Genomic DNA, 56,592 nt, shown 5'->3' on the forward strand with positions numbered 1-56,592 from the left:
GGCCCTCGAAGGCCGCGACCAGGTCCGAGAACAGCCACGGGCGGCCCAGGCAGCCCCGGCCGACGACGACGCCGTCGCAGCCCGTCTCGCGGACCATCCGCAGCGCGTCCTGCGCCGACCAGATGTCGCCGTTGCCGAGGACGGGGATCTCGGGGACGTGTTCCTTGAGGCGCGCGATGGCGTCCCAGTCGGCGGTGCCGCCGTAGTGCTGGGCGGCGGTGCGGCCGTGCAGGGCGATGGACGTCACGCCCTCCTCGACGGCGATGCGGCCGGCGTCGAGGTAGGTGATGTGGTCGTCGTCGATGCCCTTGCGCATCTTCATCGTGACGGGGAGGTCCCCGGCGCCGGAGACGGCCTCGCGGAGGATCGCGCGCAGCAGGTTGCGCTTGTACGGGAGCGCCGAGCCGCCGCCCTTGCGGGTGACCTTCGGGACGGGGCAGCCGAAGTTCAGGTCGATGTGGTCGGCGAGGCCCTCCTCCGCGATCATGCGGACGGCCTTGCCGACGGTCGCCGGGTCGACGCCGTACAGCTGGATCGAGCGGGGCGTCTCGGTCGCGTCGAAGCGGATGAGCTGCATGGTCTTGTCGTTGCGCTCGACCAGCGCGCGGGTGGTGATCATCTCGCTCACGAACAGGCCCTTGCCGCCGCTGAACTCCCTGCACAGGGTGCGGAAGGGCGCGTTCGTGATGCCGGCCATGGGTGCCAGGACGACGGGCGGCTGGACGGTGTGCGGGCCGATCTGGAGCGGCTGGGCGGTCGTGGACATTCCCCCATTGTCGCGCATGGGACGGGTGGGCCGAACGGGTGAGGTCCAGGATCTTGTATCGGTCATTAGTTAGACGCACTATTGATTCGGGCGTACAGTGGTCGGCATGCCGGAGCTGAGCCCTCGCCGTCGACTGCTGGTGCTCGCGATCTGCTGCATGAGCCTGCTGATCGTGAGCCTCGACAACACCGTCCTCAATGTGGCGCTGCCCGCCATGCAGCGCGATCTCGACGCGAGTACGTCGGGTCTTCAGTGGACGATCGACGCGTACACGCTGGTGCTGGCGTCGCTCCTGATGCTCTCGGGGTCGACCGCCGACCGGATCGGGCGCCGCAAGGTGTTCATGACGGGCCTCGTCATCTTCACGGCCGGTTCTCTGCTCTGTTCCGTCGCCCCGAACCTCGATCTGCTCATCGTCGCGCGGATGCTCCAGGCGGTCGGGGGTTCGATGCTGAACCCGGTCGCCATGTCGATCATCACGAACACGTTCACGGACTCGCGGGAGCGGGCCCGTGCGATCGGGGTGTGGGGAGCGGTCGTCGGGATATCCATGGCCGCCGGTCCGCTGGTCGGCGGGCTGCTCGTCGAGTCGGTGGGGTGGCGGGCGATCTTCTGGCTGAACCTTCCGGTGGGGCTCGCCGCGCTGCTGCTGACCCTGCGGTTCGTCCCCGAGTCCCGTGCCGAGCGGGCCCGGCGGCCCGATCCGGTCGGGCAGGTGCTGGTGATCGTGCTGTTCGGGGCGCTGACCTACGCGATCATCGAGGCGCCGGTGTCCGGGGCGGGGACCAGCGTGCCGTTCGCCGTTCTCGCGCTCGCCGCGCTCGGGGGGCTGTTGTGGTACGAGCCCCGGCGTACCGATCCCCTCATCGATCTGCGGTTCTTCCGGTCCGCGCCGTTCAGCGGGGCGACGGTGATCGCGATCAGCGCGTTCGCCGCGCTCGCCGGGTTCCTGTTCCTGTCCACGCTGTACCTCCAGAACGTGCGGGGGCTCGACGCGCTCCACGCGGGGCTGTGGATGCTGCCGATGGCGGTGCCGACGTTCCTGTGCGCGCCGATCTCCGGCCGCCTCGTCGGCACCCGCGGCCCTCGCATCCCGCTCCTCGTCGCCGGGGTCGCCATGTCCTCCGGCGCGCTGCTCTTCGCCGCGTTCCACGCCGAGAGCTCCACGGCCGGCCGCTTCCTCGGGTACCTCCTCTTCGGCATCGGCTTCGGCTTCGTCAACGCGCCCATCACCAACACCGCCGTCTCCGGCATGCCCCGCGCGCAGGCGGGCCTCGCCGCGGCCGTGGCCTCCACGAGCAGGCAGCTCGGCCAGACGCTCGGTGTCGCCGTCGTGGGCGCCGTCCTCGCCTCCGGCATCACCGCCTCCGCCTACCGCGAGACGTTCTCCTCCGCCGCGACCCCGGGCTGGTGGATCATCGTCGGCTGCGGGATCTCCGTACTGACCCTCGGGCTCCTCACCAGCGGGCGGTGGGCCCGGGGAACGGCGGAGGAGACGGCCGCGCGGCTCCGGGTGCCGGAGGTCCAGGGGGTGGGGGCCGGGGCGAGGTGAGCGGGGGGGGGAGGTGAGCGGGGCCGCCGTTCGTCCGCGCCGGCGGTCGGCGCGCCAGGGCCGGGGGCGGGGCCAGGCGCTCAAGGGTTGTTCGCCTCTCCGGACGGGCCCGAGTTCCTCGCCCTCCGGGACGCCCGTCACCATGCGGGTGCCGATTTCCGAGACCGGCCGGACCACCCTCGCCATACCCTCCCTCCCGCGAGCAGCGACACCCGGCCACCGGCCACTCCCCGAACGATATTGCCGCCCCTCCCCGAAGAGAGTGGGCGGCAATTTCCCTTTCCCCTTTCGAGCGGGATTCGAGGAATTCCCCTCACGCCACAGCCTGAGCCTGAACCCGCGACCGCCCCGCCTGGGCATAGAACCCATGGTCCCGCAGAGCCAGATATCGCCGGTTGAAGCGGACGAAAGGCTCGATCAGCAGGTCGACGAAGACGAGAAAGGAAACCGTCCCGATACCGACCGGCCCGCCGAGCAGCCAGCCCGCGAGGAGGAGGACCCCCTCCACCAGACCCTTGCCGCACCAGAACGGCCAGCGCCACCGGCCCCGCGCGCCGATGGCGAGCAGGTCGATCGCGCGTATCCCGAATCCGCTCATGATGATGAGCGAGGAGGCGTAGGCGCACAGCGCGGAGCCGAGGAGCAGAAGGGCGTACGGGCCGAGGCCCAGGTGCCCCGCGAAGTCCGTCCAGCGGAGCACGTCGATCAGCGATCCGCACAGGAAGAACGTGACGAACGGCGAGACCGGCGGCCGACGCCGGGTCAACAGGGCCCACAGCCCGATGCACACGGCCGCGACGGCGGCCTGACAGATCCCCACGGTGAGGGGGAGGTGGTCGAGGACGTTCCCAGTTCCGAGTGGATGAAGAAACTCGCCCTGCGAAAAAGGCCACACAACCGGCGAGACAAATCACACCCCGCCTGCCGTACGACCTTCGGATGACCGGTTCAGGACCCACGGACAAACGACGTCAGGGCCGACTCATAAAACCCGTCAATGGGCGCTCTGGTACGTCGTCATCCCCCGCGTATCAATATTTCTCGACCCTTTCGCGCCCCCGGCCTCCCCCTCCCGACTCGCGCCCTCGCCCGACCGGCGTAACCCTGTAGAGGCACACCGAGGGGGATCACCGTAGAAACGGACGTCATCCATGAACTCCGTACTCCACAGCCGGATCGCCCGTGCGCTGGCCGCCGGGGCGATGTCCGTGGCGTTGGCGGCAGGCGGGGCGGCGGCCTCGTACGCCGCGGCCACCCCCAAGCCGAAGCCGAGCGCGTCGCCCATGAGTGACGCGTCGATCACCGTCAAAGCCGACAAGTCCTCGGTGAAACAGGGCGACGAAGTCACCTTCACCGGTCGGACCAAGGGGCTGAAGGTCGGGGCCAAGCTGACGTTGCAGCATGAGAAGGACGGCAAGTGGACGACGCTGAAGGCGTCCACCACCGTGAAGAACGGCAGCAGTTACTCGCTCAAGGGGAAGCTGAACACGAAGGGGGCGGAGAAGCTGCGGATCGCCTCCGGGAAGGTGTACTCGCCGACGGTCACCGTGAAGGTGAACTGATCGCCACACCCGCACGACCCAGAACGCCGGGCCCCCGACCGACAGGGGACCCGGCGTCGAAGTGCGGACCTCAGCAGCCGACCAGCCGGCTCGCCAGGTACCCCTCGATCTGGTCCAGCGACACCCGCTCCTGCTTCATGGAGTCCCGCTCACGCACGGTGACCGCGTTGTCGTCGAGCGTGTCGAAGTCGACGGTGACGCAGTACGGCGTACCGATCTCGTCCTGGCGACGGTAACGGCGCCCGATCGCACCGGCGTCGTCGAACTCGATGTTCCAGTTCTGCCGCAGCGCCTGCGCGAGCCCCTTCGCCTTGGGCGACAGGTCGGCGTTGCGGGACAGCGGGAGGACGGCGACCTTCACGGGAGCCAGGCGGTGGTCGAGCCGCAGGACCGTCCGCTTCTCCAGCTTCCCCTTCGCGTTCGGCGCCTCGTCCTCGACGTACGCGTCGAGCAGGAACGCCAGCATGGAGCGGCCGACACCGGCGGCGGGCTCGATGACGTACGGGGTGTAGCGCTCGCCGGCCTCCTGGTCGAAGTAGTGGAGGTCCTGGCCGGACGCCTTGGAGTGCGCGTTGAGGTCGTAGTCCGTGCGGTTGGCGACGCCCTCCAGCTCACCCCACTCGTTCCCGCCGAACTGGAAGCGGTACTCGATGTCGGCGGTGCGCTTGGAGTAGTGGGAGAGCTTCTCCTTCGGGTGCTCGAACCACCGCATGTTCTCCTCGCGCATGCCGAGGCCGGTGTACCAGTTCCAGCGCTCCTGCATCCAGTACTCCTGCCACTTCTCGTCCTCGCCCGGCTTGACGAAGAACTCCATCTCCATCTGCTCGAACTCGCGGGTGCGGAAGATGAAGTTGCCGGGCGTGATCTCGTTGCGGAAGGACTTGCCCATCTGCGCGATGCCGAACGGCGGCTTCTTGCGCGCGGCGGTCTGCACCAGGGCGTAGTTGGTGAAGATGCCCTGCGCGGTCTCGGGCCGCAGGTAGGCGACGGAGCCGGTGTCCTGGGTCGGGCCGAGGTGGGTCGACAGCAGGCCGGAGAACTGCTTGGGCTCGGTGAACTGGCCCTTGTTGCCGCAGTTCGGGCAGTTGATGTCGGCCATGCCGTTCTCGGGGAGACGGCCGTGCTTGGCCTCGTACGCCTCTTCCAGGTGGTCCGCGCGGTACCGCTTGTGGCAGGCGGTGCACTCGGTCAGCGGGTCGGAGAAGGTGGCGACGTGACCGGAGGCGACCCAGACCTCGGGGGCCAGGATGACGGACGAGTCGAGACCGACCACGTCCTCACGGGACGTCACCATGTAACGCCACCACTGGCGCTTCAGGTTCTCCTTGAGCTCGACGCCGAGGTGTCCGTAGTCCCAGGCGGCCCGCTGGCCGCCGTAGATCTCACTGCACGGGAATACGAAGCCACGGCGCTTGCTAAGGCTGACGATGGTCTCGATCTTGTCGGCGGCCACGGTGCTCTCTTCATAACGACGAATAACGACGACGGACGACGAAGCGGGGGCGCTCGCGCGTGAAGCCGAAACACCTGCTTCAGAGCGCCGCTTCGGAGCGAAACCTCAGGGTACCGGCGGAGACTCCCCCACCTACAAATCGAACCCCTCCCAAGCACCGCCCCACGGCCCGCCCGCCCCGCTCCCCGCCCTTCTCCCCGCCCCTCACCTGCTCTTACCGAACGCTTGTTGACAACGGTTTCCATATTTGTTGAAAATGGCTTTCATGAACGTACGACGACTCATATCGGGCACCGCCCTCGCGGCGGCCGGCACCCTCTCCCTCGCCGCCCTCACCGGCTGCTCCTCCGACAGTGCCGCCGCCACGAACAGCGACGGCAAGCTCGACGTCGTCGCGTCGTTCTACCCGATGGCCTTCCTCGCCGAGCAGATCGGCGGCACCCACGTCAGCGTGGAGAGCCTGACCGAGCCCGGCCAGGAGCCGCACGACCTGGAGATCAGCGCCAAGCAGACCGCGCGCCTGGAGAAGGCCGACGCGATCGTCTACCTGAAGAACCTCCAGCCGTCGGTGGACGCGGCCGTGAAGCAGTCGTCGGTGAAGACGAAGGTGGACGCCGCCTCCCTCACCTCGCTGGAGAAGCACGGCAACGAGGTCGGCGGCCACTCCGCCGAGTCCGACCACACCGAGAACGACGAGCTGGCGGGCCTCGACCCGCACATCTGGCTCGACCCGGTCCGCTACTCGCAGGTCGCCCAGGGCGTCGGCAAGGCCCTGGAGAAGGCCGACCCGGACCACGCGGCCGACTACAAGAAGAACACCGCCGCCCTGGTCGCCAAACTGGCCGCCCTGGACACGCAGTTCAAGACGGGCCTGGCCGACACCAAGACCAAGGTGTTCATCACGACCCACGCCGCCTTCGGCTACCTCGCCGAGCGCTACGGCCTGACCGAGGAGGCCATCAACGGCCTCGACCCCGAGTCGGAGCCGAGTGCCGCGCGCGTGAAGGACCTTGAGAAGATGGCCAAGGCCGACGGCGTCACGACCGTGTTCTACGAGACGCTCGTCAGCGACAAGACCGCGAAGACCATCGCCTCGGACGCGAACCTGAAGACCGACGTCCTCGACCCGATCGAGGGCATCACGGAGAAGTCCCGCGGCAAGGACTACTTCTCGGTCCAGGAAGCCAACCTCAAGGCCCTCCAGACCGCCCTGGGAACAAAGTGAGCGTGAAGTGACTTGGAGGACGGCATGACCTCAGAGCCCGTCATCACCCTGCGCGGCGTGCGCGCCGAGCTGGGCTCGCGGCCCGTCCTCCGCGGGATCGACCTCACCGTGCGGCGCGGTGAGGTCGTCGCGCTGCTCGGCGCCAACGGCTCCGGCAAGTCGACGGCGATCCGCAGCGTGATCGGCCAGGTCCCGCTGAGCGCCGGGGAGATCGAGCTGTTCGGCACGCCCCGCAGGCGGTTCCGGGACTGGTCGCGCGTCGGGTACGTCCCGCAGCGCACGACCGCCGCCGGGGGCGTCCCCGCGACGGTCACCGAGGTCGTCTCCTCCGGCCGCCTCTCCCGCGCCCGCTTCGGCGTCCTGCGCAGGGCGGACCACGCGGCCGTACGCCAGGCCCTGGAGCTGGTCGGCATGGCGGACCGGGCCAAGGACAACGTGGACGCCCTCTCCGGCGGCCAGCACCAGCGCGTCCTGATCGCCCGCGCCCTCGCCTCCGAACCCGAGCTGCTGATCATGGACGAGCCGATGGCGGGCGTCGACCTCGCGAGCCAGGAAGTGCTGGCGCAGACCCTGAAGGACCAGGTCGCGGCCGGGACGACGGTCCTGCTCGTCCTGCACGAACTCGGGCCCCTGGAACCGCTGATCGACCGGGCCGTCGTCCTGCGCGACGGCTGCGTCCAGCACGACGGCCCGCCCCCGCGCGCGGTCGGCCAGCATGCCCTGCCGGGCCACGACCACGTCCACCCGCACGAGCCGATGCACACGGGACTGCTGAGCTGACATGGACTTCCTCGACTACGCCTTCATGCAGCGGGCCCTGCTCGCCGCCGTCCTCGTCGGCATCACCGCGCCCGCCGTCGGCATCTACCTCGTCCAGCGCCGCCAGGCCCTCATGGGCGACGGAATCGGCCATGTCGCGATGACCGGCGTCGGCCTCGGCTTCCTGCTCTCCTGGTCGCCGGTGTGGATGGCGACGCTGGTGTCCGTGCTCGGCGCGGTCCTCATGGAGTTGATCCGCTGGTACGGCAAGACCCGGGGCGACATCGCGCTCGCGATGCTCTTCTACGGCGGTATGGCGGGCGGTGTGATGTTCATCAACCTCGCGCCGACCGGCTCCAACGCCAACCTCACGTCGTACCTGTTCGGGTCGCTGTCGACCGTCTCGCAGTCCGACGTGACGGCGATCTGCATCCTCGCCGCGTTCGTCGTCCTCGTCACGCTCGGGCTGCGGCGGCAGCTCTTCGCCGTCAGCCAGGACGAGGAGTTCGCGCGGGTCACCGGGCTGCCGGTGCGGGCGCTGAACCTGCTGACGGCCGTGACGGCGGCCGTCACCGTCACCGTCGCGATGCGGGTCGTCGGGTTGTTGCTGGTCAGCGCGTTGATGGTGGTGCCCGTCGCCGCCGCGCAGCAGCTCAGCCGGAGTTTCGCGGCGACCTTCGCGATCGCGGTGGCGATCGGGGTGAGCGTGACCATCGGCGGGACGATCACCTCGTACTACCAGGACGTGCCGCCCGGGGCGACGATCGTCCTGCTGACCATCGGCGCGTTCATCCTGCTCACGGCGGTCTCCGCGCCGCTCGCCCGCCGACGCGCCCGCGCGCACGCCCTCGCGCAGCCCCCGGGGGACCCGGCGGAGTGTGCGATTCCGGCCAGCCGGAAGGCGGGCGACGGGGTCGGCGTCTGACCGGGCACAGGCCGGGCTGGCACAATGGCCGGGCAGGTGTTCAGACGTTCAGGAGGCAACGGTGACGACCGCTGGACCGCCCGTGAAGGGCCGCTCCACCCGGCAGCGTGCCGCCGTGGCGGCGGCGCTCGACGAGGTCGACGAGTTCCGCAGCGCGCAGGAGCTCCACGACATGCTCAAGCACAAGGGCGACTCGGTGGGCCTCACGACCGTCTACCGCACCCTCCAGACCCTCGCGGACGCCGGCGAGGTGGACGTCCTGCGCACGTCCGACGGCGAGTCGGTGTACCGCCGCTGCTCCACCGGCGACCACCATCACCACCTCGTCTGCCGCGTCTGCGGCAAGGCGGTGGAGGTCGAGGGCCCGGCCGTCGAGAAGTGGGCCGAGGCGATCGCCGCGGAACACGGCTACGTCAACGTCGCGCACACGGTCGAGATCTTCGGCACCTGCGCGGAGTGCGCCGCGCGTTAGCGCCCGAAGCAGCGCTGCAACTCCTTGAAGTCGTAGAACTTGCTGTTCTTCGCGACCGGCTTGCAGCCCGCCTTGAACGGGATCTCCTTCTCGTTGTAGAGCATCCGTACGAGGTACTGGGTGCCCTTCCGGTAGACGTCCCACTGGATGTTGGCGCCCAGGGGCGACACGTCGGCGCCTCTCCAGGGGTTGTTGTCGTACGTGTACGAGACGCCCGGCGTCGCCGGCTTCGTGCTCTCCGGGAGGCCCATCAGAGCCGCGAGGGGGATGATCTCCTCGGCGTGGGTGAAGCGGAGTTCGGCGCCGAGGGTGGAGGTGCCGGACCTCTTGGACTCGACCTGGTTGAAGAAGTCGTCCAGCAGGACGTTCGCCATCTTGTAGGTGATGTCGGAGTCGGAGAAGCCGGGGCCCTTCTCGTAGAAGTCCTCGGCGTCGCCGAGGTAGCCGAACCAGGCTGCGTCGGTGCGGGAGATGTAGCGCTCCAGGCCCCAACCCCGGCCGCCCGGGCTCTCCTTGATCATCGCGGGGGCGATGGCGTACAGGTTGTAGACGGCCTCGGCGGCGGCCACCTGGTCCGCGGCCGAAAGGCCGTTCACGAAGCCCTGCTTGAAGATCTTCCGCAGCACACCGACCGCCGCCCGCTGGGTCTTCGGCTGGTCGGTGATCGACTTGAGGGTGGCCGCGAGGCGCTGGTCGTTCGCCAGGTACTCCTGGTACGCCTTGCCGCCGGCCGACTTGTGGAAGTACAGGAGATCCTTGTCGGTGCGGGTGGCCCCGATGAGCGGCTTCAACGCCGGGTCCTTCGCGGCGAGTTCACCGGCGTACTCGTTCGCGCTGTCGACCGCGCGGCCCTGCCCGGAGCTGACGACGTCGATCTTCTCGCCGGACGCGGCGATCTCGCCGAAGAGCCCCGGCAGCCGCGCCGCCATGCGGTCGGCGGTGTCGCGCATCTCCTCCCGGCCCCGCCCGCTCAGGTTCCCGTACCCGACCTTGGCCATCGCCGCGAGCAGCGCCCGCACCTTGGGCCCGAACTCCTCGCCCTTGCCGGTGAGTTGACCCGACGCTGCGGCCTTGTCCCAGAGCGCGAGGATCAGATCGCCGTCGGAGCTGTCGGTGGCGGCGCGGGAGCCGTGCCGGGAGACGTTCTCCGTGAAGACGGGGGTGAACCCGGCGGGGGCCTTGGAGTAGGACGCCGGGTTCTGCCGGGGCTGGTACGGGGCCTTCGTGCCGTAGCTGACGGCGTGGGCGGGCTGTCGGTCGGCGGCGAGCGCCGGGGTCGCCGCGACCAGCACGGCGCAGAGGGCCGCGAACGCGGGGGTTACGTGCTTCATGGGCGGATCGTCCGTGAGCCGCGTGAACCCCCGGTGGCGCTCAGGTGGCCGTCCGGCCCTGGTCTTCCGCCGTCCTGCCCTCCATCGCGAGGAGTTCCTCGTTCGGGATGGCCCCGCCGAAGCGGCGGTCGCGGGAGGCGAACTCGACGCAGGCCCGCCACAGGTCGCGGCGGTCGAAGTCGGGCCACAGGACGTCCTGGAAGACCATCTCGGCGTAGGCGCTCTGCCAGATCAGGTAGTTGGAGGTGCGCTGCTCGCCGCTGGGGCGCAGGAAGAGGTCGACGTCCGGCATGTCCGGGTAGTACAGGTACTTCGCGAGGGTCTTCTCGTTGACCTTGGACGGGTCGAGCTTCCCGGACTTCACGTCCTCCGCGAGCGCCTTGGCCGCGTCGGCGATCTCGGCCCGGCCGCCGTAGTTCATGCAGAAGTAGAGGGTCAGCTTGTCGTTGCCCTTCGTCTGCTCCTGGGCGATCTGGAGCTCCTGCGCGACGGACTTCCACAGCTTGGGCATCCGGCCGACCCACCGCACGCGGATGCCGAGGGCGTCGAGCTGGTCGCGGCTCTTGCGGATGAAGTCGCGGTTGAAGTTCATCAGGAAGCGGACCTCGTCGGGCGAGCGCTTCCAGTTCTCGGTGGAGAAGGCGTACAGCGAGATGTTCCTCACACCCATCTCGACGCCGCCCTGGAGGACGTCGAGGACCTGCTCGGCGCCGACCTTGTGGCCCTCCGTACGGGGCAGCCCGCGCTCCTTGGCCCAGCGGCCGTTGCCGTCCATGACGATCGCCACGTGCTCCGGCACGAGCTCGCCGGGGAGCTTGGGCGGACGGGCTCCGGAGGGGTGCGGCTCCGGCGCCTGGTACTCACGCCGCTGACGCCCCAGAATCCCGCGTACGACCATGTCCTTCTCGTCTCCCTAGCTTTTTTCCACGTACCGGAGCGAGCGCAGCCCCCGCTCCAGGTGCCAGTGCAGATAGGCGGACACGAGTCCGCTGCCCTCGCGGACGTGCCGGGCCTCCGCGGTGTCCGCCGTCTCCCAGTCTCCCGTAAGCAGCGCGCCCAGGAGGACCAAGGTCTGCGGCGAGGGTACGACGCTGCCGGGGACCCGGCAGTCGACGCAGATGGAGCCGCCGGAGGCGACGGAGAAGAACCGGTTGGGCCCTGGCAGTCCGCACTTGGCGCAGTCGCCGAAGCTGGGGGCGTAGCCGTTGACGGCGAGGGAGCGCAGCAGGAACGCGTCCAGCACGAGGTGCGGGGCGTGCTCGCCGCGGGCCAGCGTCCTGAGCGCGCCCACCAGCAGCAGGTACTGCTGCACCGCCGGCTCCCCCTCGTGGTCCGTGAACCGCTCGGCCGTCTCCAGCATGGCCGTCCCGGCGGTGTACCGCGCGTAGTCGCTCACGATGCCGCCACCGTAAGGAGCGATCGTCTCACTCTGCGTACACAACGGCAGTCCCCGGCCGATCAGTTCACTCCCCCGGGTAAAGAACTGGACATCGACGTGCGAGAAAGGTTCCAGCCTCGCCCCGAACTTCGACTTTGTCCGCCGCACACCCCGCGCGACGGCGCGTACCCTGCCATGGCCGCGGGTGAGCAAGGTGATAATTCTGTCCGCTTCGCCCAGTTTCTGGGTGCGTAGGACGATGCCGTCGTCGCGGAACAGGCTCATGGGGTCATTCTCGCATCGAGCGGCTTTCTGAAGGATCGATCGGCTTTCTGTCAGGGCGGGGGCGTTGGTGGGGCGGGACTTCCGGTGGCTGTGGGGGGCGTACGCGGTCAGTGTGTTCGGTACGTGGCTGGCGTTCGACGCGTTTCCGATGATCGCGGTGCTGGCGCTGGACGCGAGCCCGGCGGCGGTGTCGGCGCTGGCGGCGGTCGGCCCGGCGGTGGGGGCGCTGGCGGCGGTGCCGCTGGGACCGTGGGTGGAGTTCCGGCGCAAGCGCCCGGTGATGGTCGCGATGGACCTCGTCCGGTGCGCGGCCCTGCTGAGCGTGCCGCTCGCGTACGCGTTCGGGCTGCTCGGGCTCGTCCAGCTGCTGATCGTGTCGGTGGTCGTCGCCGCCGCGGACATCACGTTCACCTCGGCGAGCGGCGCGTTCGTCAAGTGGCTCGTCCCGAAGGACCAGTTGCTCACCGCGAACGCCCGCTTCGAGTCGACGATGTGGACGGCGACGATGCTCGGCCCCCCGCTCGGCGGCGCGGCGATCGGCGCCGTCGGCCCGGTCGTGACGGTCGTCGCGAACGCGGTGAGCTTCCTGCTGTCGGCGCTGGGCCTGGCCGGGGTGAAGGGCAGGGAGCCGCAGCCCGCGAAGGCGCCCGCGCTGAGCTGGCGTGAACTCCTGGAAGGCTGGCGCTACCTCCTCGCCCACCCCGTCCTGCGCCCCCTGCTGCTCAACGCGATGGTGGTGAACGGCCTGATCATGGCCGGTGCCCCGCTGCTGGCGGTGCTGATGCTCGGCGAGCTGGACTTCCCGCCCTGGCAGTACGCGCTGGCGTTCGCCGCGCCGTGCGTCGGCGGGCTGATCGGCTCCCGGCTCGCCCGGCGGCTGGTCCCGCGCTGGGGCCGGCGCCGGATGCTGCTGTGGCTCGGCACCCTGCGGGCCTGCTGGCCGCTGGGGCTCGCCTTCGTGGGCCACGGCGCCGCCGGGCTCGTCCTGGTCATGGTCGTCGAGCTGGGCCTGATCACCTGCGCGGGCGCCTACAACACCGTCCTCGCCACGTTCCGCCTGGAGACGACCCCTTCGGACCGGGTGGCGCGCGTGCTGTCGGCGTGGTCGGTGAGCACGAAGGCGGGCATCGCGTCGCTGACCGCGCTGTGGGGTGTGGTCGCCGGACTCGCCGGGACCCGGACGGCGCTCGGTCTCGCGGGCCTGCTCCTGCTGGCAACTCCGTTGCTGCTGCTGACCGTTCGCCGCGAAGAGGCTGCCGAGGCGGCGGTGAGTCCGTAGGATCGCCTCGGCTTCGGGGGAGGTTCACATGGACGGCTGGTCGGCACGTGACGCGCGGGACGACGAACTCCCCCTCCTCACCGACCTGTTCGAGGGCGAACCGCCCCCGCCGGGCGCCGCCCTCACCCTGGTCGCCGTCCACGACGGCCGCCTCCTCGGCTGCGCCACCGCCGAACGCCCCGCACCGGGACACGTACGCCTGACCGCGATCGCCGTACGGCCGGACGCGCGCCGGCGAGGTGTCGCCCTGCGCCTCCTCGACGAACTCGCCTCCAGGGTCGCCGAGTTGCCCGGCCCGCGTCCGCTGCTGTCGGCCGTCGTCGAGGCGTCGGACATACCCGGCGCGGGGCTGCTGCTGAAGGGCGGGTTCGTCGGGACGCGCGTGCTGCGCACCGGCGGGGACGCCGACGGGCTCTGTCTGCACTTCCAGCACAAGAGCCGCGTCGAGTACGTCGACCCGGACGCCCGCTACCTCGTGCCGTGCGGGGCCCGGGAGCAGCTCGTCGAGTCGCTCGCGCCGCCGGACCAGGCGGTGACCGCGCTGGTGCCGCTGAGCGGCCGACTCGCCTTCGAGATCACCCGGTTCGAGCAGGACGACCCGGCGGCCCTCCAGTCCGGCGAGGCCGCCGCGGGCATCGCGTTCTCCGGGGCGATCCTCGCGGCGATCACCTTCCTGCTGGGCTTCGCGTTCACCTCGACCCGCTTCCCCGACGACGTCCGGCTCCTGCTGATCGGGGCGACCTTCGCGACGGTCCTGTCCCTCATCGTCTACGCCTCCGCGTCGGGGGAGCTGGCGCGCATCCGGTCCAACTCCTTCGCCCGGATCATGAAGTACGGCAACATCCTCTCCGAGTACGGCGGTGTCCTGCCGTTCGTGATCTCCCTGCCCGTCACCTACGCGCAGGCCAGTGGGGACCGCTGGTCGACGACCGTGCTGGCCGCGCTGCTGAGCGTGGGGCTCGGGTGGTACGAGTGGTCGGAGTTCTCCATCGCCCACCGGTACCGCAAGAGCGCCGCCGACCTCGTCCTGACCGCGTTCACCGTGTTGTCCCCGCTGACCGGGGCGGCGGTCGTCGCGACGGAGGTGACGAGCTGGCCGTGGACCGTGTCGCTGGCGGTGGCGCTGCTGGGGCGGACGTGGCTGTACCTGTTCCGGCGCGGGGCGGAGGAGGGGACGTCGGCGCGGCGGCAGTGGCAGGTGCGGGAGTGAGGGGGCCGGTCAGGGGGGCAGCGGGTCCGGGAGCGAAAGGGCCGTTCAGTCGGTCAGCAGGGCCTCGACGTCCTGTGCGCAGCCCCACGACAGGGTGACGCCCGCGCCGCCGTGACCGTAGTTGTGGATCACGTTCCCCTCGCGTTCCAGGCGGACCTGGGGGCGGACGGGGCGCAGCCCCACCCGGTGGCCGATCAACTCCGCCCCGGCCAGGGCGGGTTCGACCTCCGCGCAGCGCCGGACGATCCGCCGGGCGGTCTCGGGGTCGGGCCCCGTGTCCCAGGCGCCCGCGTCGGCGGTCCCGCCGAGCACGACGTGCGCGAAGTGGGGGTAGAAGTAGGTGAGTTCGTCCGCGTCCGGGGTGTCGTCGCAGAAGAACGTGTCGATCCCGGGGTTGCGGACGACGACGAGCCGGCCGCGTACGGGGTGCACGGAGGGGTCGTCCACGAGGCTCCGGGCGCCGATGCCCGTGCAGTTGACGACGACGGGGGCCGGGGGGAGGGTCTCGTACCGGCGCCGGCGCAGGGTGCCGCCGGCCGCCCGGAGCCGTTCGGTGAGGTGGGTGAGGTAGCGGGGCATGTCGATCACGGGGGCCCGGTAGCGCCACGCCTCGGCGTAACCCGGGCGCGGGGCGCAGGACTTGGCGTCGGCCCAACTCGCCCACGCCGGAAGGGCGCAGGGGATGCGGGACTCGTGCGTGCCCTCGACGAGACGGACGCCGCTCGCCGGGTCCTCGCTCAGCGCGCGCAGTGCCGTGAGGGTGCGCCGGCTCCAACTCTCCACCAGGTGAAGGGGTTCCGCGAGGTAGGGGTCCCAAGAGGCGCCCGCTGCCGCCGAGGTGGTCTCCTCGGGGAGCGACTCCGTTTCCACGCGCACCTCGTGGCCGGACTCCGCGAGGTGGACCGCCGTGGTCAGGCCGATCACCCCGGCGCCGATCACCAGCACGCTAGACATGGCCGAACCGCCGTACGTACCGGCTCTGCCAGGGGGTTTCGACGGCGCGGCGGTGGTAGTTGCGGCGCACGAACTCCACGGCCCGCTCAGGAGGGACGCCGTCCAGTACGGCCAGGCACGCCAGCGCCGTACCCGTCCGGCCCCGGCCGCCGCCGCAGGCCACCTCGACGCGTTCCCCGGCGGAGCGGTGCCATGCCTCCGTGAGGGCGTCGCGGGCGTCCTGGTGGTCCTTGGGGAGGCGGAAGTCGGGCCAACTCAGCCAGCGGGCGGGCCAGTCGGCGGGTGGGGGTGGGCTGCCGAGGAGGTAGAGGCCGTACGCCGGGGGTGTGCTCGGCATCGGGTGGCGCAGGCCCCGTCCGCGTACGCGGCGTCCCGACGGCAGTTCCAGGACGCCCGGTTCGTTCCTCTCCCACATTTCCATCCGACCATTCTGCTCGGCGGGGCAACCGAATCGGGGCGGTGCGTGGTCTGGGGGGCGAGGAGGGGTACTTGATGCGCGACGAGCTGGAAGAGCAGTTCCAGGAGTTCGTCCGGGCGCGGTGGTCGCGGCTGGTCCGGACGGCGTACCTGCTGACGGGCGATCCGCACCACGCGGAGGACCTGACGCAGACCGCCCTCGCGAAGGCGTACCGCTCCTGGCGCCGGGTCTCCCGGGCGGACAGCCCCGAGGCGTACGTCCGCCGCATGCTCGTCACCTGCAACAACGACCGCTTCCGCAAGCGCCGGGTCCGGGAGTCCCTGACCTCCGCGCCCCCGGAGACCCCGTCCCTCGACCCCCACCACCCCACCGACGACCGCAGCGCCCTCCTCACCGCCCTCGCCGAACTCCCGCCCCGCCAGCGGGCGGTGGTCGTCCTGCGCTACTGGGAGGACCTCTCCGAGTCCGAGGTCGCCGACATCCTCGGCTGCTCCCCCGGCACGGTGAAGAGCCAAGCCTCCAAGGGCCTCGCCAAACTCCGCACCCACCCAGAACTGGCCCGGACACCCGAGGGAGGGTCCCACGGGGGTGGGCCCTCTCGGGGGGTGTCCGGGCCTCGGGGGGACGTGCCCGAAGGCTCGGGGATCGAGGGGGGAGAGATCGAGGGGGGCCGGCCGTTGGAGGGTGAGGCCGCGTGGCCGGGGGCGGGAAGCCGTCCGGCCGGGCGTGCGGCTCCGGTGACTCCGGCGGGCGTGGGCGGCGGGGTTGCCCGGCCGGGGGCGGGGGACGGGTTCGCCGGGGACGGGGAGCCGACGGGGGGTGCTGCGGCTGGGCGCGGGGCTGGGGCTGGGGGTGAGGCTTGGGCGGTGCGGGCCGGTGCCGCTGTGCGCGGGGTTTCGCCGACGGAGGCCGGGGGTGGGCCGCGTGGCGGGGGCGTGTTGCTCGCGCCGGTTTCCGTGGAGGGTGCCGACTCCGCCGCCGGCCCTGCCTGTTCATCCGGCGTGGCCCCTTCGGCGTCGTCAGGCCCGGACCTCGGACACGCGCCCCTGGTCCGCTCACCCGCCCCGGCCCCACCCCTGAGCCCTGAGGCCGCACAGCCGCACGGCTCCGTGCCCTCACCCGCCCCCGGCGCACCCCTCGCCCCGGCCCCGCCGCCCCTCGGCGTCGGTGTCCCGCCGCAAGGCGCCCCCCTCCCCCGAAGAACTCCCCCACCCCCCGCCGGTGTCTCCGCCGGTCCCCGGGGCGACGTGACGGCACCCCCCACCCCGACAGACCGGAAAGGACCCAGCGATGAGTGGTGAGCGGGAGGGGTGTGAGGAGTGGGGTGGGGGCCCCGGGGACGGGGAGACCGAGGAGTGGGTACGGGAGTTGCTCGCGGAGGACGCGTACGCCATCCGGCCGTCGCCGGTGCCGTATCCGGCGATCCGGCGGCGTGGGGTGGTGGAGCGGCGCAAGCGGGTCGCGGCGGCGGGGGCGGTGCTCGTGGCGCTGGGGGTCGTCCCCGTGAGCGCGTGGGTGGTCACCGGGGTGAACGGGGGAAAAGGCGCTGACCTGACGGTCGCGGGCCCGACGACCGGCCCCCGGGAGACCCCCGCCCGGGGCACCTCACCGACCGGCGGCGGGACCTCGGCGCCCGACCGGGGCAGCCCCGCGCCCGACCAGTACCGTCTCCCCGCCGATCAGAGCCCCAGCCCCGAGTCCCCGACCCCGCCCGCCACCCCGGGCCAGCTCCTGGACGGCGTCACCTTCGAGGAGGCCGCCACGGGCCTGGAGAAGTGCATCGCCTACGACCGCGAGACCGACTCCCCCGCCGCGTACGACCGACTCGGCGCCGCCGACGGCTACCGCATCATCCTCGCCATGCACAGCACCGGCGACTCGAACTCCCCCGGCGACGGCACGTACGTCGTCGCCGTCAAGGACCTCCCCCGCCCGACCCGCCTCATCTGCACCCTCCGCGACGACCGCGCCGAGGGCCTCAACGCGAGCATCTCCGGCAGCGACGAGACACCCAGCACCCCCCTCACCCCGGACATCAACAGCGGCCGCCTCTACCAGCAGTCGGTCCTGGACCACGGCAACTGGAAACTCCCCTTCCGCTGGGCCACGATCGGCACGACGACCCCCGCGGTGACCCGGGTGACGGCCCAGTACGGCGACTCCGCCCCCGTCGAGGCGACCCTGGACCACGGCTGGTACATCGCGTCGGGCACCCTCGACCGGCAGGTCACCCGCGCCCCCCACCTCAAGGGCTACGACTCAAGGGGGACCCTGGTCTACGACTCGGACACGGACGACGAGTACCAGAGCACCCTGCCCTGAACCCGGCCCACCCGTAATACCCGTAATACCAGCAATACCCCTGATACCCGCACCCTCAGGACGGCGTCCGCGCCGCCGCCAGCAACCGCGTCACATCCTCCGCCCCGATCGTCAACGCCACCCCCACGGTCGCCAGAGTCTCCCGCTCGGCCGGCGTGTAGGGCCCGTCCGCGAGAGCGATCCGCGCCCCCTGGAGCAGGATCGACTCCCGCCCCACGGCGGCGAGATGCGGCGCCAGCGGGTCCAGCGCCTCATGCAGCTCTATGGCCAGCCCGGGCCCGCAGGGCGTCCCGTACGCCCGCCCCGTGTCCGCCGCGACCGCCTCCACGAGCGCGACGAGCTGCTCCCCCGTGCAGTCCTGGAACCCGGCGGCCCGCACGGCCGCGGTGGCCGTCTCCAGGGCCGTACGGGACGACGTCCCGCCCGCCGTGAGCACCGCGAGGGCGACGGTGTGGACGGCGTCGCGGAGCATCGCGGAGAAGCGGGTGGTGGTGGGGTGTTCGAGGACGTCCGTGGGGAAGTGCCGCCGGCAGGCCGCGCACTCGACGACGGGCCCGGTCTCACCCCTGGGTAGTACGGGTACCCCCAGGCATGTGAACCGCCGGCGCCCGGTCAGCCGCTGGTAGTTGCGGTCGCCCCCGCACCCGGGACAGAAGAACTCCCCGTCCCCGACGGGCGTCCACGCGGTCCGTACACCCAGGATGCGGGCAACCCCGGTGGATCGGCTGTCTCGTCCCGGTCCTGGCAGCACGTCCCACCTCCGTCACCGACGCGGCCCCATCGCCACGTCTGCGTGATGTTAGCCACACCAGGGAGGTCCAGTCAGCACCTTGGACGAGACCTCCTCGTGATCTGCACCCGGGGATGGCCGATATACGACGGGGCCCCGGCCGTCGTACCCGACGGCCGGGGCCCCTCGCACGGACGGGTGAGTCAGCGCGTCGCGCGGTTGACGGCGGAGACGACCGCCTTCAGGGAGGCGCGGGTCGTGTTCGCGTCGATACCGATGCCCCACAGGACCTTGTCACCGACGGCGCACTCGATGTAGGAGGCGGCCTGCGCGGACGCGCCCTCGCTCATCGTGTGCTCCTGGTAGTCCAGCAGGCGTACGTCGATGCCGATGCCCTGGAGCGCGTGGAAGAAGGCCGAGATCGGACCGTTGCCGGTGCCGACCAGCGTCATCTCCGTGCCGTCGACCTCGGCCTCGACGGTCAGCGTGTCCACGCCGTCCTTGTCGGTGGTCGACTGGCCCGCCTTGAGCTGCATCCGGCCCCACGGGTTCTCGGGGTTGGGCAGGTACTCGTCGCGGAAGACGGACCAGATGTCCGAGCCGGTGACCTCGCCGCCCTCGGCATCGGTCTTGGCCTGGATCAGCTTCGAGAACTCGATCTGCATCCGGCGCGGCAGGTCCAGCTTGTGGTCGTTCTTCAGGACGTACGCGATCCCGCCCTTGCCGGACTGCGAGTTGACGCGGATGACGGCCTCGTAGGAGCGCCCCACGTCCTTCGGGTCGATGGGCAGGTACGGCACGGCCCACTCGATGTCGTCGACGGTGACGCCCTTGGCGGCGGCGTCCGCCTCCATCGCGTCGAAGCCCTTCTTGATGGCGTCCTGGTGGGAGCCGGAGAAGGACGTGTAGACCAGGTCGCCCACGTACGGGTGGCGCGGGTGGACCTCCATCTGGTTGCAGTACTCCCACGTACGACGGATCTCGTCGATGTCGGAGAAGTCGATCTGCGGGTCGACGCCCTGGGAGAAGAGGTTCATGCCCAGGGTGACCAGGTCGACGTTGCCGGTGCGCTCGCCCTGCCCGAAGAGGCAGCCCTCGATGCGGTCGGCGCCGGCCATCAGCGCCAGTTCGGCCGCCGCCACGGCCGTACCCCGGTCGTTGTGGGGGTGGACGGAGAGCACGACGTGCTCGCGGCGGGAGATGTTGCGGCCCATCCACTCGAAGCGGTCGGCGTGCGTGGAGGGGGTCGAACGCTCCACGGTGGCGGGCAGGTTGAGGATGATCTCGCGGCCCGGGCCGGGCTGGTAGACGTCCATCACCGCCTCGCAGACCTCCAGCGCGAAGTCCAGCTCGGTGTCGGTGAAGATCTCCGGGGAGTACTGGTAGCCGAACTCGGTCTCGGGGCCCAGCAGTTTCTCGGCGTACTCCATCACCAGGCGGGTGCCGTCGACGGCGATCTGCTTGATGTCGTCCTTGGAGCCGCGGAAGACGACCCGGCGGAAGACAGGGGCGGTCGCGTTGTACAGGTGGACGGTCGCGCGCCGCGCGCCCTTCAGGGACTCGACGGTCCGCTCGATCAGGTCCTCGCGGGCCTGGGTCAGTACGGAGATCGTCACGTCGTCCGGGATCGCGCCCTCTTCCTCGATGATCGAGCGCACGAAGTCGAAGTCGGTCTGTCCGGAGGCCGGGAAGCCGACCTCGATCTCCTTGTAGCCCATCTTGACCAGCTGGTCGAACATCCGGCGCTTGCGCTCGGGCGACATCGGGTCGATCAGGGCCTGGTTGCCGTCACGCAGGTCGGTGGAGAGCCAGCGGGGGGCGGTGGTGATCCGCTTCTGGGGCCAGGTGCGGTCGGGGATGTCGACCTGGTCGTACTGCCCGTACTTGTGGATCGGCATCTGGCTGGGCTGCTGGCGGTTCGCCATGGGGCTTCAGGCTCCTCAGTGGGTCCGGATGACCGGCCGACACGCAACGCCAGAGCACCGCGGGGAGGGAGTCGGCCTTCTCTACAGGCCCTCGCCGCGGCAGCTAAGGAGAAGCAGCCCGAAACGCATAGTGCTCCGCACTCTAGCCGAGGCGCCGGTGGGGCGCGGCTCCGTCCCAGTATGCGGGACCGGTGGGACGAACGGGACGAAACGTGCGCCGTACCACACAACGGTATGGATCAAGGCTGTATGTCCGCGTATTTCACCAATCATGGTTGCGGGTAGTGACAGCCGAGTGACTCAGTGCCAAGGTGCCGGTCATGACTCACCACGGGGGCTTCGAGCCCGTCTTCTGCACCATCATCCCGCCGCACGTCCTGGACCACGTGGCCCGCCACGAGGACGCGTCCGTCGCCGACCGGGTCGCCCGCACGCTGGAGCGCGACGCCCTCCAGCGCACCCGCCGCCGGATCACCACCGTGCGCCCCCTCGCCGCCGCGCCCACGACCGGCACCGGCAAGCCGAAGCGCACGATCTACGACGCCGGGCACGGCACCGACCTGCCCGGCACGAAGGTCCACAGCGAGGACGACGGCCCCTCCAAGGACGCCACCGTCAACCGCGCGCACGCCGGGCTCGGCGCGACGTTCGACCTGTACCTGAACGCGTACGGCCGTGACTCCATCGACGGCAGCGGGCTCGCCCTCGACGCGACCGTGCACTACGACCGGGACTACGACAACGCCTTCTGGGACGGCCAGCAGATGGTGTTCGGGGACGGCGACGGCGAGCTGTTCCTCGACTTCACCATCCCGGTCGACGTCATCGGCCACGAGCTGACCCACGGCGTCACCCAGTACACCGCCAACCTTGAGTACTACGCCCAGTCGGGGGCGCTCAACGAGTCGGTGTCGGACGTCTTCGGCTCCCTCATCAAGCAGTACGCCCTCGGCCAGTCCGCCGCCGACGCCGACTGGCTGATCGGCGCCGGCCTCCTCGGCCCCGCGATCGACCACGGCACGGCCCTGCGCTCGATGAAGGAGCCGGGCACCGCGTACGACGACGACGTCCTCGGCAAGGACCCGCAGCCCGGCCACATGGACCACTACGTCAAGACGAGCCGCGACAACGGCGGCGTCCACATCAACTCCGGCATCCCCAACCACGCGTTCTACCTCCTCGCGACCAAACTCGGCGGCAACGCCTGGGAGAAGGCCGGGCAGGTCTGGTACGACGTGCTGACCGGCGGCGAGCTGGAGACCGACGCGCGCTTCGTGGACTTCGCGAAGCTCACGATCGCGGCGGCCAGGGCCCGCTACGGCGAGGGCGAGGTCGACAAGGCCGTCGTCGAAGCCTGGCAGCAGGTCGGGGTGCCCACCAGCTGAGTTCTGTACTAGACAGGGACCCATGCGTATTCAGGTACGGCGCACGGGCGGGTTCGCCGGCATCGAACGGCACGCCTCCCTCGACACCACCGGCCGCCCCGACGCGGCCGAGTGGCAGTCCCTCGCCCGGCAGGCGCTCGCCGGGGCCGCCACGGCCCGGCCGGCGGGCGTCCCGGACGGGTTCGGCTACGAGATCACGGTGGACGGCACAACCGTGTACGCGGCGGACCCGAGGCTCACCGAGGAGCAGCGGACGCTGGTCTCGCGGGTGTTGAAGGAGGGGGCCTGAACAGCCGGATGTCATCGGGGCGTTGACTTCGCTACCCGTCGGTACGGATGATCCGCGCATGGCGATTGACGTGGGTAATCCGATCCCCCAGTTCCCGGCGGACTTCCTCTGGGGTGTGTCGACCTCGGCGCACCAGATCGAGGGGGCCGCCGGGCGTGGGCCGTCGGTGTGGGACGCGTTCTCCGGGGAGCCGGGGAAGGTGAAGGACGGTTCGACGGCCGAGGTCGCCTGCGATCACGTCAACCGGTACCGGGAGGACGTCTCGCTGCTCGCGGGGCTCGGGGTGGACGCGTACCGCTTCTCGGTCTCCTGGCCGCGCGTGCAGGCCCCGGAGGGGCTGGACTTCTACGACCGGCTGGTGGACGAACTCCTCGCGGCCGGCATCCGCCCGCTCCCCACGCTCTTCCACTGGGACCTCCCCGTCGGCCTCGACTGGCTGGAGCGCGACACGGCGTCCCGCCTCGCGGAGCACGCCGCCGTCGTCGCCGCCCGCCTCGGGGACCGCGTCCAGAAGTGGATCACCCTCAACGAGCCCGCCGAACACACCCTGCTCGGCCACGCGCTCGGCACGCACGCCCCCGGCAGGCAGCTCCTCTTCGACGCGCTCCCCGTCGCCCACCACCAGCTCCTGGCCCACGGCCTCACCGTCCAGGCCCTGCGCGCGGCCGGCGCGACGGACATCGCGATCACCAACTCCCACGGCCCGGTCTGGCCGGCGTCCGAGGAGCAGGCCGACATCGAGGCGGCGGCCTTCTACGACACGCTCCTGAACCGCCTCTTCGTGGAGCCGGTCCTGCTGGGCGAGTACCCGGACGGGCTGGGCGAGTTGATGCCGGGCGACGTGGCGGCCGACCTGAAGACGATCTCCGAACCGATCGACTGGTACGGGATCAACTACTACGCCCCCACCCGCGTCGGCGCCCCCCAGGGCGAGGAGATCACCTTCGGCGGTGTCTCGATGCCGGCCGAACTCCCCTTCTCCGTACGGGAGATCGAGGGCGTCCCGACGACGGACTTCGGCTGGCCGGTCGTCCCCGAGGGGCTCACGGAACTCCTGACGACGTTCAGGTCCCGCTACGCCGACAAGCTCCCCCCGGTCGTCATCACCGAGAACGGCTGCTCCTACGAGGGCCTCGACGACCAGTCCCGCATCGCCTACCACGCCACCCACCTCCAGGCCCTCCACCAGGCCCTGGAAGCGGGCGTCGACGTCCGCGGCTACTTCGTCTGGTCCCTCCTCGACAACTTCGAGTGGGCTGAGGGGTACGCGCGGCGCTTCGGGCTGGTCCACGTCGACTTCGAGACGCAGAAGAGGACGCCGAAGGCGTCGTACGCGTGGTACCGGGAGGTACTACGGGCGCAGCGCTGACGCGCTCCCGGGGACCCGTAGTACTCAGGAGCTAGAAGCCCAGCTTCCGGAGCTGCTTCGGGTCCCGCTGCCAGTCCTTCGCGACCTTCACGTGCAGGTCCAAGAAGACTGGGGTGCCGAGGAGGGCCTCGATCTGTTTGCGGGACTTGATGCCGACGTCCTTCAGGCGGCGGCCCTGGGGGCCGATGATGATGCCCTTCTGGCTGGAGCGCTCGATGTAGATGTTCGCGTGGATGTCGAGGAGGGGCTTGTCCGCGGGGCGGTCCTCGCGGGGGAGCATCTCCTCGACGACGACGGCGATGGAGTGCGGCAGCTCGTCGCGGACGCCCTCCAGGGCGGCCTCGCGGATCAGCTCGGCGACCATGACCTGCTCGGGCTCGTCCGTCAGGTCGCCCTCGGGGTACAGCGGCGGGCTCTGCGGCATCATCGGCGCGAGGAGGTCGGCGAGCAGCTCGACCTGCTTGCCGGCGACCGCCGACACCGGCACGATCTGCGCCCACTCGATGCCCAGCTCCTTGCCGAGCTGGTCGATCGCGATGAGCTGCTCGGCGAGGGCCTTGGAGTCGACGAGGTCGGTCTTCGTGACGACCGCGACCTTCGGCGTGCGCTTGATCCCGGCCAGCTCCTTGGCGATGAACCGGTCACCCGGGCCGAGCTTCTCGTTCGCGGGGAGGCAGAACCCGATGACGTCGACCTCGGCCCACGTCGTGCGCACCACGTCGTTGAGCCGCTCGCCCAGCAGCGTGCGCGGTTTGTGCAGGCCAGGGGTGTCGACGAGGATCAGCTGCGCGTCCGCGCGGTGGACGATGCCGCGCACCGTGTGCCGGGTCGTCTGCGGCCGGTTGGAGGTGATCGCCACCTTCTTGCCGACGAGAGCGTTCGTGAGGGTGGACTTGCCCGCGTTGGGACGCCCCACGAAGCACGCGAAGCCCGCACGGTGGGCGGCGCCGCCCGACTTCTCGGACGGCGAGGATGACTGGGAACGAACGCTCATGCCCCCATTCTCCCTGATCCTCGAAGCCCCGCCGCACACACGAACGGCCGGACCCCCCACGAGTGACCCCGCGGTGAGTTTCCGGAAACCCGCACGCAACGAAACGCAGCCGAAACACGACCGTACGCGACCGGAAACCAGCACCGGTGAACCTCTGACGAGCCCCGACCCCGTTGGAGACCCCCGTGCCCCTCGCCGCCGCACAGGTGAACACCGGCGACACCGCCTGGCTGCTCGCCGCGACCGCCCTCGTCCTGCTGATGACCCCGGGCCTGGCCCTCTTCTACGGCGGCATGGTCCGCACGAAGAGCGTCCTCAACATGCTCATGATGAGTTTCGTGTCGATCGCCCTGGTGACGGTCGTCTGGCTGGCCGCCGGCTACTCCCTGGTCTTCGGCGACGACGCCGGCGCCGGCCTGATCGGCGACCTCGCACACGCCGGGATGGCCGGGATCACCCCGGACAGCGTCCAGGGCACCGTACCGACCCTGCTGTTCGCCACCTTCCAGCTGACCTTCGCGATCATCACGGCCGCGCTGGTCAGCGGGGCGATCGCGGACCGGGCGAAGTTCGGGGCGTGGCTGGTCTTCGTCCCCCTGTGGACGCTCCTCGTATACGTTCCGGTCGCGCACTGGGTCTGGGGGCCCGGCGGCTGGATTCTGGAGAAGCTGGGGGCGCTGGATTTCGCGGGCGGACTGCCGGTGGAGATCACCTCGGGCGCGTCCGGGCTGGCCCTCGCGATCGTCGTCGGACCGCGCCTGGGGTTCAAGCGCGACGCGATGCGCCCGCACAACCTTCCCATGGTCGTCCTCGGCGCAGGTCTCCTCTGGTTCGGCTGGTTCGGGTTCAACGCGGGGTCCGCGCTCGGTGCGAACGGGCTCGCCGCCGCCGCGTTCCTCAACACCATGGCCGCCGGCTGCACCGGGCTGCTGGGCTGGCTCTTCGTCGAACAGAAGCGTGACGGCCACCCGACGACGCTGGGCGCGGCGTCCGGCGCGGTCGCCGGGCTCGTCGCGATCACCCCGTCCTGCGGGTCCGTCTCGCTGCTGGGCGCGCTGGTCATCGGGCTGGCCGCCGGTGTCGTCTGCTCGTACGCCGTGGGCTGGAAGTTCAAGCTGAACTACGACGACTCCCTCGACGTCGTCGGCGTCCACCTCGTCGGCGGGGTCATCGGGACGCTCCTGATCGGCGTCTTCGCCGCGAGCGAGATGACCGGGGGTACTACGGGTCTCCTGTACGGGGGTGGCGTGAGCCAGCTCGGGAAGCAGGCCCTCGCGATCGTGGTCGTCGCCGTCTACGCCTTCGGTATGACGTACGGGATCGGCAAGCTGATCGACAAGGTCATGGGGTTCCGGGCCGACGAGGACCACGAGCACACCGGGCTGGACCTTACGGTGCACGCCGAGACCGCATACGATCACGGCGTCCTGGGGCACGGCGCCCCCGTCTCCCACTCCGTCCTCCCCTCCACCCAGAAGGTGACGCCGCCCGCATGAAGCTCATCACCGCGATCGTCAAGCCGTACCGCCTCGACGCGGTCAAGACGGCCCTCCAGGAACTCGGCATCCACGGCCTGACCGTGACCGAGGCCAGCGGATACGGCCGCCAGCGCGGCCACACGGAGGTGTACCGGGGCGCCGAGTACCAGATCGACCTCGTCCCCAAGGTCCGCATCGAGACGGTCGTCGAGGACGCGGACGTGGAGCCGGCGATCGAGGCGATCGTCAAGGCCGCGCAGACGGGGAAGATCGGGGACGGGAAGGTGTGGGCGGTGCCGGTGGAGACGGTGGTGAGGGTACGGACGGGGGAACGGGGCCCGGACGCGCTGTAGGTACCAACGCCGGTTGCCGCTCGGTCTTTTGTCTTTTGTCTTTCTGTCTTTTGTCTTTTAGGGGCGCGGGGAACTGCGCGACAAGCCACGACGGTGCCGCACCAGCTAGACGGCCTTCTGCGGCTCCACTGTGGCTGGTCGCGCAGTTCCCCGCGCCCCCAGGGGGCGGCTGCGCCGCCATTTGAGCAGCACCCCGGCTCCCACAATGGCCCCCACCAGTACTGCCGCGGCAGCCCACGGCACCGCCAAGAACGACGCGCTCGCCTTCTCCTCCGTGCCCGTCGCGCTCGCCGTCAGCGTCACCTTCCCCCGGTCCAACTGCGGAGCAGCACCCCAGCGTTCCGTCAGCCGGACTTTCTGCCCCGGTAGCAACTCCGCGGGCACCTTGGTCAGTTCGCGGTTCAGCAGGGTGCGGCCGAACAGTCCCGTCGCCTTCAGCTTCACCCGGGGATCGAGGGTGACGTTGCCGGTGTTGTGGAGGGTGTAGGAGACGGTGGCCGTGCTGTCGCCGAAGCCCGGGACGAGCGGGCGGTGTTGAGCGATCTGGACGTCCTCCACCGCGAGCGCGGGCAGCGAAGGACCCGTCACCTGCAAGTACACCCTCGCGCCGACCGCCCGTTGGACCCCTAGGGCAACCCCTCCCCCACCCTTCTCGACCTTCTCGTCGAGCGCGACGATCGCCCCGGGATGGTCACCGGGCTCGGCCCCTTCGGGCACGTCGATGGTGAACGGCACGGTGACGGTCCCCCGCGCCGGTACGGTGACCGAGTTCTCGGGGAGCCTGGCCCAGGAGCCGACCCCGGACATCTTCTCGCCGGCCGACTTCACGGCGAAGCCCCCGTCGCGGGCGGTGTTGTACGCGTCGGCCGCGTAGAGCCGGAACGTCATGGGCTGGTCGGTCTTGTTGGCGACGACGACCCTGTCCCGGACGGTGTGCCCGGGATCGGCGGAGACGAAGAAGTACGGCCGCGCGGAGACGGCCGTGGACGCGGGATAGACGGACCAGCTCCCGTTGTCGGCGGCCCGAGCCGGGGCCGGCGAGAACAACAGGAGCACGAACAGCGGGACCAGCCCGTACAGCTTCCGCATATGACGAACTCCCCTGGAACGAAGGGCTGTTGGACGGCTGGGCGGATGCGGACCCAGTGGGGTGGACGCCCAACCGTCTAGGCCCCGGCGCTCAGGTCAGCGTCAGGGTGAGGACGCCGGCGTAGCTGCCCGGAGGCGTGAACGCCGGTACGTCGAGGGAGAGTTGCGCGCCCGCCGTGAACTCGCCGCCCGCTCCGGTCCCGTCGGGCGTGGACGCGAGGGTGGCCCCCGCGCTGCCGACGGAACCCGCGCTGCCCGCCTGGCAGGTGCTCGGCGAGCCCGCCTTGGTCGTGCACGCCGGTGTCCAACTCAGCTTGTCCGCCGCGATCTTGGCGCCGGGCCCGGTGAAGTCGGTGACCTTGCCCGTCAGGGACCAGCCCGCGGGCCCGCCGCGGAAGTCCTTGACGGTGACGGCCTGGAGCGCGCCGGTGGACGCGTTGCCGCTGCCGAAGTCGACGGCGGAGAGCGCGACCGAATCGCCGGCCTGGGACATGGAGAGCGTCCCGGCCTTGACGGTGGCCGTCACCTTCTGGCTGCCCGGCGGTACGGGCGTGTCGTTGATGACGACGTAGGCGGCCGGTCCGGCCCCCTGGGTGTCGCTCCACGCGCTGCCTTCATAGGCGACGATCCCGGTGGTGGTGAGATCGTTGACGGTGAGCGAACCACTGATCGCGCCACTGGAGTTGGCGGTGACCGTAGCCGTGTCCTGCGTCTGGTTCGCCCCCGCGCGCCCGGCCAGCGTGACGGTCGCGCCCGCGGTGAAGTTGCTGCCGCTGACGGTGACCGCCGCACCCGGTGCGCCCGATGCCGAACCCAGGCTGATCGTCCGGGTGTTGGCAGGCGGGTTCGACGTCGCGGTGACCGTCTCCGAGACCGGCGCGGGCGGGTTGGTGACGGTGCAGGGGGTGTCCAGCTCCAGGATGTAGCTGGTGTGGATGTTGTAGTCACCGGGCGAGAGGGTGATCGCGCCGGGCGCGGTCACGGTGAACGACCCGGTCATGGAGAACGACGGGAAGGGCGCCCGGCCGGGCACCGGGTCGTTCTTCTTGGGCCCGGCGACCGTGACGCTCCCGGTCTGGGCACCGCCGAGGGTGACCTTCCCGGTCGGGGTCATGATGTCGGCCGGCAGGGCGAGGTCGGTGGGGTTGCCGGCCGCCGGGGTGACGACCGTGTAGGTGATGTTGACGGTGTCGCCGACCTTGGGCGACGTGTTGTCGGCGGTGATCTTCGCGGTGGTGGTGCCGTCGATCGGCGGGAGTCCGGCGATGGGCGGCGGGACGCAGTGCGTGGCGTAGTCCACGTTCGTCGCGGCCTGCGCCGGACAGGCGAGCGCCCCGCCCGCGCCGACCGCGAGGACGGCCGTCCCGAGCAGCGAGACCAGGCGCCGTCTTCGAGTGGGTGTGGAACCCATGGGTGCCCCCTCCTTCTCTTGGGGTGAAGGCGCAGCGGCTCTTCTGCGCCGACAGGGGGCATTGACGTGGAGGCGGGTGAAGAAGTCAATGGACTCGACGGACAAAGCTGACGGGCAGTCAGCTCCGGAACTGACTGACCGTCAACTCACTTCGCGAACGCAGAGATCCGGCCGTCGGCTCAGTCGTAGACGAACGCCGGGGTCTGCGGTCCGGTCGCCGTACAGGTGACGGTGATGCCGAAGACGACCATCACGAGGCCGCCGTTGTAGATGTCCAGCGTGTCGCCGGAGGCGACCGTGCCGTTCAACGGGCCTACGGTGATCGGGTCGTTGATGGCCATCGCCGGGTTGACCGTACCGGTGAAGACCCGGTTCGGACCCGCCGAATTCACCATCGTGAGCGTGGAGTTGATGGTGTTGGCGCCGATCGCGAGCGGCGCCTTGACCGCGGTGGTGGAGAGCTTGAGGGTGGCGGCGGTGCCAGTCTGGGTCGCCGTCAGGGTCGCCGCACCGCCGCCGAAGATGCCGCAGCTGGCGGTGAACGTGGCCGTCGTCGGGGTGACGGCGGCGGCGGTGGGGGCGAGCGCGAGCCCGGTGACCGCTAGGGCCCCGGCCAGCATTGCCGCACCTGATCCGATTCGCTTGCCTCTCATGGGGTTGCCGGCTCCTTCCCGGAGTCTGGGGAGGACGGACGGCCGAATCGGGGCGGGAGGGTGCGGACTCCGGCCCCGGTGGGGAAATCTGACGGCCCGTCGGAATCAACGGCTCCATTGATGCGTGAGAGGCGGACGAGGGCAAGGCCCCTTTTCAGCCAACGGCGAGAGTCTCCCGGACCGTGCCGTCCGGGCCCGCCACCCACACCGGCGTCCCCGCACCCCCGAGATCGCGAACGGCGGCCAGATCCTCCTCCGGCACGCCCTCCCCGGCGGTCACGACAGCCGCCGCCTCCAGCGACTCCGCGCCCGACGCCACCGCCATCGCCACCGCCGTACGCAGCGCGCTGAGCCTGAGCGACGGGAGCTCCACCGTCGCCGCCACGTACGTACGCCCCGTCTCGTCCCGCACGGCGGCCCCCTCCGGAACCCCGTTACGGGCCCGCGCGGAACGGGCCAGGGTGACGATCTTGCGGTCCTCGGGGCCGAGGGAGGTGGTGTCGGTCATGGTGAGAGCATACGAGCGGGGTAGGCGGGGTGGCTCCCCGGTAGAAGGTGCGGCTCAGTCCGGAGCCGGGCCGAGGTCGCCCTCCAGCACCGTCACAGGGATCGCGGAGCGGCCGAAGAGGCTGAGGATCTCGTACGTGAGGGCTACGAGGGCCAGGGGGTGGTGGTCCGGGCCGCCGCCACTCGTCTCGATGGACGCGGCCAGCAGACCACGCGGGACCGCGTCCGCGTCCAGGAGGGTGCGCCACTCCTCGTAGGGGAGGCGAAGGTACTCCAGGGCGCTCAGGCCGGCGATCTCCAGAGGGTCGGCGAGGGTACCCGGGTAGGCCGTGAGGGTACGCAGGCGCGGGAGGCCGGTCACGGGGGCGAGGCTGAACGGCTCGCCGTCCCACACGCCGAGGGAGAGTACTTCGAGCGCCGGGTGGGCGACAGCCTCGACGCTCCTCCCGGCGAACTCGTTGATCCGGGCGACCTCGGGCAGTTCCTCTCGCTCTCGGTACTCCTCCTCTCGCTCACCGTTCACGATCAGCTCGGTGAGGGAGTCGGCGAGCAGCACCCCGCCGATGTCCTCCTCGTGGCTCAAAAGGATGACCTGCCCCAGATGACCGCACGGCCCGGGCGTCAGGTCGACGACGATCCCGTCGCCCCCGCCGCTGTCCCCGATGGTGATCCACCCCGGCGAGCCGACGATCCTCTGCACGGAGTCGTCGGGCCTGGTCGCGACCGCCTCCATCGCCGCGAACTCCCACGGAGTCGCCCGGTTGTCCGGCTCGGCGACGAACACATGCTCCAGCCCGAAGAGTTCGAAGCCGACCGACTCGGAATGGTGCCGGGACGCCGCGAAGTCGTCGTCCGTACTCCAGTCCTCCCACCTCGCCCGCGTCACCCTGTAGAGGGCCTTCACCTCCTCCGGAAGGGTGATCCCGAGCCGCACCTCGGCGGCCACGATCTCCTCCTCGGTAACCCCGATCGCGTCGGGCAACCGCTCCCTCAGCACCCGCTCCAACTCCCCAGCGTCCGCCGAAGGCGACCGCACCGCGTCCAACACCGGCTCGGGCAGCCTGCGCCAGGGCTCGGGGACGGCGTCGTCGGCGAGGATCAGGGCGCCGCCGTGCGGGCCGTCGTAACCGGCTTCGACGTCCGGGTGCGGACCGAACAGCCGTAGCGTCGCGGCCCCTTGGGGCGTGCACTCGACGACGAACGGCACCCGCTCGACACCCGCCTCGACGAGCGCGCCGCGCAGCAGCTCGACGGCGTCCCACTCCTCCTGCATGTCCGACAGCTGGGCGGCCTGACCGCGCGGCGGCGAGACCCGGCGCACCGGCACGCTCCACGAGCCCTGGCCCACATCGCCCTGCGCGTAGCCGCCGGGGGCGGCGAGGGCCTGCGCGTTGCTCTCCCGGACCAGTTTCAGCAGCGGGGCCCAGGTGGCGAAGTCGTACAGGGCGGGCACAAGGGCCTCCGGGTGGTTCCGGGGATCATGGCGGGATCGCGAGGGTGATTATCACACCGACCCTCGCGCCCCCTACGCCCGGTCCAGCCGCAGCCGCTCCGCCCTCGGCAGACCGGCGACGACAAGGTCGTACGAGTCCTCGACCAGCTCCCGCACCAGCCGGTCCGGAAGCCCGCCCGTGAGATCGACCGTGTTCCAGTGCCGCTTGTTCATGTGATACCCGGGAGTGATGAGACCTGGGTACTCCCCCCGGAGGCGTACCGCGTCGTCGGGGTCACACTTCAGGTTGACCTTCAGCGGCTCCGCGTCGATCCAGGACAGCGCGAACATCTTGCCGCAGACCTTGAAGACGGTGATCTCCGGGGAGAACGGGAAGTCCTCGACGGCGGCGTTGAACGACAGGCACAGGGACCGGAGTCGACCGGGATTCACGCCGACTCCTTCTCGGGGTCTTCCCCCACGGGCTCCACCAGCACCGTCACGATCTTGTTCCGGCGCCCGGCGGCGGCCTCGGCGGTCAGCCGCAGCGTCCGGTCGTCCGGAAGGCGTACGACCGCGGAGGCACCGGCGATCGGCACCCGGCCCAGCGCCTTCGCGAGGAGCCCGCCGACCGTCTCGACGTCCTCGTCGTCGTACTCCTCCAGGCCGTACAGCTCGCCCAGGTCGGTGATGTCGAGGCGCGCGGTGACGCGGTGGCGGTCGTCGCCCAGGTCCTCCACCGGGGGGAGTTCACGGTCGTACTCGTCGGTGATCTCGCCGACGATCTCCTCCAGGATGTCCTCGATGGTGACGATCCCGGCCGTGCCGCCGTACTCGTCGATGACGACGGCGACGTGGTTGCGGTCCTGCTGCATCTCGCGCAGCAGGTCGCCCGCGTTCTTCGTGTCGGGGACGAAGGCGGCCGGGCGCATCGCCGTCGAGACGAGGTCGGACTCGGTCTCGCGGCTGATGTGCGTCTTGCGGACCAGGTCCTTGAGGTAGACGATGCCGACGATGTCGTCCTCGCTCTCCCCCGTGACCGGTATCCGGGAGAACCCCGACCTCAGCGCCAGGGTCAGCGCCTGACGGATCGTCTTGTACCGCTCGATGACCACGAGGTCGGTCCTCGGGACCATGACCTCGCGTACGAGGGTGTCGCCCAGCTCGAAGACGGAGTGCACCATCCGGCGCTCGTCGTCCTCGATGAGCGACTCCTTCTCCGCGAGGTCGACCAGCGCGCGCAGCTCCGCCTCGGAGGCGAACGGGCCGCGCCGGAAGCCCTTGCCGGGGGTGAGGGCGTTGCCGATGAGGATCAGCAGGCTGGGGATCGGGCCCATGATCCTGGCCAGCGGCAGCAGGACGTACGCCGCCGCCGTGGCCGTGTTCAGCGGGTGCTGGCGGCCGATCGTGCGCGGGGAGACGCCGACCGCGACGTACGAGACGAGGACCATCACGCCGATCGCGGTCAGCAGCGCCGCCCAGGTCTCGGCGAACTCCTGGAGGCAGGCGTACGTCACGAGCGCGGCGGCGGCCATCTCGCAGGCCACCCGGACCAGCAGCGCGACGTTCAGATAGCGGGTCGGGTCGGCCGCGACCTGCGCGAGGCCCGCGCTGCCCCGGCGGCCCGACTTGACGGCCTCCTCGGCCCGGAAGCTGGACACGCGCGCGAGGCCCGCCTCCGCGCAGGCGGCGAGCCAGGCGACGACGACCAGGGCGACGGCACCCGCGACGAGCTGGGCGGTCATGAGACGGTCGGCGCGGGCGAGGGGCCCGTGAGGCCCTTCTCCGACCGCCAGCCGTCCACGATCGCCGCCTGGAGGCCGAACATCTCGGCCTTCTCGTCGGGCTCCTCGTGGTCGTAGCCCAGCAGGTGCAGCACTCCATGGACGGTGAGGAGCTGGAGCTCCTCGTCCATGGAGTGCCGGGTGGGCGCCTCGTCCCCCTGCTTCTTCGCGACCTCCGGGCAGAGCACGATGTCACCGAGGAGGCCCTGCGGGGGCTCCTCGTCGTCCTTGCTCGGCGGACGCAGCTCGTCCATGGGGAACGACATCACGTCCGTCGGTCCGGGCAGGTCCATCCACTGGATGTGGAGCTGCTCCATCGCGTCGGCGTCCACGACGATCACCGACAGCTCGGACAGCGGGTGAATCCGCATCCGGGCCAGCGCGTAGCGGGCGATGTCGAGGATCGCCTGCTCGTCGACCTCGGTTCCGGACTCGTTGTTGACGTCGATCGACATGGCGCTGGTTTCGCTACTTCCGCTTGGGCCGGCCGCCCTTGTGGCCGCCGTTCTCCGTACCGTTCTCGCTGTCGTACTTCTCGTACGCGTCGACGATACGGCCCACCAACTTATGTCTCACGACATCCTGCGACGACAACCGCGAGAAGTGCACGTCGTCCACCCCCTCCAGAATGTCCTGCACCTGCCGCAGCCCACTCTTCGTCCCACTCGGCAGGTCGACCTGCGTCACGTCACCGGTGATGACGATCTTCGAGTCGAACCCCAGCCGCGTCAGGAACATCTTCATCTGCTCGGCGGAGGTGTTCTGGGCCTCGTCGAGAATGATGAAGGCGTCGTTCAGGGTGTTGTGCGTCAGCAGGTAGTCCGTGGTGACGTACAGCGAGTCCTCCGCCGCCACCTGGATGCAGACGGTCTCCTCCCGGCCCGCCGGTTCGATCGAGTCGATGAACCGCATCGGCCGTCCGCCACCTCCGGCCGCGAGGTACTTGTCGCGTTTGCGGGCGAGGCGGAAGGGTTCGATGTCTTCGGGGAGGCGGATGTCGATGATGTGGGCGTCATGACGGTGCACACCCAGCGCGTTACCCCGGTCCCGTCCCTCCGCAGTACGGCGTCGGGTGTACGCGACCCCGCCGAGCGACTGCACGAGGGAGATCACGTCGTCGCGGAGCATGATCGACGTCGTCGAGTACTGGACGCGGCACGTCCGGTCCTTCTGCGTGACCGGGCCGCCGTCGGAGTCCAGCAGTCCCTGAAGCACCGCGAGCCGTACCTCGGCGGAGTTGTACAGGTAGGCGTCCGGCACGAACTTGGTGTGCGAACGGGTCCGCAGGAGATCGAGTTCACGCAGGACGCGGGTGACCGGGTTCTCCAGCGTGACGACGTCCCCGGGAGACTTGATCCGGTTGAGGACGTAGTCCGGCCCGCCCCTGTGCCGTACCCGCACACCGGGCAGGACCGATTCCAGGGAGACCGCCAGTTCGGGGTCCTCCGTGGAGAACGAGGGCGTGGTGGAACCGGTCAGGCAGCCGTCGCCCAGCAGCAGTCCCAGCGCGTAGGGGTCCATGGGGACCTCCTGCTCCGGGAAGCACACCGGTGCCGTGAGCATCGGGAGTTCGTACCGGCGTGCGTGCGCCGCGCGCAGGTTGCCGATCATCTCCTGCGTCTCCAGGACCCGCCACGGCTTGTCACGGCGCTTGTCGTCGCGCGTACGGACGGTCCAGAGGTGCTCGCCGCAGGCCAGGGTCCAGGAGCCGTCCTGGGCCGTGACGCGGTAGATGTCCTTCTCGCCCTGCGGATAGACGCCCAGAACCGGGGTGGGTTCGCCGTTGGAACCGACGACCAGGTCACCGACCTGGAGGTCCCCGATGGGACGCCAGCCGTCCGGCGTGAGGACGTTCGTGAAGACAGGTTGTGCACGGCCACGCATATATGCCAGCGGCGCCACCTCGATCGTCCCCGCCGCCATCAAGCGCGGGATCGAGTCGGGGTCGAGCATGTCGTGGAGGGCGTCGTACAGGGGGCGGAGGTAGGGGTCGATCTTTTCGTAGAGGGTGCCGGGGAGGAAGCCGAGGCGTTCGCCGGCCTCGACCGCCGGGCGGGTCAGGATGATGCGGTTGACCTGTTTGGACTGGAGGGCCTGGACGGCCTTGGCCATGGCGAGGTAGGTCTTGCCGGTGCCCGCCGGGCCGATGCCGAAGACGATGGTGTGCTTGTCGATGGCGTCGACGTAGCGCTTCTGGTTGAGGGTCTTGGGGCGGATGGTGCGACCGCGCGAGGACAGGATGTTCTGTGTGAGCACTTCGGCCGGGGTCTCCTGGCCGTCGCTCGTCCCGTTCTCGCTCGCCCGCAGCATGGCGATCGAGCGTTCCACTGCGTCCTCCGTCATCGGCTGCCCGGTGCGGAGCACCAGCATCATCTCGTCGAACAGGCGCTGGATCAGGGCGACTTCACGTTCGTCGCCGACAGCGCTGATCTCGTTGCCCCGGACATGGATGTCGGCCGCCGGGAAGGCCCTCTCGATCACGCGCAGGAGGGAGTCGCCGGAACCCAGCAAAGCCACCATCGGGTGCTGGGCGGGGACAGTGAACTGTGCTCTCGCCTTCCCCTGCGCGGGGGTCTGGGCTGTGGGTGTCTGCGTCATAATCCGGCCCGCAGGGCCTGTACGTCCTCCCGAACGCGTCTCGCCTGCCACAAGGGCGGCCTGGCGTTTTCCAGACTACGCCCTGCCACTGACAACGCCGTAGGGCTTTTCGTACGGTCGCACCGCACGCGCGCGAGGGGGATCGCCCCGCGGCCCCGCGCGCGTGCGCGGCTCACGCCGAGCGTCTGAATCCGATCGTCGGTACGGCCCTGCGCAGCGGCCACGGCCGCACGTCCCCGCCCGGCAGCAGCCCCTCCAGGAACGCGTACCGGCGCAGCGCCTCGGGGTCCTGGCCCGCCACGGACCGCACCTCGCGCCACCACGCGGCGATCTCGGCCCAGCCGGGCGCGGAGAGGGAGCCGCCGAACTCCTGGACGGAGAGGGCGGCGGTGAGGCCGGCGAAGGCGAGGCGGTCGGCGAGGGGCCAGCCGGCGAGCGTGCCGGTGACGAAGCCGGCGACGAAGACGTCCCCCGCGCCGGTGGGGTCGAGTGCCTCGACGGCGATCGCGGGGACCTCGGCGGTCTCGCCGGTGCGCCGGTCGACCGCGTACGCGCCCTGCGCGCCGAGGGTGACGACCGCGAGCGGTACGTGGTCGGTGAGGGCGTGGGCGGCCTCGCGGGGGCACTCCGTGCGCGTGTAGCGCATCGCCTCCTCGGCGTTCGGGAGGAACGCCTCGCAGTGCTCCAGGTCGGGGAGGCTCGCGAGGTCCCAGGCGCCGGTGTCGTCCCAGCCGACGTCGCCGAAGACGCGGGTGCCCTTGGAGGCGGCCTGGGCGATCCAGGGTTCGCGGCGGCCGGGGGTGAGGGAGGCGACCGCCGCGCGGGCGGGCGGGGGGCAGTCGGGGAGGGGTTCCTCGGGGGGTGCGGCGTGGCCGTGGGAGACCATCGTGCGTTCGCCCTCGTAGGCCATCGAGACGGTCACCGGGGAGTGCCAGCCGGGGACGGTGCGCGAGGGGGTGAGGTCGATGCCCTCGCCCTGTTCGAGGGCGTCCCAGCAGTACTCGCCGTAGTGGTCGTCGCCGAAGGCCGCCGCGAGGGACGTCCGGAGGTTGAGGCGGGCGAGGGCGGTCGCCATGTTGGCCACGCCGCCGGGGCTGGAGCCCATGCCCCGGGCCCAGGACTCGGTGCCGCGCACGGGTGCGGACTCCAGGCCCGTGAAGATGATGTCCAGGAAGACGGTCCCGGTCAGATAGACGTCGCACGCCGGATCGTCGGGGCTCCGTACGGCCGCCAGCGGGTCCACCGGACACTGCCGGCCCCCACGGCTCCTGCTCCTCTGTACGGTCTCTCCTGCCGACGCGTCGGACGGGCTCACTGTGCGCTCCCTGCGAGTGGTGCCGATCCAGCACCCCGCATCCCGGGTACGCCCCCACGGCGGTGCGTCCTCGCGAGTGTGCCGATCCGGCCAGTGTGCACCACCCCACCGACAACACCGTCCACAACAGGGCCGCGTCCGGCGCCCTGTACGCGCGCGTGCCTGCCGGATCGCCCTGCACGCGCGTGTGCCCCCCGGAATCGCTCCACGCGCGCGTGCCCCTCAGGAACTCACCAGCGCGGTACGGCGGGCGTCTGCCACCCCGGTTCCGCCACCCGCATCGCGGCGGTGTCGTCGCGGTCGCGGAGGGTGCCGTCGTCGTCCAGCCAGCGCTGGTGGAGGAAGGCGAGGCGGTCGGGGTCGAGGGTGATGCCGAGGCCGGGGGTGTCGGTGACGGTGACCTTGCCGGCGTCGAAGGTGAGGCGTTCGGTGAGGACGTCCTCGGACTGCCAGGGGTAGTGGGAGTCGCAGGCGTGGTGGAGGTCGGGGACGGTCGCGGCGACGTGGGTCATGGCGGCGAGGGAGATCCCGAGGTGGGTGTTGGAGTGCATGGAGATGCCGACGCCGAACGTGCGGCAGACCGCGGCGAGCCGCTGGGTGTTGCGCAGCCCGCCCCAGTAGTGGTGGTCGGAGAGGACGACCTGGACGGCGCCCCGGGTGAACGCCTCGGGGATCTCGGCGAACGTCGTGACGCACATGTTCGTCGCGAGCGGGACGTCCGTCCGCGCGGCGACCTCGGCCATCGCGTCGGTCCCGAGCGCCGGGTCCTCCAGGTACTCCAGGACGTCACCGAGCTCCTTGGCGACCGTCAGCGACGTCTCGACGGACCACGCCCCGTTGGGGTCGAGCCGCAGCGGATGCCCGGGGAACGCCTCGGCGAGCGCGCGGATCGCGGCGATCTCCTCCTCCGGCGCGAAGACACCGCCCTTGAGCTTGAACGACGTGAACCCGTACCGCTCGGTGAACTTCCGCGCCTGCTCGACGATCCCGGCGGGGTCGACGGCGGCCCCCCAGTCGTCCCGCTCGGCCGCCACGCCCGCGGGATGCCCGGCCCACTTGTAGAACAGGTACGCGCTGTACTCGACGGCGTCCCGCACCTTCCCCCCGAGCAGCGCGTGCACGGGCAGCCCGAGCGCCTTGCCGAGCGCGTCGAGGCAGGCGACCTCGAAGCCGGAGACGACGGACAGCCGCAGCTTGTCCGCGGTCTGCACGCCCCGCAGCCCGCCGACGTCCACCTGGTCGACGACCCGGTCCCGGTCGACGTCCACCCCGTTCATCACCGTGAACAGCCCGTTGTGGTCGGCGACGGACCGCCCGACGAGCCGTTCGGCGAAGGGCCGGGCCAGCTCCAGGTACTTGGTGTCCCCGTAGGTCTCCCCGAGCCCGGTCGTCCCGTCCGCCGTGACGACCTCGATGATCAGGCGGGGGGTGTACGGCTGGTGCACGCCCTGCGTGTTCAGCAGCGGCGGGTCGGCGACCAGGATCGGCGTGAGGCGTACGTCGGTGATCGTGAGGTCCACCTGGTCATCTCCCTTTCCAGCCGTCATCCATATACAAAGACAGAGGTTAGGTACGTGAACGAGAGCCGTCAATGCCGCGCCCCGCGGAAAAAGAGGGGGCGGGCCCCGCGCCGACGCACGGAACCCGCCCCCTCCGAGGAACGCCCTCTACTTCACGGCCCGGGCCCGCCGCATCGCGTACACACCCGCCGCCGTCAGCAGCGCCGCGAGCCCCGCGACCAGCCCGACGGTCGCCCCGGTGGAGGCGAGGCTCCCCCCGGCGGTCGTAGTACCTCCGGCGGAGGACCCGGACGACGACGCCGACCCGTCGGTGGACCCCGTAGTACCCGTAGTACCAGTGGTACCCGTAGTACCCGAGTCACCCCCGGTGGACCCCGTAGTACCCGTACCCCCCGTAGTACCCGTCTCCGGGTCCGTCTCCACCGGCGCCTGTCCGACGAAGCTCACCGGCACCTTGACGTCCTGCGACCGGTCCCCCGAGAGCGTGTGGTCCGCCCGGGTCGCCAGCACGCACGTCACCTTGAAGCAGTCGGTGTACTCGTCCTTGGCGTCGACGGTCAGCTCGACGGAGAACGTCCCCCCGTCCCCGTAGGGCTTCGCCAACTCCTTGCCGTAGTCCGGCGGGTTGGAGGAGATCCACGCCGACGAGTGCGACGCGCCGCTCATGTCGACGCCCCCGATGCACGGTGTCGGCAGCTGCCCTGCGCCGTTGTCGACGCAGAGGGCGACGTAGATGCCCTTCTCCTCGTCGTACCCGGAGCCGGTGACCTTGACGGTCTGCTTCTCGACGGCCAGGTTGTTGACCGGCGTGACGGTCAGCTTCTGCCCCGAGGCGCCGGTGACGGTGCGGGTGCCGGACGGTTCGTCCGTCCCCGGCGACTCCCCGCCGCCGTTCGTAGCCCCGCCGTCCGTGCTCCCGGCCGCGGTGACCGTCAGCGTGAACTCCGAACTCCGCGTCGTACCCGCCGTGTTGGAGAACACGACCCGGTAGCGGTAACCGTCCTGCGCGGCGCGCGCGGTGAACGTGTACGTGTTGGCCGTGGCCCCCGCGATCGCGTTCCAGGTCTGGCCCCCGTCGGGGCTGACCTCCCACTTGAGGGCCGGCGCGGGCACCCCGTCGGCGGCGGCGACGAAGGTGACGGCGTCCCCGGCGGTGACGGTCTGGTCGGTCGGGGTCTGGGTGACCTTCGGGGAGACCCGCAGGTCCAGCTTGACGACCTTGCTCTCCGCGTACTTGGTGAGGTAGACGGAGGTCGCGCCGGGTGTCACCGCGACGCCCGCGTAGATCGTCCCGGCGATGCTGCCCGGCAGGGCGACCGGCGCGGCGGCCTGCTCGAAGGTCGCGCTGTCGAGGATCTGGAGCGCCCCGGTGCCGTCGGCGCCTTCGGCGGCGGTGCCGTAGTCCTCGCGCAGGACGAACGCGCGTCCGGTGGTCTTGTCGAAGGCCATCGCGAGCGGACGGTCCTTCGCGGTGAGCGTCTTGAGCAGGACGCCGTTCTTGTCGAGGACGAGGACGTTGTCGTCGACCGCCACCCACACGTTGCCGTTCGCCGGGTCGGTCTCGACGAAGTAGACGGAGCCGGTGGGGAGTTCGGCGGTCGCGGTGACGGTGAACGCGGCGGACTTCGTGTCGACGCGCCGCAGCACCTTCTTGCCGTCGGCCGAACCGACCGACCAGGCCACGCCGTTGACGGTGTCGACGCCCAACTGGGCGCCGCCTTCGAGGGAGACGGTCCGCTTGACCGTGCCGGTGAGGGTCTCGATCTCGGAGAGGGTCGCGCCCTGGGCGACGAGGACGGTCGAGGCGGTGGCGGGCCCGGTGCCGGTGACGGTCGAGCCGGTCAGCCAGGTGCCCTCGGCGCGCGCGTCGCCGTCCTTGGCGGTGGCGAGGCCGCGCAGCGGGAAGTGGAAGGAGACGCCGTCGCCGGCGAGCGGGGCGATGATCTGCCGGACCACGCGCGCGGCGAGCGTGCCGCCCGAGCCGGGTGCCTGGGCGATGTGGCTGAGGAGTTTGCCGGTGGCCGGGTCGAGGGCGTACAGGCCCTGTTCGGCGATGTCGGCGGTGTCGGGGATGTTGTCCGAACCGACGTACAGCTTCCCCGAGTCGGGGTGGACCAGGAGGTCCAGGGGGCGGCCCGCGGTGGTGAACTCGGCGCCCTGGACGTAGCTGACGGTCCCGGCCGGGACGTCGACGCCGTCGCCGCCGTCCTCGCCGCCGCCGGGGTCCTGGCCCTCGAAGGTGACGGGTATGCGGACGTCCTGGGAGCGGTCGCCGGGGGCCTTGTGGTCGACGCGGGTGACGACGGAGCAGGTGACCTGCGTGCAGTCGAGGCCGCCGTCCTTGGCCTTGATGTCGAGTTGGACGTCGAAGGTGCCGCCCGCGCCCCACTTCTCGGCGACGCCGGCCGGGGCGTCGGTCGAGTCGGCGGGGACGATCCACTTGGAGGCGCCGCTGCCGCCGGTCTGGTCGGCGCCGCCGAGGCAGGGCGTGGGGATGCGGTTGTCGCCGTTGTCCTTGCAGAGCGCGACGTACACGCCCTTGGTGACGTCGTACCCGGACCCGGTGACCCGCAGGGTCTCCCCCGCCGGGTCGAGGTTCGCGGAGGCGGAGACGGTGAGGCGCTGGCCGTCCTTGCCGAGCGCGGTTCTGGGGGTGTCGGCGGCCTGCGCGGCCGGACCCACCGTGACCGCTGTCGCCGTCGCGGCCACGAGAGCCGCCGCGCCGAGCAGCGCCGCGGGCCGCCGCAGCCGCCGGGCGGGGGTGTCGTCTGTCATGGGAGTTTCCTCGCTGGTCGGGGTGTACGCCCCGGGGTTGAGGTGGTTGACGTGCGGATACGGGCCGACCGGGTGGGGCGGTCGGCCCGTACTACCCGTAGTACCGAGGGGCACCCCGCAGCAGGCGCCCCTCGGAGTTCCGGAGTACTGAAGGAGTACTGGGGACTGCTGAGGACTACTGGAAGCTGATCGGCACGTGGACGTCGTAGTTGCGGTCGTTCGTGTCGAAGTGGTCCGCGCGGGTCACGACGGCGCACTCGACGTCCTGGCCGCAGACGCTGCCGTCCTCCAGCGTGGCCTTGACGAAGATGTTCACGCTGAAGGTGCCGCCGGCGGCGAACTTGGAGCTGTTGGCGAAGAGGCCGCCGAAGGTGTTGTTGATCCAGTGCGAGGCGCCGGTGGAGCCGGACTCGTCCTGGCCGCCGAGGCAGGGGGTCGGCTTGTTGACGCCGGCCGCGCCGTCGACGACACACAGGCCGACGTAGATGCCCTGGGAGGTGTTGTAGCCGGAGCCGGTGACGGTGATGACCTGGCCGGCGGCGGAGGCGCTGTCCGGCGAGGTGAGGGAGAGGTTGTAGGTGGTGCCGCCGTCGGTGACCGTGCGGGTGGCGGTCGCGGCGGAGGCGGAGGTGGCCAGGCCCAGGGTGAGCGCGGACGCGGCGGCGACGGCGAGACCGGCGCGGGCGACGGTGCGGGCGGAGGCGACTCTCATGGGGGAGACCCTTCTGATCGGTTCAAGCCCGACTGGCTTGAACTTAGGTAAGGCTAACCTAAGTACGATCTTCGGTTGTTTGTCAATGGGAGGTAAAGCGCGGGTAGTTGGCGAACCGGGGCGCACGGGACTCAGCCCGCCGGTTCGGTCACCTCGAACTCGGCTCCCAGCACGGCCTGTTCACCGGTCACGGCCGTCACCTCGACGGCGTGCGCGCCCTGCGCCGCGTTGTCGTACACCGGGAAGTCCTGGGCGAACCGCCCGTCCTCGCCGGCCACCGCCTGGTACCGCGTGTCCCCGTCGATCGCGACGAGCAGGACCGCGCCGGGGGCGAACCCCTCGCCGGTGAGCCGCTGTTGACCACCGGCCGCGAGGGCCGGGTGCGCGAGGGACACGGCGGCCGGCCCAGCGGACGCCTCTTCCGACGACGGCGTCACCACCCCCGACGAGGCCCCCGACGGCGACGGCGTGGGGCTCGCGGCCGGTGCCCCGACAGGCTCTTCGGCAACCCCGGCGCCGACCGTCACGTCGAACACCCCGAGCCCGTCTCCGGCCGCGAACTCCCGCCCGCTCCAGGAGGACAGCAACGCGGCCCCCTCCTCGGAGAGTTCGGCCCGCAGCCCGGCCCACGTCACGGCGCTCTCCCGGACGACGGGACCGGCTCCTCGCGCCGCCACCTCGGCCAGCGTCACCTCACGGGCCCGCCCGTCCAGCGCCGTACGCGCCCGGAGGGTGCCCTCGCTCCCGGTGAGCCGGAGCGTCAACCCGGCGAGGACCAGGGGCTGTTGCCCGGTGGCGCCGGCCAGCCGGACGGCGCCGCCCAACTGGACCTCCCCCGTGGCCCGTTCGGCGTCGAGGCCGCCGCCGACGGCTGGGAAGGACGCGCTCGCCGCGTCGACGGCGGGTTTCGTCACGCCGAACGACACGCCCCGCACCGCGAGTTCACCTTCGGCGCCGGACCAGGCGGCCCGCCCTTCGGTGATCGCGTCGGGGCCGTCCTGCGCGGCGAACGCGCCGGGGCCGCCGAGTGTGAGCAGGGCGCCGGTCGCCAGGGAGACGACGGCCGTTCTCTTCGCCATGTTCCGTTCCCCTCGGGGATGTTGAGTGGGGATATTGAGTTCTGGATCAGTGAGGTGACGTGCCGTCAGGCGACCGTCGTCAGGCAACAGAGCCGCCAGGCAGCGGCGGCCGTCGTCAGGCAGCGGTGGCCCTGCGGCGTCGCGCCCAGACCCACGCCCCGCCCCCGGCCGCCAGCAGCCCCGCCGAGGCGAGCCCGAGCGGCAGTGCGAGACCGGAGCCGGTGCTGGCCATGGAGCCGGACGACTCGGACGTCACGGAACCGGTCGACCCGCCGGTGGAGGCCGTGGCGGAGGCCGACGGAGTGGTGCTCGGCGCGGTCGAACTCCCGCCCGTGGTGCCGGAGTCGGCGGTCCCGAAGGTGACCGGAATCCGGACCGTCTGGCTCTGGTCGCCGCCGCGCGTGTGGTCGTTGCGCGTGATGACCGCGCACGTGACCCCGGCCGCCGTGCAGTCGGTGTTGGCGTCCTTCGCGCGCACCTTGAGCTGGACGCTGAAAGTCCCCTGCTTCCCGCTGCCGCCATAGGGTTTGGCGAGCCCCTCGCCGTAGGACGGCGGGTTGGAGGAGACCCAGACGGAGGCGCCGGACTCGCCGGACATGTCGACGCCGCCGACGCAGGGCGTGGGGGTCTTGCCGGGGCCGTTGTCGACGCAGAAGGCGACGTAGATGCCCTTCTCCGTGTTGTAGCCGGTGCCGCTGACGGTCACCGTCTCGCCCGCCGCGGCCAGGCCGGACGTCTTGGACACGGTGAGTTTCTGGCCCTCGGGACCCGAGGCCGAACCGCTCGCCGCGAAGGCCGTCGGGGCGGTCACGAACAGCGCCGCGACCGCGAGAGAACACACAACTCCGTGGCCGCGCAAGCCACTTGCCGATGTCATGAAACCACCCCCACCAGGCGAAACTAAGGACAGCCTAACCTAAACTAAGTTTCAAGGGACTGTAAAGCACCGAACTGCCCGGCATCACGGAGAGGAAAGACCATGCGGAGACGACTGGCCGCCCTGGGGGCGGGCCTCGCGCTGCTGACGGCGGCCTGCGGCACGGGCGGCGGAAGCGCTGCCCAGGAGGCACCGAAGACGGCGAGCGCGCGGGCCGCCGCGGCGGTGGAGCGGCTCGCCGAGAACACCGTCGTCCCGCTCGAAGGCGCCGCCCCCGCACCGGAGTTGCCGGTCACGGTCGACTCCTCGGACGGCCGGAAGGTGACCGTCACGGACGCCTCGCGGATTCTGCCGCTGAACGGCGGTGTCGCGGAGATCGTGTTCACGCTCGGACTCGGGAAGAACGTCGTCGGCCGGGACATCACCGCGACGTTCGAGGAGGCGAAGAAGCTCCCGCAGGTCACCAAGGCGCACGACGTGAGCGCGGAGAGCGTGCTGTCGCTGCGGCCGACGGTCGTGCTCGCCGACACCGACACCGGGCCCAAGGAGGCGATCGACCAGATCCGCGACGCCGGGGTCCCCGTCGTCGTCCTCGAACCGGCGACGAAGCTGGCCGACGTGACGACGCGGACGACCCGGATCGCGGCGGCGCTCGGTGTGCCGGACGCCGGGAAGGCGCTCAACTCACGGATGGAGAAGGAGCTTTCGCAGGCTCGGGCGGGGGTGCCGGAGGGCAGCAGGCCGAAGGTCGCGTTCCTCTACATGCGGGGCAGCGCGGCCGTCTACCTGATCGGCGGCAAGGGGTCCGGCGCGGACTCGCTGCTGGCGGCGGCGGGCGCCGAGGACGCGGGGGTGGCCGCCGGGTTCACCCGCCCGTTCACGCCGATCACCACCGAGGCCCTCGCCCAGGCGAGCCCCGACGTCATCCTGATGATGACGAAGGGACTCGACTCGGTCGGCGGTCTGGACGGCCTGCTCCAGGTCCCCGGGATCGCCCAGACCCCGGCCGGTATGAACAAGCGGGTCGTCGACATGGAGGACGGCGTCCTGCTGAGCTTCGGCCCGCGCACACCGCTCGTCATCGACATCCTGGTGGACAAGATCCACCGGAGCTGAACCACCAAGAATCAGAACACGTACGCCTCGACCTCCGCGAGGTACCGGGCCCGCCGCTCCTCGTCGTCCTCCAGGAACGACGCGACGAACGAGTTGCGGGCCAGCTCGCGCAACTGCTCCTGCTTCAGCCCGAGTTGCTCGTACACCGCGTCGAAGTTATCGCCCGCGTACCCCCCGAAGTACGCGGGGTCGTCGGAGTTGACCGTGCACAGCAGGCCGGCGTCCAGCATCGCGGGCAAGGGGTGGTCGGCGAGGGTGTCGACCGCCCGCAGCCGTACGTTGGACAGCGGGCACAGCGTCAGCGGGACCCGGTCGCGCACCAGCCGCTCCACCAGCGCCGGGTCCTCCACGCAGCGCAGCCCGTGGTCGATCCGCTCCACGCCGAGGACGTCGAGGGCCTCCGTGATGTACGCGGCCGGGCCCTCCTCCCCCGCGTGCGCCACCCGGCGCAGCCCCAGCGCGGCAGCCGCCTCGTACACCTCGCGGAACTTCACCGGCGGGTGGCCGACCTCGGCGGAGTCGAGACCGATACCCGTAATACGGTGGAGGTACGGCCCCGCCGCCTCCAGGGTCTCCATCGCCGACTCGGCGGACTCGTCCCGCAGGAAGCACATGATCAGCCGGGTCGAGACCCCGTGCCGCGCCTCACTCTCGCCGAGCGCCCGCCACAGCCCCTCGACGACCGTGCCCATCTCGACGCCGCGCGCGAGGTGCGCCTGCGGGTCGAAGAAGATCTCCGCGTGCCGGACGCCCTGCGCGGCGGCCCGCGCGAGGTAGGCGTCCGCGAGGTCCGCGAAGTCCTGTTCCGTGCGCAGCACCGCCATCAGCGCGTAGTACAGGTCCAGGAACGACTGGAGGTCCTCGAAGTCGTACGCCCGCCGCAGCGCCTCGGTGTCCGCGTACGGCAGCGTCACGCCGTTGCGGGCGGCCAGCGCGAACGCCAGCTCCGGTTCGAGGGTGCCTTCGATGTGCAGGTGCAGTTCAGCTTTGGGGAGGGGCATCGAAGTATCGTACGCCCGCTCAGGCGCCGATTCGAAAAGCGCCGCCCGCTCCCGGGGCTTCACCGGCGCTTCGGCACCGGCACCCTCAGGAGGTCCCGGGCGACGCTCAGCTCGCCCTCGAAACCGGCCGCCCGCGCCTGGCGCTCGAACTCCTCGGGGTCGGTGTAGCGCTGGCTGAAGTGGGTGAGGACGAGGTGGCGGACCCCGGCGTCCCGGGCGACTGCCGCCGCCTGACCTGCCGTCAGGTGTCCGTGGTCGGCGGCGAGTTGGGCGTCCTCGTCGAGGAACGTCGACTCGATGACGAGCATGTCGCAGCCCTCCGCCAGCACGTGCACGCCCTCGCAGAGCCGGGTGTCCATCACGAACGCGAACCGCTGTCCCCGCCTCGGCTCGCTCACGTCGTCCAGCGTGACGCCCCCGAGGACGCCCTCCCGCTGGAGCCGTCCGACGTCCGGGCCCTTGATGCCGTGGGCGGCGAGGCGCTCCGGCAGTATCCGGCGGCCGTCCGGTTCGGCGAGGCGGTACCCGTACGACTCCACGGGGTGGGAGAGGCGGTGCGCCTCCAGGGTGTACGACGGCGTCTCGGCGACCGTGAGCAGACCGGCGCCCGCGACGGGTTCTTCCGTGATGCCGACCGTCTCCCGATAGGCGGTCGCGTAGCGGAGCCGGTCGAAGAACCGCTGCCCGGAACGCGGATAATGGGCGACGACGGGATGCGGAACCTGATCGAGATTGACCCGCTGAATCACCCCGGCGAGCCCCAGTGAATGATCCCCGTGGAAATGGGTCACACAGATCCGGTTCAGGTCGTGCGCCGCCACCCCGGCCCGCACCATCTGCCGCTGGGTCCCCTCACCGGGGTCGAAGAGAATCCCCTCGGAATCCCAGCGCAGCAGATACCCGTTGTGATTGCGGTGCCGGGTCGGAACCTGACTCGCCGTCCCCAGCACCACCAATTCGCGTACAGACACTTTCCAGCCTACCTATTCACCGTCGATCCACCGTCCCCGTTTCAGGAAGGCAAGGAAGGCGCCACCCGGGCCGGGCTCTCCGCCAGCCCCTCCAGTGCCAGCCGTATCGCGGCGTCCAACTGCACGTCCACCCCGGCGACGTAGTCCTGAGGTCTCACCACGACCTCCACATCGGGGTCGACCCCGTAGTTCTCGACCCCCCACTCGACGCCCTCCAGCCAGATGGCGTACTTCGGCTGGGTGACGAGCGTCCGGTCCACCAGCCGGTACCGGCTGTCGATCCCGATCGTCCCGCCCCACGTCCGCGTCCCCACGACCGGCCCGATCCCGAGCGCCTTGATCGCCGCGTTGACGATGTCCCCGTCGGACCCGGAGAACTCGTTGGCGATGGCGACGACGGGCCCCCGGGGCGCGTCGAGGGGATAGCTGGTGGGCCGGGTCCCCCGGGCGACGTCCCAGCCGACGACCTTCCGCGCGAGCTTCTCGACGACGAGCTGGGAGGTGTGCCCGCCCCGGTTCTCACGGACGTCGACGAGCAGCCCCTCGCGCGCGACCTCGACCCGGAGGTCGCGGTGGATCTGGGCCCACCCGGGCGCCTGCATGTCGGGCACGTGCAGATACCCGAGCCGTCCCCCGGACGCGGCATGCACATAGGCCCGCCGGTCGGCGACCCACGCGTGATAGCGCAGCGCCTCCTCGTCGGTGACGGGGACGACGACGGCATGCCGGACCTCACCCCCGTCGGCGGGCGAGACGGTCAGCTCGACGGCCTTCCCGGCGGTCCCCACGAGCAGCGGTCCGGGCCCGGCGAGCGAGTCGACGGGATGACCCCCGACGGCGACGATCGAGTCCCCGGCCCGGACGGCAACTCCCGGCGCGGCGAGGGGAGATCGCGCGTCGGGGTCGGACGTCTCGGAGGGCAGCACCCGGTCGACCCGCCAACTCCCGTCGGCCTGGCGGGAGATGTCCGCGCCGAGCAGACCCTGCCGGGGCCCGGAGCCGTACCCCCGCGCCCCGACGTACGCGTGGGACGTCCCCAGTTCGCCCTGGACCTCCCAGAGGAGGTCGACGAGGTCGTCGTGGGTGGCGACCCGGTCGAGGACGGGCCGGTAGCGGTCGAGGACGCCGGCCCAGTCGGCGCCTCCCATGTCCTCCCGCCAGTAGTTGTCCCGCATGAGGCGCCCGGCCTCGTCGTACATCTGCCGCCACTCGGCCCCGGGGTCGACGGTCTGGCGGATGCGTCCGAGGTCGACGGTGACGTTGGAGTCGCTGTCCTCGTCCCCGGAGGCCCGCCGGTCGCTGGGGACGACCTTCAGCTTGCCGTCGGTCCACAGCAGCAGCCGCTTCCCGTCGCCGCTGACCTCGAACCCGTCGGCGTCGTCGGCGAGATGCTCGACCCGCCGCCCGGCGAGGTCGTAGCGCTCCAACTCCGTGGTGGGGGCCGGGTCTTCGGGGGTCGCCCGGGAGGAGCCGAGGACGCCGCTGACCGGGTGGCGCAGCCACAGCAGCCCGTCCTTGGCGGCCTTCAGCGAGGAGTAGCGGCCGGCCTCGACGGGGAACGGCACGATGCGGTCGGCGAGCCCGTCGAGGTCGATGCGGGTCGCGGGGGTGCCCTCGCTGTCGGGCGTCTCCTCCTTGTCGGGCGCCTCGAAGGCGCGGCCGTGGCGCTGGGGGCCGAAGGGGGAGGGGGTGGTCGCGGCGAGGGTGATGAGGTGCGGGCGGGCCCCGGCGAGGAACGACAGGTCGAAGACGTGCTGGTCGTAGACGGGGTCGAAGGCGCGGGTGGAGAGGAACGCGAGGTGCTTGCCGTCGAGGGTGAAGGCGGGCGCGTAGTCGCGGAAGCGCAGCGGGGTCGCCTCGGTGACGGACAGGTCGGTGGTGTCGGCCAGCATCAGCTGGCTGAGCGGGTTCGGGCCGGGGTGGGACCAGGCGAGCCAGCGCGAGTCGGGCGAGAACACCAGGTCGCCGACGTCGCCGTCGGCGCTGCGGACGACCTCGCGGACCTCGCCGCTCTCCCGCTCGACGAACAGCAGACGGCCGTCGTGCGAGGCGACGGCCGCGCGGCTGCCGTCGGGGGCCATGGCCAGCTCCAGGACCCGGCCGAGCGCGCCGCCCGCGACCCGGCGCGGGGCGGCGTCCGGGGCGAGCCCGGTGGCGGGCGCGAACTCCAGGGCGTCCTCGCCCTCCGCGTCCGTCACCCACACGACCCACTCCTCGCCCTCCGCCGTACGGAAGGTGCGCGGCAGCCGGGCCCGGACGCCCGGCTGCGCGGCGAGCGCGCGGGCGGGTCCGGCCCGGTGGGTGACCCAGTGCAGTCCGCCGCGGACCTCTACGGCGCTGCCGCGCGCGGTGTGGTCGGGCGCGGCCTCGCCGAGCCAGCCGGCGGGGACGAGCGGGCGGGGCCGGCGGTCCATGCGCTGGCCGCCCAACCGGACGTCCAGCGGGCGGGGTTCGGCGCCGTCGAGGTCGTCGAGGAGCCACAGCGCACCGGCCGACGCGTACACCAGCCGGGTGCCGTCGCCGGTCGACTGGCGTGCGTAGAAGCCGTCGAGGGGGGTGTGGCGGCGCAGGTCCGAGCCGTCGGCCAGGGAGGAGTAGACGGCGCCGGTGCCCTCGTGGTCGGAGAGGAACGCGATGCGCTCGCCGGTCCACACCGGTGACTCCAGGTTGCCGTTCAACTCCTCGTGGAGCCGCACGAATTCACCTTCGCCGTCCCGGTCGATCCACAGCTTGCCCGCCGTGCCGCCCCGGTAGCGCTTCCAGTGCGCGGCCTCGCGGCCGTGGCGGGCGGAGAGGAGGACCGGGTGCGGGCCGTCGAGCGCGAGGTCGTCGACGAGGCCGTACGGCAGGGTCGTCGCCGGTCCGCCGTCGAGGGGGACGGCGCGGGCCCAGCTCCGGGAGCGGGACGCCTGGTCGTGGGTGGAGACGACGAGGACCTGCCCGTCGGACGTCCAGCCGCACACGCGCGTGGACGAACTCCCCCAGTACGTCAGCCGGTCGGCGGGCCCGCCCTCGACCGGCGCGACATGGACCTCCCGGGCCCCGTCCCGCGTCGAGGCCCAGGCGACCCTCGTCCCGTCGGGGGATATCCGGGGAGCCGTGACGGGCGTGTTGTCGGCACTCACCCGCCAGGCCCGGCCACCGCCGAGCGGCGCGAGCCAGACGTCGTCCTCGGCGGCGAAAGCCACCAGGTCGCCATGCAGATGCGGAAACCGGAGATACGCGGCAGGCTGGGTCACCGGCTCACCCTATGCAGGGAACGCCCGAAGAGACACCGCTTTCGGATCACTCCCCGGCATCGGCCGGGCACGCCCGCCACCCCGGTAAATCAGCGGACAGCCGCCTGCCGGACCACGAGGATGGCGGCCATGCGCCTGCGGAAGATGACGACGCCGGACCGGACGTACCGCTGGTCGGTCCACCACGTCCACCGTGCTCGTACCACCGGCCTCCCCTGCCAGGAGGTCCTCACCCTGCACCGGGACGGCGTCCGGGTGCGGTTCGTCTTCGAGGAGGGCACGGGCCGCTGGATTCAGGGCAGCGGCTACACCGACCACTCGGGCTCGGTCAGCACGGCCCAGCACTACCTGAACCTCCATCTCCCGTCCGTGGCAAGGGCGTTCGCGGACGAGTCGGAGTGCCGGAACCTGTTCCGGGCGGACACCGAGCTGAACGGCTGGGAGCACCTCCCGGCGGTGTCGGACCGGGTCGACCAGACGCTGCCGGCGCGGAGTTGACCCCGCCACACGACCCACCCGGCGGCCGACTCCCCTAGGACCAGCGCCCCGTCCGCCCCAGCACCAGCGCCCCCGCCGCCGTCCCCGCCGTGGACGTCCGCAGGACGCTGCGCCCCAGCCGGCACGTCACCGCGCCCGCCTCCTCGAAGAGGGCCAACTCCTCGGGGGAGACGCCGCCTTCGGGGCCGACGACGAGGACGATCTCGCCGGTGGAGGGGAGGTCGAGGGTGGCGAGGGGGGCGCTGCCGTAGCCCCGGTCCTCGTGGAGGACGACGGCGAGGTCGGCGCCCGCGAGGAGCGCGGCGACCTGCTTGCCGCTCGCGAGGTCGGCGACCTCGGGGAAGCGCACCCGGCGCGACTGCTTGCCCGACTCCCGTGCCGTGGCACGCCACTTGGCGAGCGCCTTCTGCCCGCGCTCCCCCTTCCACTGCGTGATGCAGCGCGCGGCGGCCCACGGCACGATCGCGTCGACCCCCACCTCGGTCATCGTCTCGACGGCCAACTCCCCCCGGTCGCCCTTGGGAAGGGCCTGGACGACGGTGAGGCGCGGCGCGGGAAGCGGTTCCTCGGTGACGCCGGAGAGGCGTACGGTCAGCCGGTCCTTGCCCTCCGCCGCGACGACCGCCCCCTCGGCCCAGCGCCCGGCCCCGTCCGTGAGGACGACCGACTCGCCCGCCTGGAGCCGCTTCACGGAGACGGCGTGCCGCCCCTCGGGCCCGTCGAGGACGAACTCCGCCCCGACGCCGCCGAGTTGCTCGACGACGAAGACCGGAGCGGTCATCAGGCCACGCCCCCGTCGGCGGTCGGCGCGTCGTCCGGCAGCGGTGCCGTCTCGGCCAACGCGGTCCGCGCGGCGTCCAGTTCGGCCGCGAGCAGCTCGACGAGGTCCCCGGCGGGCAGCTCCCGCGCCATGCGGTGACCCTGGCCCGCCCACAGCGCCATGCCCTGCGCGTCCCCGGCCTTCGCGGCGGCCTTGCGCAGCGGCGAGGTCAGGTGGTGGATCTCCGGGTACGCGGCGGGGGCGTACGGGCCGTGCTCGCGCAGGAACCGGTTGACCAGGCCGCGGGCGGGGCGGCCGGAGAAGGCGCGCGTCAACTCCGTACGCGCGAAGAGGGGGTTGGTGAGGGCCTGCTTGTGGACGGCCGCCGCGCCGGACTCCGGGGTCGCGAGGAACGCGGTGCCGAGCTGCGCGGCGGAGGCGCCGGCGGCCATGACCGCGGCGATCTGGGCGCCGCGCATGATGCCGCCCGCGGCGATCAGGGGCAGCGAGACCGCCTCGCGGACCTGGGTGAGCAGGGCGAGCAGGCCGACGCCCGCACGGTCGTTCTCCGGGTTGTCGCGGTGCGTGCCCTGGTGACCGCCCGCCTCGACGCCCTGCACGATCACCGCGTCCGCGCCCGCACGCTCCACGGCGACGGCCTCCTCCGGGGAGGTCGCCGTGACGAGGGTGTACGTCCCGGCCCGCCGGAACCTCTCCAGCACCTCGGGGCTCGGGGCGCCGAAGTGGAACGACACGACGGGTACGGGGTTGTCGAGGAGGACGGCGAGTTTGGCCTCGAAGCCGTCGTCCCGGCCGCTCTCGGGGTCGCCGAGCTCGGTCTCGTACCAGGTGGACTCGCCGGCGAGCTGGTGCGCGTACAGCTCGACCGCGCCCGCCTCGGCGTACTCCGGCTGCGGGAGGAAGAGGTTCACCCCGAACGGCCGCGAGGTCTGGCCCCGGACCTGTTTGATCTCCTCGTACATGCCGTCGGCCGTCTTGTACCCGGCGGCGAGGAATCCGAGCCCCCCGGCCTCGGACACGGCCGCAGCCAGCCGCGGCACGGAGACCCCGCCCGCCATGGGGGCCTGCACGATCGGGAGCGGGCAGAGATCGGTCAGTTCGGAGGACATGACCGCATGTTGTCACGTCCCCCGAACAACCTCGAACCGACCCCACGTTTGGCACATGCCAACAGGATCAAGGCCGAGCCGAAGCCGACTCAGCGCCCGTTGAACGCGTCCTTCAACCGCGAGAACAACCCCTGTTGCCCCGGCTGACCGTGTCTGTCCGGGGGCCGACCCCCGGACCCCCAGCAGTCCGCTCAGCTCGCGTCAGCGCCCGTTGAACGCATCCTTCAACCGCGAGAACAACCCCTGTTGCCCCGGCTGGAACTGCCCCGTGGGCCGTTCCTCGCCGCGCAGCTTGGCCAGTTCGCGCAGGAGGCGTTCCTGTTCGGGGTCCAGCTTCGTGGGGGTCTGGACCTCGACGTGGACGATGAGGTCGCCCCGGCCGCCGCCGCGCAGATGCGTGACGCCGCGGCCGTGGAGCGGGATCGACTGGCCGGACTGGGTGCCGGGCCGGATGTCGACCTCCTCCATGCCGTCCAGCGTCTCCAGGGGCACCTTCGTGCCGAGGGAGGCCGCTGTCATGGGGAGGGTGACCGTGCAGTGCAGATCGTCGCCCCGGCGCTGGAACATGGCGTGCGGGAGTTCGTGGATCTCGACGTAGAGGTCACCGGCGGGACCGCCACCGGGCCCGACCTCGCCCTCACCGGCGAGCTGGATGCGCGTGCCGTTGTCGACGCCGGCCGGGATCTTGACCGTCAGCGTCCGCCGGGAGCGGATGCGGCCGTCGCCCGCGCACTCGGGGCACGGCGTCGGCACGACCGTCCCGAAGCCCTGGCACTGCGGGCACGGCCGGGACGTCATGACCTGGCCGAGGAAGGAGCGGGTGACCTGCGAGACCTCGCCGCGACCGCGGCACATGTCACACGTCTGCGCGGTGGTGCCGGGCGCGGCCCCCTCGCCGTTGCACGTGTTGCAGACGATCGCCGTGTCGACCTGGATGTCCTTGGTCGTACCGAAGGCCGCCTCGTCGAGGTCGATCTCCAGGCGGATCATCGCGTCCTGGCCGCGCCGGGTCCGCGAGCGCGGGCCGCGCTGGGACGCCGTCCCGAAGAACGCGTCCATGATGTCCGAGAAGTTGCCGAAACCTCCCGCACCGAAGCCGCCCGCGCCCCCGCCGCCGCTCTGCGAGAGCGGGTCGCCGCCGAGGTCGTAGACCTGCTTCTTCTGCGGGTCCGACAACACCTCGTAAGCGGCGTTGATCTCCTTGAACCGCTCCTGGGTCTTCGGGTCCGGGTTGACGTCCGGGTGCAGCTCGCGCGCGAGCCGGCGGAACGCCTTCTTGATCTCATCCTGCGACGCGTCACGGCGCACGCCGAGGACGGCGTAGTAGTCCGTGGCCACTTACGACTCCGCCAGGATCTGTCCGACGTACCTCGCCACTGCGCGTACCGCTCCCATCGTTCCCGGGTAGTCCATGCGGGTCGGTCCGACCACGCCGAGCTTGGCGACTGCCTCGCCGCCCGAACCGTAGCCGACCGACACGACGGACGTGGAGTTGAGTCCCTCGTAGGCGTTCTCGTGCCCGATGCGCACGGTCATGCCCGAATCCCCCGCCTCGCCCAGCAACTTGAGGAGCACGACCTGCTCCTCAAGGGCCTCCAGGACGGGCCGGATGGTGAGGGGAAAGTCATGTCCGAAGCGGGTGAGATTGGCGGTTCCGCCGATCATCAGCCGCTCCTCGTTCTCCTCGACGAGCGTCTCCATCAGCGTGGAGAGCACGATCGAGACGGTGCCCCGGTCCTCGGGGTCGAAACCCTCGGGGAGGTCCTCGACGAGCCGGGGGACGTCCGCGAACCGGCGGCCCGCGACCCGGCTGTTGAGCCGCGCGCGTAGATCCGCGAGCGACTGCTCCCCGAACGGCGCCGGGCAGTCCAGCAGCCGCTGCTCCACCCGGCCCGTGTCCGTGATCAGCACGAGCATCAGCCGCGCGGGCGCGAGCGCCAGCAGCTCGACGTGCCGGACGGTGGAGCGGGTGAGGGAGGGGTACTGGACGACGGCGACCTGCCGGGTGAGCTGCGCGAGCAGCCGTACCGTGCGCGCCACCACGTCGTCCAGGTCGACCGCGCCGTCCAGGAAGTGGTGGATCGCCCGGCGTTCCGGCGCCGTCATCGGCTTGACGCCGGCCAGGCGGTCGACGAACAGCCGGTAGCCCTTGTCGGTGGGGATGCGGCCGGCGCTGGTGTGGGGCTGGTGGATGAAGCCCTCGTCCTCCAGGACGGCCATGTCGTTGCGCACGGTCGCCGGGGAGACGCCGAGGTTGTGCCGCTCCGTGAGCGCCTTGGAGCCGACCGGCTCCTCGGTCCCCACGTAGTCCTGGACGATCGCGCGCAGCACCTGGAGCCTGCGTTCACTCAGCACCGCGCACACCTCCAGTTGTCCGCCCCTGGCACTCTCCCCTGACGACTGCCAGTGTACGGCGGTCGGGTGCCACAGGGGCAAGGTCGTCCCCGTCGCCGCATGGTAGGGCTAGCGTCTCTGTATGACGGTGACTTGGGAAGAGCTGGGCTGGGAGCGGCTGTCGGATCGAGTCGGACGCGTGCGGCTGCCCGGCTGGGACTGCACGGTCGGCCTGGTGGCCACCCCGACCGGCGCCCTCATGATCGACGCGGGCTCCAGCCTCCCGGAGGGCACCCGCCTGCGCACCGAGGCCGCCCACCTCACCGGCGTCAATGTGACCCATCTCGCCCTCACCCACTCCCACTTCGACCACGTCCTCGGCGCGGCGGCCTTCCCGGAAGCGAAGGTCTTCGCGGCCTCCCCCGCCTACGATGCCGCCGAACTCACCACGGACGCCGTCCGCAACGGCCTCCCCCCACACCTCGCCGAGGAGGCGACGGCCAGGCTGATCACGCCGGATCATGTGGTGAGGGGTACGTGGCAACTGCGGCTGGGAGGAACCGGGGACGGGGACGATGCCGGCGGGCCCGGCGCGGAGGCGGTCGCGGGTGCGGACGACGGCGGCGGGCCCGGCGCGGGCGGGGTCGCGGTCGGGAAGGCCGTCCCCGCCGTGTACGCCCCCGAGCCCCTCGCCCCCGTCGACGTCCTCCTCGCCCGCCTCGGCCCCGCCCACTCCCCCGACGACCTGGTCGTCCTCGTCCGCCCCGAAGTCCCCGGCTCCCCTCCCGTCGTCTTCTGCGGCGACCTCGTGGAGGAGTCGGGTGAGCCGCAGGCGGGGCCGGACGCGGTGCCCGGGAGGTGGCCGGGTGTGCTGGACGCGCTGCTGGAGCTGGGCGGGGCGGACGCGCTGTACGTCCCCGGTCACGGAGCGGTCGTGGACGCGGAGTTCGTCCGGCGCCAGCGCGACGCTCTGCGCGAACGCTTCGGCGTGTCGCACGGGTGAAGACGGGACCGTCCCCGCGCGCTTCTCCTATCGTCATCCGAATGCGCCAGTACTCGACGGACCTGACCCCTCCCTGGAAGAAGAAGCAGGCCCCCGCCCCCGAGATCCCGGCCGACCCCGGCCTCGTCGTCGAGGAACCCGGCACCGGATTCTGCGGCGCGGTGATCCGCTGCGAGGCGGGCACGGTCACCCTGGAGGACCGCTTCGGCAAACACCGCGTGTTCCCGCTGGAACCCCGCGGCTTCCTCCTGGAGGGCCGGGTCGTCACCCTGGTCAGACCGTCCGCTCCGGCCGCCGCGGCGCCCGCCCGCACCGCCTCCGGTTCGGTCGCCGTCCCCGGCGCCCGCGCCCGCGTGGCCCGTGCGGGCCGCATC

Annotated in this window: 51 protein-coding genes and 1 pseudogene (2 of these 52 only partly in view); 19 read left to right on the forward strand and 33 right to left on the reverse strand. The window is 71.3% G+C overall.

The genetic code is table 11. The features are described 5' to 3' along the window. A protein-coding gene (gene dusB, locus ABZX85_RS10485) for a tRNA dihydrouridine synthase DusB (protein ID WP_355864661.1) crosses the window boundary here: on the reverse strand, positions 1–766 show its 5' portion. It extends 377 nt beyond the left edge of the window; 766 of the gene's 1,143 nt are visible here — the first part of the coding sequence; the start codon lies at positions 764–766; the stop codon falls past the left edge of the window. Positions 767–872: 106 nt separating this feature from the next. On the opposite strand from dusB, the gene ABZX85_RS10490 reads away from it, so the two are divergent. Then, complete coding sequence (locus tag ABZX85_RS10490) at positions 873–2,318, forward strand: MFS transporter (protein WP_355864664.1); 1,446 nt, start codon at positions 873–875, stop codon at positions 2,316–2,318. A 313-nt stretch (positions 2,319–2,631) separates the two neighbouring features. On the opposite strand, the gene ABZX85_RS10495 is transcribed toward ABZX85_RS10490, so the two are convergent. Further along, complete coding sequence (locus ABZX85_RS10495; RefSeq protein ID WP_355864667.1) at positions 2,632–3,138, reverse strand: hypothetical protein; 507 nt, start codon at positions 3,136–3,138, stop codon at positions 2,632–2,634. 331 nt (positions 3,139–3,469) lie between these two features. On the opposite strand from ABZX85_RS10495, the gene ABZX85_RS10500 reads away from it, so the two are divergent. After that, positions 3,470–3,880, forward strand: coding sequence for a hypothetical protein (locus ABZX85_RS10500; RefSeq protein WP_355864670.1), 411 nt, complete (start codon positions 3,470–3,472; stop codon positions 3,878–3,880). A gap of 70 nt (positions 3,881–3,950) precedes the next feature. On the opposite strand, the gene ABZX85_RS10505 is transcribed toward ABZX85_RS10500, so the two are convergent. After that, entirely contained in the window at positions 3,951–5,333 is a 1,383-nt protein-coding gene (locus tag ABZX85_RS10505; protein WP_355864673.1) for a glycine--tRNA ligase, read from the reverse strand. Positions 5,334–5,598: 265 nt separating this feature from the next. Between ABZX85_RS10505 and ABZX85_RS10510 the strand changes: the two genes are divergently transcribed. From ABZX85_RS10510 to ABZX85_RS10525, 4 genes are all read left to right on the forward strand, one after another. Continuing rightward, positions 5,599–6,558, forward strand: a complete 960-nt coding sequence (locus ABZX85_RS10510; protein WP_355864676.1) for a metal ABC transporter substrate-binding protein — start codon at positions 5,599–5,601, stop codon at positions 6,556–6,558. 24 nt (positions 6,559–6,582) lie between these two features. After that, positions 6,583–7,338 carry a metal ABC transporter ATP-binding protein gene (locus tag ABZX85_RS10515; protein ID WP_355864678.1) on the forward strand — a complete coding sequence of 252 codons (756 nt, stop codon included), beginning with the start codon at positions 6,583–6,585 and terminating at the stop codon, positions 7,336–7,338. Position 7,339: 1 nt separating this feature from the next. Further along, a complete protein-coding gene (locus tag ABZX85_RS10520; protein WP_355864681.1) occupies positions 7,340–8,242 on the forward strand; it encodes a metal ABC transporter permease in 903 nt (300 codons plus the stop codon). Positions 8,243–8,303: 61 nt separating this feature from the next. Beyond that, on the forward strand, positions 8,304–8,714 hold the full coding sequence (locus ABZX85_RS10525) for a transcriptional repressor (protein WP_355864683.1): 411 nt from the start codon (positions 8,304–8,306) through the stop codon (positions 8,712–8,714). Here ABZX85_RS10525 and ABZX85_RS10530 read toward each other — a convergent pair. The 3 genes from ABZX85_RS10530 to recO are packed head-to-tail and all read right to left on the reverse strand — an operon-like array spanning position 8,711 to position 11,708. Beyond that, complete coding sequence (locus ABZX85_RS10530) at positions 8,711–10,045, reverse strand: histidine-type phosphatase (RefSeq protein WP_355864686.1); 1,335 nt, start codon at positions 10,043–10,045, stop codon at positions 8,711–8,713. The two genes, ABZX85_RS10525 and ABZX85_RS10530, sit on opposite strands and share 4 nt — an antisense overlap. Positions 10,046–10,085: 40 nt before the next feature. After that, a complete protein-coding gene (locus ABZX85_RS10535) occupies positions 10,086–10,943 on the reverse strand; it encodes an isoprenyl transferase (protein WP_355864689.1) in 858 nt (285 codons plus the stop codon). 15 nt (positions 10,944–10,958) lie between these two features. Continuing rightward, positions 10,959–11,708 carry a DNA repair protein RecO gene (gene recO / locus ABZX85_RS10540; RefSeq protein ID WP_355864691.1) on the reverse strand — a complete coding sequence of 250 codons (750 nt, stop codon included), beginning with the start codon at positions 11,706–11,708 and terminating at the stop codon, positions 10,959–10,961. A 67-nt stretch (positions 11,709–11,775) separates the two neighbouring features. On the opposite strand from recO, the gene ABZX85_RS10545 reads away from it, so the two are divergent. Together ABZX85_RS10545 and ABZX85_RS10550 are read left to right on the forward strand one after the other, a co-directional pair. Further along, positions 11,776–12,987, forward strand: a complete 1,212-nt coding sequence (locus ABZX85_RS10545) for an MFS transporter (protein WP_355864693.1) — start codon at positions 11,776–11,778, stop codon at positions 12,985–12,987. A 28-nt stretch (positions 12,988–13,015) separates the two neighbouring features. Next, positions 13,016–14,197 carry a GNAT family N-acetyltransferase gene (locus ABZX85_RS10550; protein ID WP_355864695.1) on the forward strand — a complete coding sequence of 394 codons (1,182 nt, stop codon included), beginning with the start codon at positions 13,016–13,018 and terminating at the stop codon, positions 14,195–14,197. Between the two features lie 45 nt (positions 14,198–14,242). Here ABZX85_RS10550 and ABZX85_RS10555 read toward each other — a convergent pair whose 3' ends face one another. After that, positions 14,243–15,151 carry an FAD-dependent oxidoreductase gene (locus ABZX85_RS10555; protein ID WP_355864698.1) on the reverse strand — a complete coding sequence of 303 codons (909 nt, stop codon included), beginning with the start codon at positions 15,149–15,151 and terminating at the stop codon, positions 14,243–14,245. Continuing rightward, positions 15,144–15,572: a protein-tyrosine phosphatase family protein gene (locus ABZX85_RS10560; protein WP_355864701.1), complete on the reverse strand. Its 429-nt coding sequence runs from the start codon at positions 15,570–15,572 to the stop codon at positions 15,144–15,146. The genes ABZX85_RS10555 and ABZX85_RS10560 overlap by 8 nt, the downstream gene beginning before the upstream one ends. A 71-nt stretch (positions 15,573–15,643) precedes the next feature. Between ABZX85_RS10560 and ABZX85_RS10565 the strand changes: the two are divergent. Further along, positions 15,644–16,132, forward strand: a pseudogene (locus tag ABZX85_RS10565) (SigE family RNA polymerase sigma factor); the annotation flags it as partial. 727 nt (positions 16,133–16,859) lie between these two features. Beyond that, entirely contained in the window at positions 16,860–17,891 is a 1,032-nt protein-coding gene (locus ABZX85_RS10570; RefSeq protein ID WP_355864704.1) for a hypothetical protein, read from the forward strand. 55 nt (positions 17,892–17,946) lie between these two features. On the opposite strand, the gene ABZX85_RS10575 is transcribed toward ABZX85_RS10570, so the two are convergent. Together ABZX85_RS10575 and leuA are read right to left on the reverse strand one after the other, a co-directional pair. Continuing rightward, complete coding sequence (locus ABZX85_RS10575) at positions 17,947–18,642, reverse strand: TerB family tellurite resistance protein (RefSeq protein ID WP_355864707.1); 696 nt, start codon at positions 18,640–18,642, stop codon at positions 17,947–17,949. A 182-nt stretch (positions 18,643–18,824) separates the two neighbouring features. Further along, the gene (gene leuA / locus ABZX85_RS10580) at positions 18,825–20,546 is read right to left on the reverse strand and encodes a 2-isopropylmalate synthase (RefSeq protein WP_355864710.1); all 1,722 of its coding nucleotides are present in this window, start codon (positions 20,544–20,546) and stop codon (positions 18,825–18,827) included. A 320-nt stretch (positions 20,547–20,866) separates the two neighbouring features. On the opposite strand from leuA, the gene ABZX85_RS10585 reads away from it, so the two are divergent. Genes ABZX85_RS10585 through ABZX85_RS10595 form a run of 3 tightly spaced genes read left to right on the forward strand, consistent with a single transcriptional unit; the run spans position 20,867 to position 23,589 of the window. Next, positions 20,867–21,931, forward strand: a complete 1,065-nt coding sequence (locus ABZX85_RS10585) for a M4 family metallopeptidase (RefSeq protein WP_355864712.1) — start codon at positions 20,867–20,869, stop codon at positions 21,929–21,931. Between the two features lie 22 nt (positions 21,932–21,953). Next, positions 21,954–22,220: a protealysin inhibitor emfourin gene (locus ABZX85_RS10590; RefSeq protein WP_355864715.1), complete on the forward strand. Its 267-nt coding sequence runs from the start codon at positions 21,954–21,956 to the stop codon at positions 22,218–22,220. A gap of 58 nt (positions 22,221–22,278) precedes the next feature. After that, entirely contained in the window at positions 22,279–23,589 is a 1,311-nt protein-coding gene (locus tag ABZX85_RS10595) for a GH1 family beta-glucosidase (protein WP_355864718.1), read from the forward strand. Positions 23,590–23,620: 31 nt separating this feature from the next. Here ABZX85_RS10595 and era read toward each other — a convergent pair whose 3' ends face one another. Beyond that, entirely contained in the window at positions 23,621–24,583 is a 963-nt protein-coding gene (gene era, locus ABZX85_RS10600; RefSeq protein ID WP_355864721.1) for a GTPase Era, read from the reverse strand. Positions 24,584–24,768: 185 nt separating this feature from the next. Between era and ABZX85_RS10605 the strand changes: the two genes are divergently transcribed. Next, positions 24,769–26,079 carry an ammonium transporter gene (locus ABZX85_RS10605; protein ID WP_355864724.1) on the forward strand — a complete coding sequence of 437 codons (1,311 nt, stop codon included), beginning with the start codon at positions 24,769–24,771 and terminating at the stop codon, positions 26,077–26,079. After that, a complete protein-coding gene (locus ABZX85_RS10610; RefSeq protein ID WP_355864727.1) occupies positions 26,076–26,414 on the forward strand; it encodes a P-II family nitrogen regulator in 339 nt (112 codons plus the stop codon). Before ABZX85_RS10605 ends, ABZX85_RS10610 begins: the two co-directional genes overlap by 4 nt. Before the next feature lie 105 nt (positions 26,415–26,519). Here ABZX85_RS10610 and ABZX85_RS10615 read toward each other — a convergent pair whose 3' ends face one another. The 15 genes from ABZX85_RS10615 to ABZX85_RS10685 all read right to left on the reverse strand — a co-directional run bounded on the left by ABZX85_RS10615 (position 26,520) and on the right by ABZX85_RS10685 (position 44,130). Next, the gene (locus ABZX85_RS10615; protein ID WP_355864730.1) at positions 26,520–27,503 is read right to left on the reverse strand and encodes a DUF916 domain-containing protein; all 984 of its coding nucleotides are present in this window, start codon (positions 27,501–27,503) and stop codon (positions 26,520–26,522) included. Positions 27,504–27,594: 91 nt separating this feature from the next. Continuing rightward, on the reverse strand, positions 27,595–28,914 hold the full coding sequence (locus tag ABZX85_RS10620; protein ID WP_355864733.1) for a beta-xylosidase: 1,320 nt from the start codon (positions 28,912–28,914) through the stop codon (positions 27,595–27,597). 179 nt (positions 28,915–29,093) lie between these two features. Then, on the reverse strand, positions 29,094–29,567 hold the full coding sequence (locus ABZX85_RS10625; protein WP_355864736.1) for a hypothetical protein: 474 nt from the start codon (positions 29,565–29,567) through the stop codon (positions 29,094–29,096). 154 nt (positions 29,568–29,721) lie between these two features. Then, a complete protein-coding gene (locus ABZX85_RS10630; RefSeq protein WP_355864739.1) occupies positions 29,722–30,075 on the reverse strand; it encodes a cytidine deaminase in 354 nt (117 codons plus the stop codon). A 54-nt stretch (positions 30,076–30,129) separates the two neighbouring features. Further along, the gene (locus tag ABZX85_RS10635) at positions 30,130–31,527 is read right to left on the reverse strand and encodes an SMI1/KNR4 family protein (RefSeq protein ID WP_355864742.1); all 1,398 of its coding nucleotides are present in this window, start codon (positions 31,525–31,527) and stop codon (positions 30,130–30,132) included. Positions 31,528–31,599: 72 nt separating this feature from the next. Continuing rightward, positions 31,600–31,959, reverse strand: a complete 360-nt coding sequence (locus ABZX85_RS10640; protein ID WP_355864745.1) for an MmcQ/YjbR family DNA-binding protein — start codon at positions 31,957–31,959, stop codon at positions 31,600–31,602. Then, a complete protein-coding gene (locus tag ABZX85_RS10645; protein ID WP_355864748.1) occupies positions 31,956–33,251 on the reverse strand; it encodes a hemolysin family protein in 1,296 nt (431 codons plus the stop codon). The genes ABZX85_RS10640 and ABZX85_RS10645 overlap by 4 nt, the downstream gene beginning before the upstream one ends. Continuing rightward, on the reverse strand, positions 33,248–33,745 hold the full coding sequence (gene ybeY / locus ABZX85_RS10650; RefSeq protein ID WP_355864750.1) for an rRNA maturation RNase YbeY: 498 nt from the start codon (positions 33,743–33,745) through the stop codon (positions 33,248–33,250). Before ybeY ends, ABZX85_RS10645 begins: the two co-directional genes overlap by 4 nt. A gap of 13 nt (positions 33,746–33,758) precedes the next feature. Next, the gene (locus ABZX85_RS10655; RefSeq protein ID WP_355864753.1) at positions 33,759–35,888 is read right to left on the reverse strand and encodes a PhoH family protein; all 2,130 of its coding nucleotides are present in this window, start codon (positions 35,886–35,888) and stop codon (positions 33,759–33,761) included. 172 nt (positions 35,889–36,060) lie between these two features. After that, positions 36,061–37,131, reverse strand: a complete 1,071-nt coding sequence (locus tag ABZX85_RS10660) for a PfkB family carbohydrate kinase (RefSeq protein WP_355864756.1) — start codon at positions 37,129–37,131, stop codon at positions 36,061–36,063. Between the two features lie 302 nt (positions 37,132–37,433). Continuing rightward, positions 37,434–38,723: a glucarate dehydratase family protein gene (locus ABZX85_RS10665; protein ID WP_355864759.1), complete on the reverse strand. Its 1,290-nt coding sequence runs from the start codon at positions 38,721–38,723 to the stop codon at positions 37,434–37,436. Between the two features lie 147 nt (positions 38,724–38,870). Continuing rightward, on the reverse strand, positions 38,871–41,498 hold the full coding sequence (locus ABZX85_RS10670; RefSeq protein ID WP_355864762.1) for an immunoglobulin domain-containing protein: 2,628 nt from the start codon (positions 41,496–41,498) through the stop codon (positions 38,871–38,873). A 175-nt stretch (positions 41,499–41,673) separates the two neighbouring features. Beyond that, positions 41,674–42,210, reverse strand: a complete 537-nt coding sequence (locus tag ABZX85_RS10675; protein WP_355864765.1) for a hypothetical protein — start codon at positions 42,208–42,210, stop codon at positions 41,674–41,676. Positions 42,211–42,341: 131 nt separating this feature from the next. Further along, complete coding sequence (locus ABZX85_RS10680; protein ID WP_355864768.1) at positions 42,342–43,289, reverse strand: HtaA domain-containing protein; 948 nt, start codon at positions 43,287–43,289, stop codon at positions 42,342–42,344. A 115-nt stretch (positions 43,290–43,404) separates the two neighbouring features. Beyond that, the gene (locus ABZX85_RS10685) at positions 43,405–44,130 is read right to left on the reverse strand and encodes a neocarzinostatin apoprotein domain-containing protein (RefSeq protein WP_355864771.1); all 726 of its coding nucleotides are present in this window, start codon (positions 44,128–44,130) and stop codon (positions 43,405–43,407) included. 138 nt (positions 44,131–44,268) lie between these two features. Here ABZX85_RS10685 and ABZX85_RS10690 point away from each other — a divergent pair, with 138 nt between their 5' ends. After that, entirely contained in the window at positions 44,269–45,282 is a 1,014-nt protein-coding gene (locus ABZX85_RS10690; RefSeq protein ID WP_355864774.1) for an ABC transporter substrate-binding protein, read from the forward strand. An 11-nt stretch (positions 45,283–45,293) separates the two neighbouring features. Here ABZX85_RS10690 and ABZX85_RS10695 read toward each other — a convergent pair whose 3' ends face one another. The 3 genes from ABZX85_RS10695 to ABZX85_RS10705 are packed head-to-tail and all read right to left on the reverse strand — an operon-like array spanning position 45,294 to position 50,493. Next, positions 45,294–46,283 (reverse strand): adenosine deaminase, encoded by a 990-nt coding sequence (locus ABZX85_RS10695; protein ID WP_355864777.1) that lies wholly within the window; start codon positions 46,281–46,283, stop codon positions 45,294–45,296. Positions 46,284–46,342: 59 nt separating this feature from the next. Beyond that, positions 46,343–47,254: a ribonuclease Z gene (locus ABZX85_RS10700; RefSeq protein ID WP_355864780.1), complete on the reverse strand. Its 912-nt coding sequence runs from the start codon at positions 47,252–47,254 to the stop codon at positions 46,343–46,345. Positions 47,255–47,295: 41 nt separating this feature from the next. Beyond that, positions 47,296–50,493 carry a PDZ domain-containing protein gene (locus ABZX85_RS10705; RefSeq protein WP_355864783.1) on the reverse strand — a complete coding sequence of 1,066 codons (3,198 nt, stop codon included), beginning with the start codon at positions 50,491–50,493 and terminating at the stop codon, positions 47,296–47,298. Positions 50,494–50,622: 129 nt separating this feature from the next. Here ABZX85_RS10705 and ABZX85_RS10710 point away from each other — a divergent pair, with 129 nt between their 5' ends. Continuing rightward, a complete protein-coding gene (locus ABZX85_RS10710; protein ID WP_355864786.1) occupies positions 50,623–50,991 on the forward strand; it encodes a hypothetical protein in 369 nt (122 codons plus the stop codon). A 34-nt stretch (positions 50,992–51,025) separates the two neighbouring features. On the opposite strand, the gene ABZX85_RS10715 is transcribed toward ABZX85_RS10710, so the two are convergent. The 4 genes from ABZX85_RS10715 to hrcA all read right to left on the reverse strand — a co-directional run bounded on the left by ABZX85_RS10715 (position 51,026) and on the right by hrcA (position 55,236). After that, positions 51,026–51,772: a 16S rRNA (uracil(1498)-N(3))-methyltransferase gene (locus tag ABZX85_RS10715; RefSeq protein WP_355864789.1), complete on the reverse strand. Its 747-nt coding sequence runs from the start codon at positions 51,770–51,772 to the stop codon at positions 51,026–51,028. Then, positions 51,772–52,881: a nitronate monooxygenase gene (locus ABZX85_RS10720; RefSeq protein WP_355864791.1), complete on the reverse strand. Its 1,110-nt coding sequence runs from the start codon at positions 52,879–52,881 to the stop codon at positions 51,772–51,774. The genes ABZX85_RS10715 and ABZX85_RS10720 overlap by 1 nt, the downstream gene beginning before the upstream one ends. 201 nt (positions 52,882–53,082) lie before the next feature. Beyond that, the gene (gene dnaJ, locus ABZX85_RS10725) at positions 53,083–54,219 is read right to left on the reverse strand and encodes a molecular chaperone DnaJ (RefSeq protein ID WP_355864794.1); all 1,137 of its coding nucleotides are present in this window, start codon (positions 54,217–54,219) and stop codon (positions 53,083–53,085) included. Next, positions 54,220–55,236, reverse strand: coding sequence for a heat-inducible transcriptional repressor HrcA (gene hrcA, locus ABZX85_RS10730; protein WP_355864797.1), 1,017 nt, complete (start codon positions 55,234–55,236; stop codon positions 54,220–54,222). A 121-nt stretch (positions 55,237–55,357) separates the two neighbouring features. Between hrcA and ABZX85_RS10735 the strand changes: the two genes are divergently transcribed. Both ABZX85_RS10735 and ABZX85_RS10740 read left to right on the forward strand, forming a co-directional pair. Next, complete coding sequence (locus ABZX85_RS10735; RefSeq protein WP_355864800.1) at positions 55,358–56,218, forward strand: MBL fold metallo-hydrolase; 861 nt, start codon at positions 55,358–55,360, stop codon at positions 56,216–56,218. Between the two features lie 41 nt (positions 56,219–56,259). Beyond that, positions 56,260–56,592, forward strand: partial view of a DUF3097 domain-containing protein gene (locus tag ABZX85_RS10740; protein ID WP_355864803.1) — the beginning only. The gene runs 486 nt beyond the window's last position; only the first 333 of its 819 coding nucleotides appear in the window; its start codon is at positions 56,260–56,262; its stop codon lies off the right edge, out of view.

It is taken from the genome of Streptomyces sp. NPDC004539, from assembly GCF_040610055.1.
In the GTDB taxonomy this organism is placed as follows: Bacteria; Actinomycetota; Actinomycetes; order Streptomycetales; family Streptomycetaceae; genus Streptomyces.

Excerpts from the sequence above, each read along its gene's own strand:
- ABZX85_RS10490 (WP_355864664.1), top strand. The coding sequence starts at position 873 with ATGCCGGAGCTGAGCCCTCGCCGTCGACTGCTGGTGCTCGCGATCTGC.
- ABZX85_RS10500 (WP_355864670.1), top strand. The coding sequence starts at position 3,470 with ATGAACTCCGTACTCCACAGCCGGATCGCCCGTGCGCTGGCCGCCGGG.
- ABZX85_RS10510 (WP_355864676.1), top strand. The coding sequence starts at position 5,599 with ATGAACGTACGACGACTCATATCGGGCACCGCCCTCGCGGCGGCCGGC.
- ABZX85_RS10515 (WP_355864678.1), top strand. The coding sequence starts at position 6,583 with ATGACCTCAGAGCCCGTCATCACCCTGCGCGGCGTGCGCGCCGAGCTG.
- ABZX85_RS10520 (WP_355864681.1), top strand. The coding sequence starts at position 7,340 with ATGGACTTCCTCGACTACGCCTTCATGCAGCGGGCCCTGCTCGCCGCC.
- ABZX85_RS10530 (WP_355864686.1), bottom strand. The coding sequence starts at position 10,045 with ATGAAGCACGTAACCCCCGCGTTCGCGGCCCTCTGCGCCGTGCTGGTC.
- ABZX85_RS10535 (WP_355864689.1), bottom strand. The coding sequence starts at position 10,943 with ATGGTCGTACGCGGGATTCTGGGGCGTCAGCGGCGTGAGTACCAGGCG.
- recO (WP_355864691.1), bottom strand. The coding sequence starts at position 11,708 with ATGAGCCTGTTCCGCGACGACGGCATCGTCCTACGCACCCAGAAACTG.
- ABZX85_RS10550 (WP_355864695.1), top strand. The coding sequence starts at position 13,016 with ATGGACGGCTGGTCGGCACGTGACGCGCGGGACGACGAACTCCCCCTC.
- ABZX85_RS10555 (WP_355864698.1), bottom strand. The coding sequence starts at position 15,151 with ATGTCTAGCGTGCTGGTGATCGGCGCCGGGGTGATCGGCCTGACCACG.
- ABZX85_RS10560 (WP_355864701.1), bottom strand. The coding sequence starts at position 15,572 with ATGGAAATGTGGGAGAGGAACGAACCGGGCGTCCTGGAACTGCCGTCG.
- ABZX85_RS10570 (WP_355864704.1), top strand. The coding sequence starts at position 16,860 with ATGAGTGGTGAGCGGGAGGGGTGTGAGGAGTGGGGTGGGGGCCCCGGG.
- leuA (WP_355864710.1), bottom strand. The coding sequence starts at position 20,546 with ATGGCGAACCGCCAGCAGCCCAGCCAGATGCCGATCCACAAGTACGGG.
- ABZX85_RS10585 (WP_355864712.1), top strand. The coding sequence starts at position 20,867 with ATGACTCACCACGGGGGCTTCGAGCCCGTCTTCTGCACCATCATCCCG.
- ABZX85_RS10590 (WP_355864715.1), top strand. The coding sequence starts at position 21,954 with ATGCGTATTCAGGTACGGCGCACGGGCGGGTTCGCCGGCATCGAACGG.
- ABZX85_RS10595 (WP_355864718.1), top strand. The coding sequence starts at position 22,279 with ATGGCGATTGACGTGGGTAATCCGATCCCCCAGTTCCCGGCGGACTTC.
- era (WP_355864721.1), bottom strand. The coding sequence starts at position 24,583 with ATGAGCGTTCGTTCCCAGTCATCCTCGCCGTCCGAGAAGTCGGGCGGC.
- ABZX85_RS10610 (WP_355864727.1), top strand. The coding sequence starts at position 26,076 with ATGAAGCTCATCACCGCGATCGTCAAGCCGTACCGCCTCGACGCGGTC.
- ABZX85_RS10615 (WP_355864730.1), bottom strand. The coding sequence starts at position 27,503 with ATGCGGAAGCTGTACGGGCTGGTCCCGCTGTTCGTGCTCCTGTTGTTC.
- ABZX85_RS10620 (WP_355864733.1), bottom strand. The coding sequence starts at position 28,914 with ATGGGTTCCACACCCACTCGAAGACGGCGCCTGGTCTCGCTGCTCGGG.
- ABZX85_RS10625 (WP_355864736.1), bottom strand. The coding sequence starts at position 29,567 with ATGAGAGGCAAGCGAATCGGATCAGGTGCGGCAATGCTGGCCGGGGCC.
- ABZX85_RS10630 (WP_355864739.1), bottom strand. The coding sequence starts at position 30,075 with ATGACCGACACCACCTCCCTCGGCCCCGAGGACCGCAAGATCGTCACC.
- ABZX85_RS10645 (WP_355864748.1), bottom strand. The coding sequence starts at position 33,251 with ATGACCGCCCAGCTCGTCGCGGGTGCCGTCGCCCTGGTCGTCGTCGCC.
- ybeY (WP_355864750.1), bottom strand. The coding sequence starts at position 33,745 with ATGTCGATCGACGTCAACAACGAGTCCGGAACCGAGGTCGACGAGCAG.
- ABZX85_RS10655 (WP_355864753.1), bottom strand. The coding sequence starts at position 35,888 with ATGACGCAGACACCCACAGCCCAGACCCCCGCGCAGGGGAAGGCGAGA.
- ABZX85_RS10670 (WP_355864762.1), bottom strand. The coding sequence starts at position 41,498 with ATGACAGACGACACCCCCGCCCGGCGGCTGCGGCGGCCCGCGGCGCTG.
- ABZX85_RS10675 (WP_355864765.1), bottom strand. The coding sequence starts at position 42,210 with ATGAGAGTCGCCTCCGCCCGCACCGTCGCCCGCGCCGGTCTCGCCGTC.
- ABZX85_RS10680 (WP_355864768.1), bottom strand. The coding sequence starts at position 43,289 with ATGGCGAAGAGAACGGCCGTCGTCTCCCTGGCGACCGGCGCCCTGCTC.
- ABZX85_RS10690 (WP_355864774.1), top strand. The coding sequence starts at position 44,269 with ATGCGGAGACGACTGGCCGCCCTGGGGGCGGGCCTCGCGCTGCTGACG.
- ABZX85_RS10695 (WP_355864777.1), bottom strand. The coding sequence starts at position 46,283 with ATGCCCCTCCCCAAAGCTGAACTGCACCTGCACATCGAAGGCACCCTC.
- ABZX85_RS10710 (WP_355864786.1), top strand. The coding sequence starts at position 50,623 with ATGCGCCTGCGGAAGATGACGACGCCGGACCGGACGTACCGCTGGTCG.
- ABZX85_RS10715 (WP_355864789.1), bottom strand. The coding sequence starts at position 51,772 with ATGACCGCTCCGGTCTTCGTCGTCGAGCAACTCGGCGGCGTCGGGGCG.
- ABZX85_RS10720 (WP_355864791.1), bottom strand. The coding sequence starts at position 52,881 with ATGTCCTCCGAACTGACCGATCTCTGCCCGCTCCCGATCGTGCAGGCC.
- ABZX85_RS10735 (WP_355864800.1), top strand. The coding sequence starts at position 55,358 with ATGACGGTGACTTGGGAAGAGCTGGGCTGGGAGCGGCTGTCGGATCGA.